Raw genomic sequence first — 56,125 nt, forward strand, 5'->3', positions numbered from 1 at the left:
TGACAGCGGCCAGTCCAAACTCCCCGTAGGCGGCCATTTACCGCCCCGGTGACGGCCAGCGTTCTCCCCGCTGGCGGCCAGATATCTCCCCGGTGATCAAGCATCCGATGCCGGCGGCGAGGGTCTGCCGGTGAAGCGAGACGAGGAGATCATGGAGATCCTGGAGGCGTTCGACCTCACGGGGAGTTACCGCGCCGCCGGCGAGTTGGCGGGCTGTGATCACCACACCGTCGCCCGCTATGTGGCGCTGCGCGAGGCGGGTCAGCCGCCGGTCGCCCGGGAGCACCGGGTGCGGCCGATCGACGAGTACCAGGACAAGATCGAGGAGCTGGTGGTGCGCTCGGACGGCCGGGTCCGCGCCGACGTGGTCCACGAGCGGCTGGTCGCGATGGGCTTCACCGGCGGGGAGCGCACCACCCGGCGCACGGTCGCGGAGGTCAAGGCCCGATTGCGGGCCGGGCAGCGCCGGGTGTTCCGGCCGTGGGTAGTCGAGCCCGGGCTGTGGCTGCAGTGGGACTGGGCCGAGGGCCCTCGGGTGAACGGGCGCCGCACGTCGTTGTGGTGCGCGTGGCTGGCGTGGTCACGGTTCCGGATCGTGCTCGCGGTCTGGGACCGGACCCTGCCGACGATCGTGGCCTGCATGGACACCACCCTGCGCCGCATGGGCGGGGTCCCGACCTACGCGCTGACCGACAACGAGCGCACCGTCTCGGTCGACCATGTCGCCGGGATCGCGGTGCGGCACCCGGAGATCGTCGCGGTCGGACGGCATTACGGGATGACGATCCGCACCTGCGTGCCAGCGGACCCGCAGTCCAAGGGCGGCTCGGAGGCCACGGTGCGGATCGCGAAGGCCGACATCGTCCCGACCTCGGCGAACCTGCTGGAGGAGTACCGCACGTTCTCCCAGCTGGAGAGCGCGTGTCGGGAGTTCTGCGAGCAGGTCAACGCCCGGGCGCACCGGGAGACCCGCCGGCCGCCGGTTGATGCCCTGGCCGAGGAACGCACGAGGCTGCATCCGCTGCCGACAGTCGCGTTCACGGTTGCGTTCGGGACGACGCGGCGGGTGAACTGGGACGCCACCGTCTCGGTCGAAGGGGTGCGCTACTCGGTGCCCCACCAGCTGGTCGACACCCGGGTCTGGGTCCGGTTCCACGGCGACGACCTGGTCATCACCGCCGTCGGCGAGCACGGCCCGGGCGAGGTTGCCCGCCACGCCCGCTCGACACCCGGGACGCCATCGATCCAGCCCGAGCACTACCCGCCGCCCACCGCGGCGGCGAACGCCGCCGGGGAACGGGTGCCGCGGGCGGGCAGCGCCGCGGAGACCGAGTTCCTCGCCCTCGGCCCGGGCGCGACGTCCTGGCTGGTCGAGGCCGCCGGGTCTGGCGCGCGAGGGGTCCGACGCAAGATGGCCGAGGCCGTCGCGCTGGCCAAGCTGCACCCGCCCGGCGAGGTCGACCGCGCCCTCGGCACGGCCGCGGTCGCAGGACGGTTCGCCGAGAACGACGTACTGCGCATCCTCGCCCACCAGGCCGGGCGCGACATCAACAAGCCCACGGTCCGCGCGAGTGAGACGCACAGCCTGCAACCCGGCACCTCGGCCTGGTCCGGCTTCGGCATCGCCGCGCCACCTGATCCCGACCCCCATCCCGACCCGGCAGAGCTCGACCCGGCAGGAGAGCCGTCATGAGCGCGGTCACCGGATCGGTGCCGGCTTCGGCCGGGGATCCGCTCGCGGAGGCCGTCGCGCTGACCCGGCGGCTCAAGCTGCCCCACATCCGCCGCCACCTCGTCGAGCTCGTGCCGACCGCGCGGGCGCAGCGCTGGGACCACGCCGAGCTCGTCCGGGTCCTGCTCGCCGAGGAAGCCGCCGGCCGCGACGCCACGAACCTGCGCACCCGGCGCCAACGGGCCGGGTTCCCCGCCGGGAAGACCCTGGGCGACTGGGACGCGGGCGCGTCCTGCATCCCTCGGCCCACCCAGGACGCCCTGACCACCCTGGAATGGGTGGGTCGGCGGGAGAACGTGTGCATCTGCGGGCCGTCCGGGACCGGGAAATCCCACTTCTGCGAAGCGCTCGGCCAGGCCGCGGTCGAGGCCGGGATGACGGTGGCCTGGTTCACCATCGAAGACCTCGGCGCCCTGGTCCGCCGCCACCGCGCCGACGACTCGATCACCCGGGCACTGGCCCGGTTGATCCGCACCGACCTGATCATCGTCGACGACATCGGGCTGCTGCCGGTCTCCCCGGACGCCGCGGAGGGGTTCTATCGGCTGGTCGACGCCGCCTACGAACGTCGCTCGCTCGCGGTGTCGAGCAACCTCCACCCGTCCGGGTTCGACGAGATCATGCCCAAGACCCTGGCCACCGCAACGGTCGACCGGCTCCTGCACCACGCCCACATCGTCGTCACCGACGGTGACAGCTACCGGCTCGCGCAGGCCACCTCCGGCAAGGGAGTCACCGCCTTGAACTGAGCACGCACGACCGAGGGCGGGGACTTATCTGGCCGCCGTCGGGGAGATCTATCTGGCCACCAGTGGGGAGAACTCCTGGCCGCCAGCGGGGAGAACGAACTGGCCCTTGACAGTGCGGTCACGACAGGCTCGGTGATGGCCTGCACGGACTCGAGCAGCCGGGCTCGGGCACCCTCGCGGGCGGCAATTCGAGCCAGCCGCTGCTGGTCACCATCACGGTTACGCACCCGACGACGCCGTACCGCTGGCGCAGGCGACGAAGTGTCCACAGTGGTCACTTCTTTTCAGGGCGACGCTGGTCGGGCCGACGCAGGATCGAACGACGAGGCGTCGGCGCCGGATCGGCGGTCGATCCAGCAACACCGTCGGCTGCCTTGCGGAGCTGCTGGTTGACCACCTCCGGCTTGATCAGGTCGTTCGGTGCGCAGCCCAGGATGTCGCACAACGCCACCAGGGTGTCCATGCTCAACCGCTGCGGCGGCTGGGTCACCAACCGAAACACCTGCTCGCGAGACAGCACAACACCCCGCTCGGCAAGCAACGGCACCAGATCCGAGGTCTGGAACATGTCGCGGTCGGCCATCAAGTGCCGCAACCGCCACTGGTATCCCATCTTCTTGATCACGCCGTCACTCCCAATCCTCGCCGAGCCGGCCCTTCAACGCCGCCTCCAGCAGCTTGTTCCGGTACTCATTGGACACACCCATGTAGATCGCCGTAGTCGACCCGAAAGCGTGGCCGACTTGCTCCTGCACGAACCGAGCCGGATAGCCGAACTCCGTCAGGTGCGTGATGTAGGAATGCCGCAGGCAGTGCAAGTCCAGACTCGGATCGAGCCCGGCATCATCGCGAGCCGCGACGAACGCCTCGTTGATCGACCGCGGCGACAGCCGGCCGACCCGCTCGGTCACCCACAACGCCGGATGGCTGCCCGGCGCGAACCGCGGGCGCATCTGGCTCACCCAGTCGGCCAGCGTGTCGACCACCCAGTCCATCTCCGGCACCAGCAGCACTGTCCGCCGCTTCGGCGGGGAACCTTTGGGTGCCTTGCCGTACCGGACCATGACGGTGCCGAAGTCGCCGAACTGCGGAGCCTTGCGGTTGCGCCGCAAGTCGGCCAGGTCGACGCGGGATGTTTCCCGGCGGCGCAAACCGAACGCGTAGACGGTCTTGAGCACGGCAGCGTCTCGCGCCGCGCACAACGCGCCCTTGCGGCCCCGGCCGCTGATGGTGCCGGGCCGGGCGTCCGCGGCGTCGAACAACGCCTGCACCTCGTCGTAGGTCAACGGCCGCCGACGCGGATCTCCCTCGTAGTTCAGCTTGTGCAGGACGGAGTTGCCCTCATGGAACACCTGCTGAGGCGTGTCACCGAACCGCTCCTCGCACACCTGCACCCAGCCGTAGCGGGAATCCAGCAAGTACTCGAGGAACAGGCTGATCGCCACTTCGTACGTCCGCGCGGTGGACGCCACGATGGGCGACTCCCCGCCCCGCATGTCGTCGATGAACGCCTCACCATCCGCCGGCGTCCACTGCCAGGGATACAAGCCGGTGAAGTCCCACAGCCGGCGAATCAACCGGAGCCTCGGCGCGATCGTCAGCGAGGTCTTCAGGAAACGCGCCGACTGCTGCCGCCGCCAGCCCTCCAACATCGCCTCGAAAACAGCCGGAGCCGGGTCGAGGTGGATGACGTTGTCTGCCAACACAAGTCGCGCTGAACCAGGTGCCTCCGAACCCATCGCCCTGTTGTATCAAACACAACATTGATGCGCTCGCGCTAAGACCGCATGTCCACAGTGGATTCACCCATCTCGGCTACAACTCGCACATCTGCCTGACCAGCAAGGACGACGATCTCAGCAATTTGCCCAATGTTGCATCAGATGCAATTCCGCCTATTTACTTCCCGGAGGTTCGGACCATGATCACCAATCCCACCAGGCAGCGCAGTCTTCGAGGCCACAAGGCAACCCGGCCCACCCCGCGCGCAGCGAACAACGCCGACCACCAGGCGGTGCTGGCGTGGCGGCTGACGCCGCGCGATCGTTGGATTATCCGGATGCTGCACGAGCACCGCGTGCTCACCGCCCACCAGATCACCGCGCTCGCGTTCCCGTCGTTCCGCTCGGGCCGGATGCGGTTGCGGGAGCTGTTCCAGTGGGGCGTGGTGGACCGGTTCCAGCCGTTCATCACGGTCGGCACCGCGCCGATGCACTACGTCCTCGCGCCCGCCGGGGCCGCGGTGCTGGCCGCCGAGGACGGCCTGGACGTCAAGGAACTCGGCTACCGCCACGACCGCGCCTTCGGGGTCGCCCACTCGCTGCGGCTCGCGCACACCGTCGGTGTCGCCGAGTGGTTCACCGCCCTGGTCGACCGCGCTCGCCACAGCGACGCCGACGAGCACAGCACGCTCGGCGCGTGGTGGTCGGAAGCACGCTGCGCGCGGCACTTCGGGGACCTGATCAAGCCCGACGCCTACGGCCGGTGGGCCAGCGCCGGTGGGGAGATCGAGTTCTTCCTCGAGTACGACTTCGGCACCGAGGTCCTGGCCAAACTCGCCGGAAAACTGGCCGGCTACGCCGCGCTCGCCGAGGCCACCGGGATCACCACTCCACTGCTGGTGTGGCTGCCGACCTCGCGACGCGAGGCCACTGCTCGCCGGCTGCTGGCGCGGGCCTGGCGCGAGCTCGACGACCCGCGCTCTGTCCCGGTCGCCACCGCCGCGGCCGAGCTGCTCAACCCCGAGGCCGCGCACCCCAGCCCCGCCGACGAGGTCTGGCTGCCCCTGGACACCACCACCGGGAGCGCGGTGAGCACCCGGCGCGAGTTGCACCGGTTGCTCGACGCCTGGCCGCACGTCGCGCCACCCAGCACCAGCACGGGCAGTGAGTCGGCTCTTGGGCCGGACTCGACGCTGGCACTGATGGCCCCGGCGCCCGCGCCGATGCCGCCAGCCGCCATCTCACGCGGGCCGAGCACAGGCAGGCGGTGAGTACCCGATGATTCTGAAAGTCGGCGCCATTGTGATCGGCGTGATTCTTTTCATCCCGACGTTGATCGGGAACGGAGTGTCAGCCGCGATCTCAGCCCTGTTCGGTAGTGGAGACAGCCAGCCCAGCGCGACCGCGCTGGCCGACATCCCCGCCGACTACCTCGCGCTGTACCGCGCGGCGGCCGGGGTGTGTCCAGGGCTGGACTGGTCGATTCTCGCCGCCATCGGCAAGATCGAAGGTGATCACGGCCGCTCGCCGCTGCCTGGCGTCCACAGTGGCGAAAATGGTTACGGGGCGGGCGGGCCGATGCAGTTCAAGTCCGCCACCTTCGCCGGAGTGCTTGCCCGCCACCAGATCCCACCCGGCGGTGCCAGCCCACCGTCACGTTACAACCCGCATGACGCCATCTACGCCGCCGCGTTCCTACTCTGCGATAATGGCGTGCGGCGGGGCGATCTGCGGGCGGCGATCTTCGCCTACAACCATGCCGACTGGTATGTGAACCAAGTACTCGCCCAGGCCAAGCAATATGCCGACGCCGCTGCCTCTGTCGGCACAGGCGACTGCAACGCCATCCAGGCCACCAGCGCGGTCGCGGTGGCCGCGATCAACTATGCCTGCGGGCAGAGAGGACTTCCTTACGTCTGGGGTGGTAACGGACCCGACGGCGGGCACGCAGGCTTCGACTGCTCGGGTTTGACCAAGGCCGCCTATGCAGCCGCCGGAGTGACTCTGCCACGCACCGCCCAGACCCAGTTCAACGCTGGCCCCCGCGTCCCAGCCGGACAGCCACTATTGCCGGGCGACCTCGTTTTCTACGGCACACCCAACAATATCCACCATGTCGGCCTCTACATCGGCGGCGGGCGCATGATCAACGCACCGACGTTCGGCCAACCGGTGCAGATCGACAACTACCGGTACCGAGGCGACGACTATGCTGGCGCTACGCGTCCCGCCAGTTCTGTTGCGGCGTAACGGGTTCCACGTCGCCTACGCCCGAACCGATCATAGCAGAGAATGGTCGGCCTTCGGTGTCGACGAGCAGGATGCGTTGGGTGAACAAGGGCGGCGTCGTGGCGTCGAGCGCAACGATGTTGTGGTAACTGGCCAGTTCGAAGAGCGCGTGGGTCACCTCGCGGATGGTGGTGCGATCAGGGTCGGCCTCGACCGACAGGCCCTCGACCCGGATCTCCAGCACCCGCTGCTGCGGCAGCACCGTGATCACGGTGCGCACGTGCACAGGGATCCCGCCGTCGTCGCGCAACTCGGCGATGTCCTCGGCCAGCCGCACGGCCGCAGCCTCCACGGTGTAGCCGAGACCGACGCCGGCTCGCGCGCCCCACAACACAAGACGGTCCACTGTGGACTCAAATGGGAGCATGGCAAGATTCCTCCAGCCAGCCGGATCCGCTGTGTGGCGGCGAGTTGCCCGCAACACAGCGGATCCGACGGACCCATGCACGAGGTTGGACGGGGCTACTTTTCGTGTCGTGCGCGGAGTTCCGTTCGCAGGTCGCCCAATGTGCGCCCGTCGGATGCCCGCCGAAACGCGGTCCAGCCGTTCTGGTGGTTGCCACCCAGCGCGGTGGTCGCACCGCACGGGTTGGCGAAGACGCGACCATCGGCGAGGATGAGGGTTCCGTCGACCCGGATGCGTGCGGTGTGCCGGACTCCGAGGTTGCGGCGGTTCCAGACCAGTTCCTCGCCCGCCGTGACCAGTCCGGCGTCCAGCAGTTCGGCGATGCCACCGCGCGCCCACTTGATCAGCGGCGGCGAGGTCGACGGCGGCGGGGTCTCCGACCAGATGGCGGCCTCGGTGGCGTCGCCGTGCAGCCCCATCACGGCGGCGGCGGTCGGCGCAACGAGATTCGGCCAGCCGTCGTCGAGTCCGCGCCACTGGCCGACCCGCTGCCAACGTCCCTGGTACGCCAGCAGCATCTCGACATCGGTGGCGTGGTCGCGGGGCAGCGGGTACGTCGGGTCGGCCGGGCGGGTCAGGCGCACCACGAGGTCGCCGTCGTACAAGCTATCGGCCGGGGGTTGTTCGGCTACCCAGTTGCCCGCGAACAACGCCACCTCGCCCGCGCGGTCGGGGTCAGCGTCGCCGATGATGTCCACCGCCGTAACGAGCATCGCCCACACATCGTCGGGGCATCGCATCGGCGGCGGAGCGAACGCCGGGGCGAGGATCATCGTGTCCGGCGGCAACCCCTCCCACGCCCGCATCGCCGCCTCGTCGTGCGGCTGTGACGCCCCGGCGGTCGCGGTGGTGTCATCGGGCTGGGGGTCCAGTCGCGGCGCGTCCACGGCCGCGTCGGCGGCCAGGTCGGGCGGTTCGTGAATGTCGTGGTCGGTCGTCATTGTCTATACACCCCTTCGGTTTCCGGTGTGATGGGCCGGGTGGCCGACGTGTATGGACGCTTCGTGATCGTGTGGTTGTCAACGGGCACGTGTGCAATGGGCGTGAAGTGGACCCGTGTGGCGCAACGATTCCCAGGGTCTGGCCACCGTCTACACGAGACAGACGTCTTGTTTGCCGAACCCGCTTGACTTCATGGGCCGAAGGAAGCGTCCATAGTCGTGTAGCCCGAACACACCGGCAGCGCACCGGGGGCCACACCCGCTCCGGCCGGGGCATGACCACCCATCACCGATCACGAACGCGAATCGAGGGATGTCATGTCCAGCAAGACCCGCACCCGCAAAACCCGCACCACCGCCAGCGCGACCGGATCCGCTCCGACGCTGCGGTCGGTTCCCGAGCAGACCGTCGCCGCGAAGGTCCGCACGGACACCGAAGACAAGCTGTGGGAGGCGTTGCACGCCGCCCCGAACAGCACCGCCGCCGACCTGTCCACAGCGGCGAAGATCGGGAAGTCGACCGCGCAGAAGATCCTCGTCAAGTGGGCTGCCGACGGCAGCGTCACCCGCACCGCCGGGATCGCCGAGGGCGGTCGGCGCGCCGCTGACCTGTGGGCGATCACCGAAGTCGACACCACCCAGACTGACCCGACCGTGGTGGACACCCCTGCGGCGGACGACGCCGACACGACGGACACCACGCAGGTCGAACCGGTCGCCCCGGACGTGCCCGACGCCGACGACGCCACGGTCACCGAGGAGGACCCCTTCGAGCAGACAGAAACCGCAGCCGATGACGCGCAGGACCCGGTCGAGCCCGAAGCGGCCGACCTCGTGGACGCCGAGCCTGTCGTCGCCGAGGTGAGCGAGCCCGCCGCCGACGGCGCGGCGACCGACGGCGACAAGCCGACCGAGGATGGCGCAGACGCTACGGGCGCGAAGAAGGCACGGTTGGCACCCGGTGGGTTGCGGGGGATGGTCGAGGACTACCTGCGCGACCACCCCGGCGAGGAGTTCGGTCCCACCGCGATCGCGAACGCGTTGGGCGGGAAGTCGTCGGGCGCGGTGAGCAACGCGCTGGACAAGCTGGTCGAGGACGGCGTGGCGGCGAAGACGCAGGACAAGCCGAGGCGGTTCGCGCTCGCCCCAGCGGAGCAGGAGGCTGCCCCCGCGCCGACGAACTAGCGCTCCGACGATATGGCGAATGTGGTTGTGTTCCAACGGGCTTCCGTTGGGGGATGGCGCGTGTGCCTGGTTGGCGAGATGCGCCCACCAGGAACCGGTGTCCTTGACCGACACGACAACCCCGAGCGCGGCCAGCACCCGCAGTACGTAGACCTCGATGAACGAGATCTGGTTGCGCACAACCTCGTGCGTTGCCGCGAAATCGCCTGCGTCTAGGGCGTCGCTGAACGCTTGGTCGGCGGCCCGGTTGTCGCGGTCGGCCTCGCACAACGCCGTCAGGACGGCATCGGTGGCGACGGTGTGTCCGGCTTCAGCGGCCCAGACGACAGCGGCCTCAGCGATCGCGGTCATCGCCCTGGTGTCGGCGACCGCAGCCCGTCCAGCGCTGTCAGCCGGGGCGTTTAGCACCGTGATCCATCGGTGCCCGCCGGGGCTATCGGCCAGCAGCAGCGCGGTGTCGCTGTCGTCAACAACCGCGATCAGCACGGGCGCGGCGGTGACTTCGACCAACCCGGCGGCCAAGCCGGGTATGTCCGGAAAGTCGCCTATCACGGCGGCGAGCTGCCAGTGGTCGTCGTGGCGGCCGATGAGCTCCGCCCCGTGCTGGGCCAGCAGGTCCGTGTCGAGCAGCGAGTCTGGGGTGCGGGCGAGGATGAGCGAGCCGGTGAATCCCATGATCGGAACCTTGTCGTTCGGGGTGGTCAGCGTGGTGGCCACGGGTGTGGTTGGTGGGTGCGGTGCGCGGTGACGGCCTGTGCGGCGACGTCGGCGGCGGCCTCCAGCAGCTCGCGGGCATGGTCAGGGTTGTTGCCCTCGGCGTAGCGGTCGGCGTCGAGCACGAACCGCAGCGCGGTCACCACGCGTTCATGCGCGAACGACGCATCGGCAGGCAGCACGTGCAGGCCACGAGCGGGGCCGGGCCGCAGCAGTCCGTGCAGGATCTCGCGGATCGCCGGGGCGGCGAGGTCGGCCAGAGGCCAACGCCGGCCCAGCACGTACTCCGCGGCGCCGGTCACGGCGAGGGCGACCTCGCCGCGATGCGCGAGGTAGGCCGGCGGCACCGGCGGCAAAGTGGCTCTGATCGGGATCGGCAGGCCCCGGAAGCCGGTCCAGGTGAAAGTCGCAGTCTTCGGCGTGGTGTCGCCGAAGACGGGCAGAACGGCGTCCGGACCGGATGCGACCCCGGCTCCGCCGTCGGGGCGGCGCGGTTCGGGCCGGAACCACGGACCGCCGTGGGCGGACACCCGCACCTGCCCGTCGGCGAATGTGTAGGCGTACCAGCCGCTGCTGGTGGTGGCCAGCCACGGCCAGCCCATCTCCCCAGCCGGGCCGGGCACGGCGACGAACCCGACCTCGGCGGCCCGCTGGCGAGTCAGCAGCGCGGCAACAGCCGCCTTGTACAGGTCCCGGTCGGCGGCGGCGAGCACCTCGGCCGTGTCGGCGTCGCCCGCCGCGCCGAGCCGGGCCAGTTCGACCGGGCCGCCGACGTCGGCCAGCGAGCCCAGCCAGCGGGCAGTCGGTCCGGTGCCGACGTAGAAGTCTGCGTGATCACGGGTCATGTGTTGATATCTCCGGGCGATTGGCGCGGCCGAGGTCAGCCGGGCTTCACCCAGGCGCACTGTGCGGGATCCCAGGTCGCCTGGGTGTAGAGGCGGTTGAGGTCGGGAAGCCCAGGGCCGATCATCCAGCCGAGTTGCTCGCAGTCGAGCTGACCGGGCCACCACCCGGTCCAGACATCTCGCCCGCAGTCGTGGTCGAGGTCGCACATCAGCCGCTGCAGCCCGGTCACCAGGCAGCGTGCGACGTCACACCCGCCGTCGTACTCGTCGTATTCGTGTGGCTCGCCGACGGCCACGGCGCAGTCCGGACAGTTCGGCTCGAAGTCCAGCACGCGGAACTGTTTGTCCTGAGCGTCTTCGTTGTTGTCGTTCATCGCGCCCCCTGCATTCGTCGGGTTCATCGTCGGACTCGTCCGAGAAGTTCGTTCCACGCTTTGGCCTCATGTGCCGCGTTCATCCGGATCGACTTCCACGCCGGGTTCGTCTCGGCAATCGCGATCTCGGTAACCAGCGAGGATCCTTGAGTCATCACCTCGGCGATCCGCAGGTGCATCGATGCGGAGTCCATCGCCCGGCGGTACTCGTCCGGGTCGGAGGTGTAGAGGCGCTGCGCGTTGGCGAACTCGTCCTCGGCGGCGGCGCAGTGCTCGGCGGCGGACATGGTCTGGCGCGCGATGGGTGTTTCGGTTGAAACGGCTTCCGACATCGTGAACTCCTGTTGTGCTGTAGGGATGAGGTCGTTGTTTGGTCTTACTGCGACACTCGCTGTTGGACACGTAGCCACGCGTATCCGGTCGTGATCCACACCCGACCGTGGGCGAACGTGAACACCCAGTCCGTGTCGCGGCTGTCCGGCCACAACCACGGCCAGCCGCCGTTCGGGTGGTAGCCGTGCCCGTGGCCCTCGTCGGCCCACACGTCGAGCAGGTCGGCCACGGCGTCGGCGTAGGTGAGCGGGTCGGTCGCGTCCAGCAGCAGCCGTCCACAGGCGACGGAGCGCACGGTGGCGGGGTCGGCGTCGCCTTGGAGTGAGCCGAGCCAGACGGCGCGGGGTCCGCGCTCGTCGTAGAAGTCGGCGGTGGTGGTCACGTGATCACGGCCGTGGTGAGTGGGTCGCGTCGCGGAGCCGTTGTTCGACCTCGTAGCTGTCGCGGGCGGTGAGGATGGTGGTCAGCACGAGTACGGCGGCACCTTCGGAGACCGGGTTGACGGGTTGGCCGTCGAGGGTGAGTGGAAGGCCGAGCGCGGTGACGATGTGCCAGTCGGACTGGCGGACGCGGTCGGCGCAGTAGTAGCTGCCGACGAGTGCCCCGTCGCGGGTGACGGTGCCGTACAAGGTTTGTTGCGCGTCGGCGGGGTCGGCGACGATCGCGGTCACCTCGCAGCCGTTCTCAGTGAAGCGGCGGATGACGGTTTCGGGAACTTCGTAGGGTGTCATGGGTGATCTCCTGTGGGTTGCGGGTTTTCTATGCCCGGTGCGGAAGGTCGAAGTAGCATTCGTCGTCGCAGTCCTGAGCGCCTTTGCTTGCCACGAAAGGGCATTCGTCGCGGTGGGCTTTGGTGAAGGAGACGCCGCCGTCGGGGTGCTCGAAGATGTGCAGCGCTCCGCCGTGGTTGGCCGCCCACGCGATGTCGTCCGGGTCGATGCGGCATTCGGCGTTGAAGCCGCTGCTGGTGGCCAGCAACGCGCTCACCGCGCGGTAGACGTGGGGCGACAAGGTCACCGTGGGCGGCGGTGCGGCGAGGATCTCGGCGGCCCGGTGCAGCAGCCGCTCGGCCAGCGGACCGAGCACGGCGGCGGCGTGGACATCCGGACTTGGCGGCGGTGTGTCGTGCCACCAGTTGTTGAGCGTGTCGGCGGCGAGGCTGCTCCACTTCGCCTGATCGGTGAGCACCTCGGCGACGGCACCGCTGTCGTTCAGATAGACGCCGCGCTCGACACGGGCTCGGACGGTGCGCCCAGCGATCTCGACGACGCGAGTGTAGTGGTAGCGGGTCGAGGTGGCTCCGGCGTCCTGATCGTGTTCGGTGGTGGTCATGGCGGTCTCCGTCGGGTGGGTTGGGTTGCGGGGGTTCAGCGGGTGGCGAGTGCGGTACGCAGGTCGGACAGTGGGCGGTCGTCGCGGGCACGTCGCCAGAGGTGCCAGCCGTTGACCGTGTAGCCCGCGAGGCTGCTCGCGAGCGCGGTGACGGTGGAGACGGCGAACTCGTGCGGTCCGCCGTCGTGCAGGACACCGCCCTCCCGGACGGTGGCGGTGTGCCCGTTCCACACCAGCTGCTCGCCCACCTCGACCAGTCCGGCCTCGATCAGCTCGGCGAGGGCATCCGGTGCGCGAGGCGCCGGCGAGGCCGCGGACTCGCCGGCGAGTCCGGCAGGAAGCAGTCCTGGGGGCAAGGCGGCGGCGATCGGCCCGGCCAGCGTGGCCCACTGGGCGTCCTTGAAGGCGACGTCGGCGAGGTAGCGCATGTGCACGAGCACCGACATCGCCACCTCGTGCGGCCAGCGCGCGCCAACCGCCTGCCACGTGCGCACCGTGGACCACTCGCCCTGGGTGGCCGCTACGACCTCGACGTCAGCCACAGCCGGATCGTCATCGGCGGGCGCGTGGAGGCGCACTACGACGTCCCGGTGTGCAGGGCGGCGGGCGGTGGTGCGGGCAGCCACACCCCCGCCAGCAGGGCGGCGGTGTCGGTGAGAGCGGGGTCGGGAGCGGGCGCGTCCCCGGTGAGCCGCACAGGGGCTCCGGCGGCGTCGGTGGTCCGTACCGCCACCACAACCAGCCCCCACGCCCCGACGGGCGGACGCAACGGCACGGCGGGAGTCGATGCCGGGGCGAACAGCACCGACTCGGCCGGAAGCGCGTTACGGGCGTGGTTAGTCGGCGTGGTGGTGCCGTGGGCGTTGCTGGTCACGACGTGACCTCCTTCGGTGTGTGGATTGCGGGGTTCCGGACGTGCGAGGCGGGTCGGCTCGGGGGCCGCTAGCCGCCCAGGGCGGGTAAGCCGAAGGCGCAGCCGGGCTGGTGGATCGACTCGTCGCGGGCCTCGTCGGCGATCGGGCTGTCGCCGTCGGGGTCGAGGTACTCGCCGAGATCGCCCAACGTGGCGACGCGGGTGAACAGGGACCTCGGCGTCACAGCCGGGGCAGCGGTCGAGGAGCAGCCACCCGTCACCAGGGGTGGTGAAGTCCGGGATGAACCGCCACGCGCGCCCGGTCACCGGGTCGGTGATGGTGATCAGGTCACCGGGAACCGGTCCGGTGCGGGTGCGGTACTGGCGGTGTGGGTCGTCGGTGACGAGCACGCCATCCACGCCGACCTGCAGGGCGGCGGCGATGGTGCGGGCGACACGGGCGCGGCGTGTCCACCGGTTCCACTGGTCGGGGTCGTCGTGGCGGTGGTGGAATCCGTCGGGGTCGGCTGCGCGGTGGGCGTGTGCGGCGTGTACGGCACGCTCGGCCAGTGCGGCGGTGAGTCCGGGCGCGGTGGTGGTCATCACGACCACCCCAGGGCATTGGCGGCGAGTGCGGGCAGGTACCCGACCTGTTCGCCCGCGCCGAGCCACACCACGGGCGGGTCGGTGCGCGTGGGGCCTTCGTACTCGGCGTCGTCCGGGGTGCACGCGATCCGCGCGAGGAGGTTCTCTAGCGGGTAGCCGGGTTGCGTGGCGAGTCGTACCGGGGTGGTCGGGTCGTAGCGTTCGAGCGCGGCGACCAGTTCACCGACCGTCGCGATGGTGTTGTCGTACAACGTGATCACCTCTCGGTGTGTTGGTGTGGGTGTGGGTTGGGTCAGTGGGTGGCGCGCAGGGCGGCGGTGGCAGCGCGGCCAATGGCCTGCGCGGCGGTGGTGGGGTCGGTCATCACGTGCACGGTCGCCCCGGTCATCGGTTTGCGCCCCGGAACGTCCGGGGCGATCCACAACACGGCGCATCCGGTGGCGCGCAACCGGTCGAGGAGTTGCTGCCCGTTGCGGCGGGGTCCGTCGCGGAATTTGCCGTCGGACACGATGACCAGCAACCGCGCGGCACCGGGGCGGGACAGTCCGAGCGCGCCGTCGAGGGCGTCGATCGCGGTGTCGACGGCTTCCCAGTTGTCGCGGGTGGCGAAGTCGGTCACGGCGGCGGGCGTCTTGCCGGGGCGGGTGATCGGGCGGACGTGGTGGCCGAAGATCACGGTGGCGGTGTCGGCGGGCACCGGACTCTGGGCGGCGGCGTTGGCCAGAATCCACGCGGTCGAGGCGACCGGTTTCGCGAAGCTGCCCATGGACCCGGACACGTCGCATGCGATGCCCAGCCGTAGCGGCGGGGTCGGAACCGTTGTGCGGGTGGTGCGGGTGAACGGTTCGGCGGTCGGCATCGCCCCGGCGGCGAGTTGCGCCTCGCGTGCCAGCGCACCGCGCATCCGAAGGCGTCCGGGCGGAATCGGCGAGGTCGTCTTGGTCGCCACCCGGTCACGGACCCCGGCGGTGGTCAGCGCGCGCCCGAGCACCCGCGCGGCGGTGCGTTCGCCCGTGGTCGGCGGGCGGGTACCGGTCGTGTCGGTGCGCCCGTCACGGGGACCACCAACCGTGAACACGGTGCGGGCGGCGTCGTCGGCCTTCTTCGCGGCGGCGTCGGCGGTGGCCTTCTTGCGGTCGGCGATCTCGGCGGGGTCCTCGGGCAGCTTCGCGCGCGCCACCGCGCGCGCCACCTTGCCCAGTGCCTTGCCGATCGCGTCGGCCAGCGGGGACGGCGACGGGGTGCCGGACGGGGCCGGGGTGGCGGATGGGTCGGTGAGGTGCGGAGGTGTGGTGTCGGGGTCGGGTCCGATGATCTCGCACCACTGGCGGCCGAGTTCGATCATGGCGGCGGTGTCGTCGTCGGCGGTGCGGAACGCCTGCCGCCACACCGCCCGCAGCTTCCCGAGTTTCTCCGCGCCGAGCACGTCTTCCACGGCGCGCGCGACGGGGGCGGTTTCGGCGCGGGTGAGGATGCCGCCGTCGGTGCGTCCCAGGAACAGGGCGGCGGTGTGGGCGGCGTCGCGCGGGGTCATTTTCGGGGCGAAGGCGGGGTCGTTGAGTTTCATGCCGCCCGTGACGATGGTTTTCACGCACGCGCGCAACCAGTGGCGGTCGTCGGGGCGGCGGTGGATCTGTGCCCGTTCGATCCGTGGCTCTTCCAGCAGCAGGGCGGCGTCCACCGCGCCGGGGTCGGCGTCCTTGGGCACGTCGGCGAGCCACCGGGTGTGTTTGCTGTGCGCGCATTCGTGGGTCAGCGCGCCCCAAGTGGGGGCGTAGCGTTTCCGGTCGCTGATCCGGTGCGGTTTGGCGGTGGCGGGGTCGACCGGGTGCAGGTGCGTACCGTCGACTTCGATCATGGCGGTGGCGGGCAGGAAACACGCCGGGGCACCCTGTCCGGCACCGGGCGCGATGGTGACCAGCAGGTCGTCGCGGTCGGCGATCGCGGGGACTTCGGCGGTCAGTGCGGCGGACAGCGCGTCCCATCCGGGGGCGGCGGGGAACACGGCCGACGCGGTGGCGGCGGGGTCGGCGATCATGTGCGCGGTCATCGCGGTGTGTCCTTTCCGGACGGTTCGGGCGGGTGGCGGTTGGTCAGATACGGGCACCGAGTGCCAGCGGGGCAACGGTTTTACCGAAAGCGATCTTGACGGCGGTGGCCACGATGTCGCGGTCCTCTTCCGGGGCGGTGCCGATCAGGTTCCCGGCGGCGGCGGCGGTGCCCAACACGTCGGCGATCTTTTGGAATGCCAGCAGTTCCCGGAGTTGTGGTGCCCACCGGATCTCGCCGCCCGCCTGTCGGGTGGACAGGTTGCGCGCCACGGACACGGCGCGGGTGTCGATCTTGAGTTGCGTGGCGAGGTCGTAATCGGTGGACACCTGGATCTGCACGGAAAACCGCGACGCCAACGCGTCCGACAGAACCGCGCCGTGCACGCCGGGGTTGTGTCCGGCCACCACGTAGAAACCGGGCGCGGCGTCGATGACCTCGCCGCCGTTGGCCTTGATCATGATCTGGCGGCGGCCGTCCATCGCGGGGTAGACCACGGCGAGCACGGTCGGCGGTATGAGCGTGGCGTCGTCGATGAACAGGGTCCGGCCTTCGCGCATCGCGCGGACCAGCGGACCGTGCACGAACACGAACTTCCCGTCCGGGGTCTGGGTGTACTCGCCCACGATGTCGGCGACCGTGGTGTCGCCGTCGCCCTGAACCGTGACCAGGTCACCGAAAGCGGCCTCGACGACCGAGGTCTTCCCGGTTCCGGGTGGTCCGTACATCAGGGCGGCCACCCCGGCGTCGCGCAACTTGCGCAGCGCGGTCACGTCGGGCAGTCCGGACAGCGTGCGCGGGTGGTAGAGCTGCCCGTTCGGACGCGTAACCGGACCGGTCACGGCCGGAGTCGTCGTCGCGGCGGGCGGTGTCGTCGCGGGTGGTGGCGTCGGGCGCGGCGTGCGGGGGCGGCGGGTGACGGCGCCTTCGGGTCAGTCCCGGCTCGGAACGGCGTGCCCGCCCCGGTACACGTCACCGTGCTGCCGTCTCCCATGGACCACGTCACCGATGTCGGCGTCGCGGTGGCAGTCACCGATACGCCTGGCACCGAGGCCGTCGCCGATACCGGCCCCCAGCCGCTCGACAGCCACATCCACGTCGGCAAGTTCACCAGCTGATCGCCGACAGGGTTCGCCGCGATCGTCGGCGTGGGCAGCCGCAACTGCTTGCGCGCCATCTGCGCCAGCTCGGCTGGCGAGGGCAACTGCGCCGCTCCGGGTTGCTGTCCGTCCGCGATCCACACCGGGGGCCGGTAGAGCCCGTCGGTGACGCCTGCGGTCGAGCATTGCCATACGTACCAAGAACCTTGTTGGCCCTGCGCTGGTTGGGCGGCTTGCGCCCGGACCACACCACCCGCTGCCGGACGGGTGAAGACAGCGGATTGCGCGGTCGCGCCGCCGGTGTTCAGTGGCTTGGTGAAGGCGGCTGTGACCACACCGCCGGACGGCGGCTGGTAGTCGCTCTTCACGTAGGAACACTTGGCCAGGTTCGAGTTCCCACCGATGATCGTGTCTCCGGGGTTGCTGTTGTCCTTGCCTGGGTTGCCGGTGCCCGGACGTCCGGGTTTGTTGCCGTTGCCTGGGTTCCCCGGCTTGCTGTTGTCGCCGCCTTTGCCCGCGCCCAGGTCGCAGACCGGGGCCGGCGTCTGGTCGCATGTGGTGCTGCCGTAGCCGCCGTCGGCGAGCGCCGGAGCCACACCGCATATGCCGCCGACGACCACCAGTCCTGTCACGATTGAAACGCGTCGTAGTTTCAGCATGTCCCCGCCTCGTGGACGCCGTACTCCGAGACCTTCCATGACCCGTCCGCCTGCTTCTGGACGATGGCGTTGATGAGGTGCCGACCGCCCGGAGTGTCGTTGGCGAGCTGTCCGGTGTCGGCCTTGTACTTCAACCAGCGCGAATCGTCGGAGCAGTCCGTGATCACGATCTTGTTCGGGTTGTCAGAAGGCTCGACAGAGGACACCGAAGGCTCGTAAGTGGGTTCGCCCTTGGTCACCAGGCCGTTGTAGTGATCCGCGTACAAGGCCCGTGACATGTTCGTCAGCGCGATTCCGGTCGCGTACCGCCCCAGCTTCGGCGACTGCCAGTCCGATGTGGTCCCAGCGGCGACGAAGTCCTGCCACATACCTCGGTACGACGCGAGGGCGTCCTGCTTGGCTTTGTCCACAACAGACAATGCCGTCGTCGGCGGAGCCGAAGTCGCTGGCGCCTGCCCGGTCGACTGGGTCGTGCCGGACGATGAGTTGGTCGTGCCGGAACTACACGCGGCAAGGATCACCAACGTGGCTCCCAGGCCGAGCACCGCCCTGGCTCGGCGCCCACTAACGATCAAGACCTTGCGGGCTACCACACCCCACCCCCCAGGCATCAGTGAAGATCGTCTATCGTTTTCGTGATACACACCACGTCTACACCACCTACCCCCACCGACTGCAAAGTGTGTAGGCGACTGACTTTGAAGTCGGGAAGGCATTTTCTATAGATCTTCACTCTTTTGGGCGATAGGCATCACTGTCTGAGGTTGCCTGCGTGACACTGGAGGCGCGACCAGCACTTTCCGGGGGTGGGCAGTGTCAAATCGACTACAGAACGTTAAAAGCGTCGGTGTCGGTTGATGTCCGCCGCGTTCATCACGGCGTGGGCGGGGGCGGGAATCCTCGTTGGCGCCGCCCTGGCATTCGGCTTCCAATGCCTGCTCACGACAGCTCCGACCGCAGCCCTCGCGATGCGGCTCACCGCCACGCTCCTGACTGCCCTCATGTTCGGCGCCCTCGCCTGGCGCTTCGGTCATCAGTTCGACTTGCTGCCGTACAGTGTGCTCGCCGCAATCGGTGTAGCACTCGGCGTGATCGATGTCCTAGAGCACCGACTACCCAGCGTGCTCGTCTACTCGGGCGTTGCCCTCGTCGGCGTACTGCTCGCGACCTCGGCGATCCTGCACTCCAGAGGACCGGACTTTCTGCGCGCGCTGGCCGGCATGGCGGTCATCGCTGGGCTCTACCTCGTGCTCGCGCTGGTGTCCGGAGGCGGGCTGGGGGCTGGCGACGTGAAACTGGGCGGCCTGCTCGGCCTGGCGCTCGGCTGGCTGAGCTGGTCGGCGCTCGTTACGGCCACCGTCCTCGGCTGGTTCGCAGCCGCCCTGGTGTGGCTGCTGCTTTGGGCGACCCGACGAAGACCGCGGGGCTCGCTGGTACCGATGGGGCCGTTCCTGTTGCTCGGGGCATTGGTCACGATCACGGTGGTACCGACGTGACGTCGCCGCAGCACTGGGCGGTCGTCGACTACTCGGCATAATCCCTCGGTCCACTGGACTACGCCTGCAGTGTGCGGGACGGGCGCGAAGCGGACTCGTCGACGTGATCCAGCCGCTGCTGTGTCGGCGGCGGCTCCGGGCGCACAGATCTCCTCAGGTCGCTGGCCTGGACACCAAAGCGATCTGTGCGCCCGACTCATCCACACGTTCGATCCGGCGAATTGCGGCTCTGACACGTCGCGGCAGATGAAGCCCTGAGGTGACTTCCGCGGGCCATGGTGGCGTAGCGGCGATGCAGCCCAGTGCTTCGAGGCGAACGATCAACGGGCGCACCTCCTCCACGACCGCGTTTTGCGGACTGCATCCCGCGCGAAGTTCGACCTGCCATGTTCCTCGAACGCCGGGCGCAGCGCAGGTCAAGGGAACCGGGAGTGGTTCGGCGGTCATGTCCTACCTCCGTGTATGTGTCTTACCAAGAGACGTCGCGAATCGTTGAAGCCGACCTCAGCGAGTCCTGCCACTGTGTAGCGCGTTGCGCGTGCTGGGCGTGAGCAGCTTTCACACCGCGAGCGTCGGTGAGTCCCTGCAGGCTGAGTCCGATCGCTGTTCCGGAGAGGTAATGGGCCAAGTCGAGCAGGGTGACCGCGGTCTCGTGGGTGCTGGACCCAGCGTGCGTCGCGATATCCCTGACCCGTTTCATCCGGAGGACCGCCTGGTCGAACGTGGCGCGTTGGCGCATTCCCCAGTTCACTGTGGACTCTGGGGTGGTGAACTCGCGAGTCAGTGAGCGCAGCTGGCGGCCAAGAACCGGTGACGTGGTGTGATCCTTTGCCAAGCGGCCGAGCTCGACGATGATCTCGGACATGAGTGGTTCACGTCGATGACGGCTGCAGCATCCAGGAGACAAGCGAATGCGTGATGCCTGAGGCATCACGCTGCGGAGAGTGGTAACTGCGCGTTGGTACACCCAGGTCTCGGCCAGGTGTTTCTTGATGTAGTCGTAGTAGCCGAGTCCCAGGCGTGCGGCTTGTCGTTCTATGAGCGCCACATAGTCCTTTATGGACTGCGCCGGATTCGGCTGGTCGGCGGCCTGATACCAGATCTCCAGGTCTTGGAGCACGTTGTTGAGCTCGGGCTTGCTCTCGGCGACGGCCTGAATCACCCGTTGCGTCAAGTCGTGATCCGGGCTGCTCGGCCAGTTGAGGACTGGTGGGGATGGCGGCGCGTGGAACTGCGCCGTCCCAACGATCACGCCGTCGATAGCGTGGATGAATCCGTCGGACAGTCGCCACTGACGAGTGTGGCCGCGCATACCGACGGTGTTCAGGACTGCTCGGCACCTACGGCTCGCTTCGGCCACCACGTCGGGAAAAGCACCCTGTCCGAGATCGACTCTCGCCAACATCAGGTCGGTATCTCCGAAAGCCCAGTCGGCTGTGCTGCCGGGCGACGAACTCAGCTCGGGTGCTCGGAGATCGGCTAGCAAGCCTTCGCGGCGATACATCTGGACGAAGGAGGAGCGGTAGAAGCGGATGGCCGCCTGGTTCTGAACGGGAACTTGTTGGGCCACATCGAGGATGCCTACCCACACGACATGGTGTCCGTGTCGTGGCGATGCTCCGAGGAAGCGACGGCACAGATCCAGCCGGTCGCCGTCAGAGAGTCCGCCATCCCCGAAGTAGGAGTCATCGATCAGGTCTCTCTGCGTGTCGCCGAGTTGCGCTCGCACCTCGTGGATCGCATACCCGCGGTCCTGCAGGACATTGCGGACAAGGTCGAGCGTTCGGTCTGGCGAGCGTTTCGCGGAGCCGATCAAGGCGTGCAACACGTCTCGGCGCACGGCGACGGTGGTGTCCGATGTGTCTGGGTTGCTGCATGCTTCGGTCAAGTCATCCCAGGCGGCCTGCACAACGCCTGGGGCCACCCATCCGTCCTGGAGGGCGCGGAGCGCGCGGAGCGCCTCAGACCTGCGGCTTGCAATATCTCGGGGAAGACCACGAACCGCTTTGCGTGCACGGTCGATCAGCGGTTCCAGGGCACCGCGCACGGTCGGGCCGAGCAAGGACAACGCTTCGAGCATGTCCGTGCTCGCCGACTTCCAGGTGGCCTTTTCAGCGGATGAGTCGGCGCGATGCCGGTTGACGAGGAGGGCGAGCATGTCTTGGACGGCGGCGACCGGACCGAGTTCCAGTGGGGCGAGTCGGTCGTCCCGTATCTCGAGCAGCGCCGCCAACTCGGTCGTGAATGGCGGGCAGGCGGTGTCCCGCCCGCAAGGGCGGGACACCTGGCGCCTAGCGTCGCCGCTGGACACGGTCCAGCACCCGCAGCGCGGCACGGCGCCGTGCGGGGTCAGGGTGCAGCACGGCCACACCGACGACCAGGAGCTGCAAGCCGCTCGGAACCTCTCGAACAATGATCATTGTGGTCTCCCCCTGTGTGGTGCCACGCCAAACAGTCATGACATGGACCGGCACGCACAGGTACGTACCAGCATCGGGACGGTTCGATCCCAGCTGACCTGGGATCGCCTTCCCACGACCTTGCGGCCGTAAGGGGCGCCTCGCTGATCGAGTTCATCGTAGCGGACCGTAGCCGGACGGGTGCTCAAGGGTTGGGGTAGGAGTCGACGTCCATGACTACTTGGCGGCGGTCTCACCATTCGAGGGGCTCGCGGTCGTAGAAGAACCCCCCGGTGGGGCCGTCGTCGGGCAGCGTGGCGAGCCAGACAGGCGTGTCGGCACCCTGCTCGACGCTGCGTGGAGCGTTCGGGCCACCGAGGTCGGTGCGGACCCAACCGGGCGAGGCTGAATTGACCAGTACCCCGGTGCCGGCGAGCTCCGCGGCGAGGACTCGTGTCACGGCGTTGAGGGCGGCCTTCGAGACGCGGTAAGCGGGTTCGGTGGGCCGGGTCATGTGATGCAGGGAGCCGAGCGTGCTGGACAGGTTGACGATCCGGCCGTACCCGGCGGCTCGCATCGCGGGAATCACGGCCTCGGCGCATTGCCAGGCACCGAGTACGTTCACCTGCCAGACGCGGGAGACCAGCTCGAGGTCGATCTGCGACGGCTGCTGATCGCCGTCGCTGATCCCGGCGTTGTTCACGAGCACGTCGATCCGGCCATGCTGGTCGAGGGTGTGCTGAACCGCTGCGGTGATGGTGTCAGGCTTTGCCACGTCGAGATGCACACCGGAGGCGGCCCACCCTCGGGCTGTGAGGTCGGTCGCGGTCCGGTTCGCCTGCGCGACGTCGCGGGCGGTGGCGACCACGTGGATACCCCGTTCGGCGAGCAGTCCGGCTATGGCGTAGCCGATACCCCGGTTCGCGCCCGTTACGAGCGCGACCCTGTGAGAGCTGTGCATTCGTTAGGCGGCCAGGTCGGCGAGCTGGAGGTCGAGTTTCTGGACCCGAGCGTCGCGGTCGTAGCGCGACATCGCGCGGCGCGCGCTGTGGATGGTGTGGATGGAGCGCACCGAGCCGGTGTGGCCGGCGAGATCCGCCGCGGTGTGGAGGTCGTCGCAGGCGAGGTCGAGGTCGTTGGCGTGCAGGTGCGCTTCGGCGCTGCGGACGTGGTAGATCGTGCGGTCCCGGACGTACTGGGGGTTCATGGTGCTCAGCGCGTTGTCGATCAGTGGGCGGGCCTTGGCAGGCTGGCGGAGGTCGACCCAGCAGGCAGCGGCCTGCGCGGCGAGTTCCGACTCGTCGAAGAAGTAGATCCAGTCGGGTTCCGGGGTCAAGGATGTGGTCGCGTCGAGCCGTCGCTCTGCGTCGTTGAGCGCGCGACCGCACGATGCCGCGTCGCCCGCCTTCGCATACGCCCGCGCCTTCCGGCTGGCCAGCAGCGCTCGAAGTCGCGGAGTGGCGGTGTGCTTGGTCTGGTCTTCGGCGGCGTCGATCAGGGCGATGGCTTCTTGGTGGTGGCCGGTGAGCGTTGCCTGGAAGCTCATGCACGCCAAGACGTGCGCGCCGGTCAGGGAGTCGCTCGCGCTGGCTGAGGACCGCAGGGCCGCGACGTAGTAGGACTGGGCGGCGGCATGATGGGCAGCGTCGAAGTGCAGCCATCCGCACAGGCGGGCCGCCTCGGTGACGAGGCTGAAGAGCCGCTGGCCAGCGGCGGTGCCGTAGTCGGCTTGATCGGCGAGGCGAGTCAGCCAGTTGAATTCCGCGACGGCGAGCTGGTGGAGCTCGCGTCCGCCGAACTCGTCATCGAGCTGGCGAAGGTCGGCCAGCCGGTGGTCAAGCCGGTCCAGGACCGTGGCGGACAGGCGCGGGTCACGACGTTCGGGCAGCGCGCCCGTGGTCGGGGGAATGGCACCGGTCAGGGCTGAACCCCATCGGTCTGCCACGCCAGCGAGCGCGGCACCCGTGATGATCAAGAACCCCCGGCGGTGTCCATCGTGCCTCCCGCGACCTCGTGAAGAACCTTCATCGTCCCGGTGATCGACCAGGGTGGCTCAAGAACGCTGGCCTGCCCAGCTTGATGCCAGTCATGCCAGTTGAACTCAGCGGCTACCTCGTGCGCAACCTCAAGCTCGGACGTCCGGCCAGCGGAAGGACTGGCGAGTTGATCAGGACCGAGGAGGGTGGCGAGGGTGGCGTGGGACAAGTCCAGGGCCTTGGCGAGGTCGGGCTGGTTCCATGGCTGCGGTGTGCCGGTGCCGCGCTCCCAGCGACCTACCGTGGATCGTTCGACCCCGAGACGCTCGGCGAGCGAGTCCTGGGTGAAACCCATCGCCGCGCGGCGCCGTGCCAGGCCGTCTCGTCGTGCTGCCATGCTCGTCCCCGTCCGGCTAGACCGCCCCTGATGTTCCCGTCGCCGTTTGGCCAGGTCAAGACTAGGGCCACAAGATACCGAAAGTCCGACAGGCCGCTGGATCAACGGAGTCACCGGAAAACAGGCGCACGAGCTGCCTTTTGCGTTCGTCGAGAAGCCTCACCGACTGTGGGATGGCGTGGGTACCATCCACCCACGCTTCCGAACGCGGCCGAGCAAAGGTGCCTCCTGGGCGTCGTGGTGTCCGGAACGCACGATCGAGAAGCCTGGTTACACACGGTGTCAACCCGCTTCACCCGATTGACGTAGCCGCCGCTCGGTCCACGTTTGGGCAGGTCAGACGGGGTAGCGCTCCATCCGCGCCCCATCGCCGCCCCACCGCCGCTCTGGTCCGGTCCCCGTGGCGATCGTTTAGTTGATCGGTGTTCGCAGCCGCAACCACCAGCAGTTTTGGAACCGGCCACGGGCACCGCCCGGCTGGCGCACCGAATGGTCAACGGGTGTCGATCGTGGGCCGTTTTGACGGCTTGCCCGGATGAAAACGACTCAACAAACCAAATAGGGACTCGCTGACTATTGGAGTAGATATGCTCTCCCAGCGATTCGCGATGCCCTGTGCGTCGCGATGCCCACAGACTCAGCTCGCTGTGCCGTGTTTGTTCGTGCAGCCGGTGTGTCGACGGGAATGGAGTAGGGACACCGCGCGAGGCGGTGCCGCACGATGAACACCGGACCCTGGTCCATCGCGTGCCGTGATGTCGCCGGCCGCGAACGGACCCTGCGTGTTGTCGTGCGTGGCTCGGAGGTCGTGGTCATGGCTCCCCCAGGGGAGGTCGCGGTCCTCGACCGCGCCGCCACCGCCCAGTTCCGCTCCGCCGTCATGCAAGCCACCGAGGTGGCGACCACACCCGCGCCAGGTGCACCTGGCCCCGTCACGGCAACCGGCATGGCGAGCACGGCGGAGCAGAACAACGGCGGTCTTCCCCCAACCGCCGAGGGGCGCCCTGCTCTGCTGTCATGTCGCGGCGAGACCACGACCCCGATACCTGGTCTCGCCGCGATCCCCGCCACCAGGGGTGAGGCCGGATGATCGCCCTGGTCCTCACGGCGAGCGCCGCGTTGGCGTTTGTCTGTTGCCTGTTGCGGTTCGCGTGGCGGCGTCGGCAGCAGACCGAATCCGCCTACGCCGGTTCGCATCGTCGCGCGCCACGCCAGCCCCCCAACCGCGTCTTGCGGCACGCGATCGCAACCGCCGGAACACACGGCCTGGGGATGATCAGAAAGACCGACGGCCCATGAGGCGGTCATGTCAGACCGTGCCCGCCGCGACTTTGCTTCGCAGGCTGGGATGGCACCACCGCAAAGTCGACTGCCGCGACGGCGACGGCCAGCGGTCCGCGCTGCACCTACGGCGGCGCACTCCCGCGGACGTCGAGATCGAACTGCCCGGCGGACGGCTCGCCCGGCTGACCAACGCCGAGGCCGGGCAGCTCCGGGCGGCACTGCGTGAGGTGCTGCTCGCCGAGCACCCGCCTCACCGAGCGGGAGCCGTCTAGCCAGATGTTGAGGCCAGGCCGGATTCCTTGCCTTGCCTTCGGACGAGCGCGCGCTCGTGCCACCGACTGCGGCCGGGCGGAAGCGGTTCCACGACGCCTTCCGCCCGGCCGCCACCAGCACCCATCCCTCTCGAGGAGGACCGACTCATGACCGCCGTCATCGACGACCAACCCACCCTGGCCGAGCATCAATCCGACCAACGTGCGCGGGACTACACCGACGTGTTCGCGTGGCCAACCACCATCGACAGTGTCACCGGCGACGTGCGCCTTCGGCTCGGCACGACCGTGGACGCGCTCATCATGCGCGCCGGATTCGCCGGGGAGGTCAACAACTTCCTTGCGCGCCACATGTTGCGCGCACCCATCATCGTGGTCCCCGGTGATCCCGACGACTGGATCTTCCTCACCCAGCCACGGACGACCATGCGCATGTCGTCCTGGGACGACCTGGTGCGCATCCAGGTCGGGTGGAAACGGCGAGGCGACAGTGTCCTGCTCCCCGCTTTGGACAACGTGGACGAAGGCGTGCGGTGGCTTGAACGACCGCAGCCACAGATGACCCTTCCACCGTGGACCGCAGTGGTCGGCGCGGCCCGCTCGACGTCCTCGCTGTGCGGGACGTGGTGAAGATGCCGATCGGCACTCCTGAACACCGACACCCACGCCACGCCATCGTGATCGCTTCCGGCGGGCTGGACTCCACCGTGCTGGCGTACTGGCTAGCCGCGCGCGGGGCCGAGCTGACGCTGTTGTCTTTCGACTACGGCCAACGGCACCGAGTCGAACTGGAGCACGCGGCCGACATCGCGCGACTGCTCAACTGTCCACACGAGACAGTTGAGCTCGCGATGCTCGGGCGGCTGCTGGTCGGCTCGGCCCTGACCGACACCGAGGTGTCGGTGCCCGATGGGCACTACACCGACGAGTCGATGCGGGCCACGGTCGTCCCGAACCGCAACGCGATCATGCTCGACATCGCGGTCGCGGTCGCGATCGTGCACAAGGCCGATGTGGTGGCGTTCGGCGCGCACGCCGGTGATCACGCCATCTACCCAGACTGCCGACCGGAGTTCGTCGAGCGGTTCACCCGGTCAGCCCGCACCGCCAATGAGGGACTGCTGGTCGACGAGTTCGAGATCCTCGCCCCGTTTCTCACCCAGAGCAAGACCGACATCGTCCGGATCGGCGCGGCGCTGAACGTTCCATTCGAGCGGACGTGGTCGTGCTACCGAGGTGAGGCGGCGCACTGCGGCACGTGCGGAACCTGCACCGAACGCAAGGAAGCGTTCGAGCAGAACGGCATTACCGACCCCACCAACTACCGGTGCGCGTGAGGAGGTGACTGTGATGGCGGGGGAAGAACTCGGTTCACCGGCTGGGCCTGGGCGGGGCCGTCGTTCCCCGCGCCACGATTCGCGCGTGTTGGGTTGCGAACCGGTACAGCGTGGCGAGGGGATCGTTCCTGCCGCCCAAGCACTGAGCACGGTAGCGCAGCGGGCCGGGACCACACCAGCGCCCTCCGCCGCCGGACCGCAGTCGCACGCGCTGATGCCCCTGCTGTCCGAGTCGCACCTGCGTCGCGCGTTGCGTCAATGCGGCCGGCGAGCCTCGGCCCCCGGCGCCGATGGAATGACCTGGGGCCAACTTCGTCGCGAGGCACGCACCGCGTTGCCGCAGCTGGCTATCGAGCTTGCTGAGGGAACCTGGCAACCCGGACCGGTCCGTGATGTGCAGCTACCTACCTACACCGGCAAACAACTGCACACCGCCATCCCCACTGCGCGGGATCGACTGGTGCACCGCGCGCTGCGCAACGCCGTCGAGCCGGTGCTGGAAGCGAACGCGTTCCGCGATTGGGTATCCGGGTTCCGTCCACGCCGCAACCGCATCACGTCCCTACGTCAGGCCGCCGTGTACTACCAAGCGGGCTTTCGATGGGTTGCCGACCTGGACGTCGCCTCGGTGTCGGAAGGGGCGACGCTCGAGGAAGTAATCGACTGGCACGCCGAGTACATCCACGACGGCACTTTCCTTGCCCGCCTGCGCAGTGCGCTGGCCGCGATGCCGAGCCCGATCGCGCCGGGTTCTGGCCTTGCTCCCATGCTGATCAATCTTCGACTGTCCCAAGTAGACAAGAAGGTGTCCGGGCTCCGCGTGGTCCGGTTCGCCGACAACTACCTCGCCTTCACCCGAACCCGCGCGGACGCGCAGGAGGCGTTCTACGCCATCAGCGACGCGCTCCTGTCGCTTCGGTTGCGGCCCAACGAGGTCAAGAGTCGCATCCGTGAAGACGTCAACGTCGAAGACCTGTTCCTGATCGGTGGTTGAGGAATGAACTTGGAATGGATCGAGATCGCCGGCGGAGTTTGCGTCTTCGGGGACGACGCGCGCACGGTCCCGGTCCCGACCTTGTTGTGGACGCGGACCCCGATCGCCTACGGGCACCTGCCGAGCGAACACCCTGGCCTCGGGCCGCGGTTCCCCGTCACCGAGATCGGCCACGCCGAGGCGGTCGAGATCGCCAGCAAGTTGGGCGGGCGATTGCCGCGTTCGGTGGAGTGGGAGTGGATGGCTGCTGGGGCGGATCGCCGACGCTGGCCCTGGGGCAACGCGCCGTGGCAACCGGCGTTCGCGAATCTCCGGGACTCCGGGCACGGCACGGTCACCCCGGTCGACACGCATCCCGACGGAGCGACGCCCGAAGGCGTGCTCGACGTGGCGGGCAACGTGTGGGAGTGGACCGCCAGCACCGCGATGAGCGACGGGGTCGTCATCCGTGGCGGTTCGTACGCCGCGCCGCCGCTATACGCGCAATGCACCTTCCTCAACGCCGCCCCCGCTGAACTGCGCTCACGCGGCATCGGGCTGCGGGTGGTGCGGGAACCATGACATTCCGACAGCCCACGGTGCGCAACCTCGGTCCCGACGAGGGGTTGATCATCCTCAACTGCTCGCGGGAGAAGCTCGTCACCAGCGTCCCGGTTGCGGCGCTTGCGCTCTACCAGGGCGCGTGCGTCCCGAACGCGCGTGAACACTTCGCTGCCGACGCTGCCCGCCGAGCCCGCATCCGCATCCTTTCGGCTGCACACGGCCTGCTGCATCCCGAAGACCCGATCAGCACCTACGACCACCGGCTCACGAACAGAACCGAAGCCGTGCGCCTGCACGAGCAGACGGTCTCCGCGCAATTGGACGCCGAACTCGCCGAGACACCGTCGTTGCGGCACATGCTGATCATGGTCGAGCCGCTGTACCTGCTCGCCTTGCAGCGCGTGTTCGACCACCTCGACCGATTCGATCAGGTCGCGATCGTCCCGGACCCCTGGGGATGGCAGGACGGCTTGACTTACCTGCGCCGCTGGGGGTGGGCGTGACCTCTCTGTACGAGGATCTGTTGCGGCGCAACAATTTCCACACCAGCAGCACCCGCAGTTGGGAAGCCATATCCGGGATCGGCTGGCACGAGCCCACGCCGTCGGACCTCTCACTGGCGGCGGTGCGCACCCTCTCGGTTGTCGTCCCAGCCCACAACGTCGCCTACTGCCTGCCGACCGTGCTGGACGCCCTGGAAAGCCAGCACCACCGGTACCGGTTCGAGGTCATCTTCATTGACGACGCCAGCACCGACACCACGGCCGCCATCGCCGCCCAACACCCGATCGTCACCACGGTCGTACGGCTCCCAGAGCGCATGGGCGCGGCCACCGCGCGCAACCTCGGGACCGCACTCGCGCGCGGGCAGACGGTGCTCTACCTCGACGCGGACATGGTCCTGCCCCCACACGTGATCACCGACATCACCGCCCGTGCCACCGACACCACGGTGCTCGTCGGATTCCGCCACAACCTCCGCTACGACCTGCATCAAGGAGGGCGCGGTGTCTTGGCCGATCACCCGCACCTCGCCGCCGACCACCGGGTCGTGTGGCGGCCCCCGGTCGGCCGTCCGCTGCTCTACACCGGCATCACCCTCACCGAGCGCCTCGACGGCCGCCCCCTGGACCACACGCACGACTTCGTCGACCTCGGCTACGGCCAGCGTTATGTCGACTGGGACCTACCCCGCATGGTCGTCACCGCCCTTGTCGCCGTTCCCCGCGCCGCCGTCCTCAACGTCGGAGGGTTCGATCCCGAGTTCGGACGGATCGGCTGGGGCATGGAAGACACCTACCTCGGTGCGTGCCTGATCGCCACCGGCCTGCTGGTGATCCCGCTGAGGCAGGCCGTCGGGTTCCACCTTGATCCACCGGACGCGGACCAGCAATGGCAACGCAAGCTCGCTACCTGGCCCGACACCCTGGCCCGCTACTGGGACCTGATGCGGCGGCCCGCCCCGACCGGCCGCTCCCATTCATTCACCGCCGAGATGTCCGAGCTGCTGAGTTCCTGCGAGGTACTGCGATGACACCACCAGTCCTGGCGACGGCCGCCAGCATCGAACGCCGCGACGACGGCACCAACGAGAAAGAAGACGCTGCCCGATGATCGACCCGATCTCCCTCGCGGTGGGCGCTGGCCTGTTCGCCGCAGGGCTGCTGGCCGGCAAGCTGACCCGCCGCCGAGCACCGGCAGACACCACGCCGAAACCGTTCTGCGGCTGCTCGCACGGACTGGAACAGCACGACCCCGACACCAAGGAGTGCCACGGCCAGATCCTGCACAAGGACGCGCGCACCAAGGGCGGCACCTGGATCGGAAACCAGTGGGTGCCCTGCACGTGCCGCCAGTACGTCGGACCGAAGCCGTTCGAGGAGCTGTACGCCCCGACGATGCTGCCACCGCAGGACACGCTGTGACCGAGCGACGCACCGCCACGACGCGCACCTTCACAGCGCGGACGCACGATACCGGGCTCATCATCCATGACCCGCTGACCGGGCTGACCTACCGCGCCGATGCCGAACTCGGCTCCGGCCGGGTCCGCCTGTCCGATGCCGACCTCGACTCCTGGCCGGAGATTCACCCGGCGGCCCTGCACGCCGACATGCCGATCAGCCTCTGCTGGTCACCCCTGGTGCGCTGCAACCTCGCCTGCCCGCACTGCCTGGACGACAAGTCCGTGTCCGAACTGGCCCGACCCGACCGCTACCGCATCGCGCGCCTGCTTGCCGAGTCCGCGGTCATGGGCGTGGACATCTCCGGCGGCGAACCACTGCTGCTGCGCGAATTGCCCGAGCTGATCGACGTGCTCGTCGCGGGCGGTTGCGCGGTCAGCGTCACGACCAACGGCACCCACCTGGCACGCCGCGCCGAATCCCTGGCGTCCCGCGTGGACGCCGTGCGGGTCAGTCTGGACGGCCCGGACGCCGAACGCCACGACCACTGGCGCGGCAAGGGCAGCTTCGCGCGTGCCCTCGCCGGAATCCGCGCGGCGGTTGCCCACGGCATCCCGACCCAGATCCAGACCGTGCTCCTGCGCTCCACCGCGCGAGCCGGCGTCCGAGCGATGGTCGACCTGGCCGCCGCGCTCGGCGTGCACGGGGTGACCTTCCTGCAGATGCTCCCCATCGGGGAAGGCGCCGCTCTGGCCGACACTGAGCAGCTGACCGACGACGAGGCCACGGACCTCCTCGCCGACCTGACCACCATCTCGGCCGTACCCGTGCGCCTGCGCACCCGCGAGGCAGCCGGGGGTTTCACCGTGATCCGAGCCGACGGCCAGGTGTGGCGCAACCAGCCGGGCTCGCAGGCCATTACCTCCCGCCGCCCGCTGCTTGAGATCAACGATCTCGCACTGACTACGCGGGATGGCTCGGCATGAACGACTCCTCGTACCTCGTCGAACCAGCCCAGCTGCGAGCACGCAACGCACCACGGGAGGACAGGCGATGAACACGCCGACTAGCGAACAACTCGATCAGTTCGCGCGCGTGCTGGGAGATCTGCTGCGGAGCGCGCGGAAAGAACGCGGCTGGACCCGCAAACAGATGCGCGCCGAGATGGGCGCCGACGACGAGGACGAAGTGTCCCTGCAAACCCTCGCCACCTACGAGCTCGGCACGCGCCGCTTGTCCGTCGAGCGGCTGGTCGAACTGTGCGCCGTGCTGGAACAGCGGCCGGACCAGATGTTGCTCCGCGCGACCGCCCTCGCGTTCGGCAGCGATCACGACGGTCGCGTCAAGGTCGACCTGTCGGCCCTCGCTCACACGACCGACCCCCGGCTGCAGCCTCTCCAGCGATGGGCCACGGTCCGTGCCCGCCAATGCCCGGTCGGACGCGCTCCTGTCGAAGAACTCGACGTCCACGCGCTGACCGCACTCGCGGGGATCGCCGGATCTCCGATGTACGAACTCGTGCAAGCCCTGCGTGAACTCCGAGGCGCATAGGACCCCGCGACCACGTCGCTGACGCGATATCCCTTGTCCCTCAACGAATGGACCACGAATGACCACTGCGCGACGCGTCTTCGAGCACCACCAGATCTGGCGTTTGACACCTGACGCACTCCGCGAGGCCACCACGCTGCTGGTCGGCGCGATCCTGCGCGATCACCAGTCGGTCCAGCACGTCATCGGAATTGCCAACGGCGGCGTCGCACCCGCCCGCATGATCGCCTCCACACTCGGGATCAAAGCCCGCATGGTGAACGCCCGCCACAACATCGGCGACGCGACCTACCAGCAGGCCACGGGCAAGGTGACACTCGACCTCGACCCGCTGACACGCGCCCTGAACGGCCAACGGATGAAGGGCCGAGTGCTGGTAGTGGACGACATCTGCGGCAGTGGCGCCACCCTCCGCCGACTCCGGCACGACCTCGCGCCTCTGCTCAGCCCGAGCTCGCAGTTGCTGACCGCAGTCCTGTGCCTCAACACCGGGGCGACCACGCTGCCGGACTACTCGATCTGGACCGTCTCGGACTGGGTCGTCTTCCCCTGGGAGAAGCCGCCCGCAGACCAGGGCACCACCCCGCTGCCGCACCCGGAGGAGGCCCTCTGCCATGCCTAGCCAGCCCCCGCTGACCATCGCGTTCGTCCTGGCCTCCTACACCCCGAACGCGCCGGCCGGGATCGAACGGGCCACCGCCGCCCTCGCGGACGGCCTACGCCAGCTCGGCCACCGCAGTCTCATCCTGACCGCCGCCCCGACCGACACCCCGGACGACAACGTGGTGAGAGTGTGCTCGGTGGGCGTCAACTTCCCCTGCGACGACGATGAACTGCGCGACGCGATCAGCACCCACGGGCAGGACGCCCTGCTCGCCGCCGAGCTGTGCGAGTTGTACCGCAAGAACCGGGTCGACGTCGCCGTCTATACCGACGGCTTGTGGGGCCTTGGTAGAGCCGCGCCGGTCAGCCGGGCGCGCTCGGTATTGGCGATGCACGTCGTCGGCCACGACCAAGACCTCCAGCCCGCCCTGGACCGCGCCGACCTGGTCATCGCGCCGTCCCAGATCGTGCTCGACCAGGCGCACGATCGCGGCTACGACACCGACCGTTGGCAGATCGTGCCCAACGCCCTGCTCCACGACCACGCACCGCCACCCGACTCACGACGGGAAGCGCTGCGACGGTCCGGCCCGATCCGGATCCTGGCCCGGCTCGGGCCGGAGAAGAACGTCCGGACGTTGCTGGACGCCGGGCGCCTGGTCGATCGAACGATCGAGGTGATCGTCGGCGAGGCCGGATTCGAGATCGCCGCCGGCGGCCAGGCGGCTGAACTGGACAAGTGCCGCTACTTGGCTGCCCACCTCAAACTCGGCACCATCCACGGCGGCGGCCTCGAGTGGCGTCAGGTGCCGTCTTGGCTCGCGCAGGCCGCGGTGGTGATCGTGCCCTCGCTGCGCGAGACCTTCGGGCTGGTCGCGCTCGAGGCGATGAGCGTCGGCACCCCTGTGGTCGCCTTCGACGTGGGCAATCTGCCCGCCCTGGTCGGCACCGGTGACGGGGCCGGTGGGGTGATCGTCCCCCGATCGTGGGGCGAGCACGGCCTATGGCGCGCCGCCGAGCATCTGCTCGAAGATCCGATACGCTACGCCGAACTATCCAGGGCTGCGTACTACCGCTCGCGGGACTATCTGCCCACCACAGTCGCCGAGACATTCGTAAAGGCGGTGCGGTGATGCCTGCTGGCGTCCCTTTGCTCCTGGTTGACGGTCACAACCTCCTCTGGCGCGCGGCGTTCGGGTTCCCCGCCGCGATCCTTTCTCGCGACAAGACCCGCGACCTGACCGCGGAGTTCGGGTTCTTCGCCCTCCTGCGCGTCGCCATCCGCGAAGAACTGCCCGAGCCACCCGAGGTGCTCGTGGTGTTCGACGGCGAGCACGGCGCCGCCGAGCGCAAGGACAGCGACGCCGACTACAAGGCCAACCGCGTCCTCGACGAGGCCGCGCTCAAACCCTTGCGCGCAATCCCGCACGTCCAGCGGGCGCTGACCGACTACGGCATCGCCTGGATCGAGATTGACACCGCCGAAGCCGACGACGTGATCGCCACCCTCGTCACCGCCACCCGCAATCAGGCCCCCGAGCGGCAGGTGCGGATCATGTCCGGCGATCGCGACTTCTACCAACTCGTCGACGATCGGGTCCACGCGCTCAACACCGTGATGAAACGCGGCCGACGGCACATCGGCCCGGCCGAGGTCGTCGACCGCTACGGCGTCACACCGGACCAGTGGCCCGACTTCTGCGCGCTGAAGGGCGACTCCGCCGACAACATCCCAGGGGTGAAGGGGATCGGTGAAGGCACGGCCGCCAAGCTCCTGGCCGGCGGGCTGCGCCTTGACCAGCTTCTCGCCTCTGGACGGCTGACCGGGGCGAAGAAGACCAAGGTCATCGACGCCTGGGAGCAGGTGCTCGCCTGGCGCGACCTCATCCGGATGCGCACCGACCTCGACCTCCCACACCACCCGACCGGCCACCCCACGCGCGAGCTGCCCAAGCCGGCCGACGTCATCGAGAAACTCGGGCTCTGGTGACCGCCTCGCCGTTCACCGCTCCGGCGTCGGTGCTGACCGTGATGGCACACCCCGACGACGCCGAACTCTGGGCGGGCGGAACCCTCGCCCGTTGTTCCGCCTCCGGGGCCGCCGTCACCATCGCGATCCCGCATCACTCCGAACCAGTGCGGGATGCCGAAGCAGCGGCTGGAGCGGCGATCCTGGGGGCCAAGCTGTACCAGTACGACCAATCCACGGTGACGGCCCTGCGCGAACTGCTGCTCGCCGTCCGACCCGAGATTGTCATCACTCACCCCCTCCGCGACGTTCACCCCGATCACCGGAGTCTCGCTGAAACGCTCGTCGCCGCCCTGCCCGACGTCTTCATCGCCATCGGCTACCCACGCCGCGTCTACACCGCCGACACCTACAACAAGCCTCACCGCCGACGGCCCCGTACCCGCACACACCACCATGGACATCACCGACACCTACGAGATCAAGAAGCGCGCGCTCGCGGCCCACACATCGCAGCCGATCAGCGACCATTTCGGTCCCATGGCCGAGATCCTTGCCCGGCTATGGGGCTCCCGAATCGGCGTGCGTTACGCGGAGAACTTCGTACCGGTGCCCATCCTCGGTCGCCTCCCGGCGGCGTCGACATTGTGACCAGGCTCCGATCAAGGGGTTCCGTGCAACCCCTGTGACCTGCACATACGTGAGATGTCGGTACGATGCGCCGGTGACTGACGGGGTGGTCTGCTGATGGGCGAGTCGGTGAGTCCGCTGGCTGCGTACCGCCTGGCCGCTGGCTTCACGCAGGAGAGCCTCGCCGAACAACTGAGTATCGACCGCGGCACCATCGGCCGATGGGAACGGGGTACCCAAGCACCCCAGCCATGGCAACGACCGGACCTCGCGACAAGCCTGCGGATCTCCCTCGCTGAACTCGACGACATCCTGCACCGGACGAAACGCCAGACCGGCTCCAGGTCTGCCACCCCGACGTCGAACAAGGCCGCTCCAGCGGACGTACGGCGCAGCCAGCAGGAATGGCTCCGCGTGCGAAACGCGCCAGGGGTACGAGGCCGCGAGCTGACCGAACTGGCGGCCTGGCTCTATCCGGAATCACAACGGGCACCCGGCGGTCACGTGCTCGCCGGTCCCGGCTGGCTGCTTGAGCAGCCAGTCCCCTTGGAGTCGGTGCGGCTGGTGTGGTCCGACGGGCAGCGACCGACTCGCCCGCTGGGATCGTTGGAGCACGTCCTGCCGCTGACCGACCGGGGCGAGCTGTACGCGGGCTACAGCCGAGCGGTGCGGGATCTCGTCCGACCACGGCTGCTGGAGAACCGGCTGAGCTACCGGCTACTCGACCTGCAATCCGATCACGGACTGGCGCTGAGCTTCGGAACCACCACCTTCTTCGAGGTGTTCGACGTCAAGCAGGCTCTCGCGCACGAGTTCAAGGGTGCGTGGCTGGCCTCGAACCGCTCAGTGCCCGACTGGAGCGCTCTTCCCCTGCGCGCGGCGATCGGTGATCCTTTCGACCCTCAGCGGCTGCTGATGTCGCCGGGGATCAGCACGCTGACCATCCGGCGTGACCGGTCGGACGGTCAGCACCGGTTCGTGCTGCACGAGCGCGACGGCGGAAAGGTCGCGGACGGCGGCGGCCTGTGCCACGTGATGCCAGCCGGTGAATTCCAGCCATCTTCGGTCGATCTGGCCGACGTGCGCAACGACTTCTCGTTGTGGCGCAACATCATGCGCGAGTTCTCCGAGGAGTTCCTCGGAAACCCCGAGCACGACGGCTCTACGTCCCGGCCGATCGACTACGCAAATGAGGAGCCGTTCCGATCATTTGATCGAGCACGCGCCGAGGGTGGGCTTCGACTCTGGCACTACGGCCTGGCGATGGAGCCCTTGGAGCTCGGGGCCGTCCAGATGACCCTGGCCGTGGTCGACGACGTGGTATTCGACCGGTTGTTCGCCGATCTCGTGGACACCAACGACGAGGGACGGGTGATCGGCCGCGGCGGACGAACCGACATGCCGTTCACGGCAGAGGCCATCGACCGGCTTGGCCCCCGGTTGTCAGCAAGTGCGCTCACTTTGCTCCGCTTGGGCTGGCGTGATCGAGAACAGCTACTGGACGATCGAACCACTCGCTGATCTACATTGGACAGTCGATAAGGCGTATGCGATGACAACGGAAAGTCGAACCGTCGCAGCGCACGCGCCTCGCTACCTGTCTACAACAGACCTTGTTGTGTCGCGTAGAGCTGCGATGATTTGTGACCAGTCAAAAGTCGCCAGACCATCCTCAGCGCGCCTGGTTATGGCGTCTGGATCGAGTAACACCACGCCGACGTTTGTGAGCCGGGCGATGCTGTCGGCGTAAGCAGGATGCTGGCGGAGTACCGGTTTGACACACGGAGCCGCGATGATCGGGACTCCGGCACCAAGCATCTCGTTGAGCACGCCCAGCGCGAGCGTGTCACTGGTGCCCGCTGCCCACTTGTTGATCGAGTTGAAGGTCGCCGGGGCAGCCAGGACCGCTTCGGCTCGCGGGAGCGACTCTTCCTGCTGTCGGGGCGGGCGCGGGTGCACCCTCGTCAAACATCCGGTGGCTGCGGCCAAGGCGTCGAGGTCGATCCACGACGCCGCAGTCGGTGTCGCGATCACACACACGGACCAGCCGTCGGCGTACAGCGCGGGAACGAATTCGTCGAGCCGCAACACGGGCGGAGCAGCTGAGGTCACCAAGTACAGCCACCGCGGATCGACATTCACGCCGCGACTCCAGCGCGCAAGGCGAGACCGCGCAAGGCCGGCACGTCACGGCGGCGCTCGCGGGCGAGCAGGTCCTCGATCAACGAGCGAGCGTTCGGGTTGGCCCGGACCAGTTCGGGTGCAACCCGCTCAGTTTCCAGCAGATGGATCACCGCCTGCGGGTCTTCGGTTAGCTGCGTGTGCGCCCACGCGCTGTCCAGGTGGAACTGAGCCTGGCGTCCGTTCAGGCCGACCGGCAACGCGGTAATGTCCAACTGCTCTGCCGTCGCGAGTGCACCTCGGGGATCATTCAGGGCGACCGCCACTGACGTGCGATGGATCAGCACGTTCGTTGGGCCGAATGCGGTCCACCCGATGTTGCCGTCAGCGCCGAGCCGCCGCGCCAGTGCATCGGCGTAATCGAGCCGCTCGCCTGCTGCGGCAAAATCGTTGCGGCGTGCGGCGATGACCGCACTAATCAGGGTCAACGCACCTCGCCAGGTTGCACTCTGCGGGTCCTGGCCTCGCAGCTCGGCGGCGGAGACTGCTATCTGCTCAGCGTTCTCGCCATTGCCCGCGCGCAGCAGAGCGCACGCCCGCTGATATGCCGCAGCGGCGAGGCCAAAGGTGTCCTCGGCCGACTCGGCCGCCTCCCGAGCCCGCTCGGCTGCGGCCCAACCCGCCTCACCGTCGCCCGCTTTGGTCGCCAGCTTGGCCGCCACGATGGCCACACTGCACTGCAGACCGAGCGCTTCTCGCCGTTTTCGCGCTGGCCCGTCGGCTACCAGGGCGTCAACCGCCGCACTGACTTCAGGCAATCGCCGGGCAACGTCGCCATAGTGCGCGGCCTGATACTTCCGATGGAGATCTGCAACCCGCGCTGACGCGCTAGAGAGGGTCGTCCGATGACGCCGCAGTGGCTCCTCGCTGCGGGTGCCCAACATGTGGTCGGCGGCAACCACACCAGTGAGAAGGGCCGCATCCACCATGACCTCACGCCGCGTCGCCGAGGTGTGGCCAGCCGCAATCTTTGACCCCGGCGGATTGAGCAGGATGTCCAGTTCATCCAGGGACACCTTGAGCAACTTGGCTAGATCAGGACGCCTCCAGGGCTGCGGCGTCAGCGTTCCGCGCTCCCACCGCCATCAACCTTGCGAGCGTCCGGCGAGCTCGGCCCGGAGACCGCCGCCGCACTCTCGGCCGCGGCCACAGCCGCCCGATCCCAGGCGGCTACCGGTGTCATCGTGGACCTCACCGCGGTGAGGTACCTGACGCTGGAGACCCTGGCCCCACTGCTCGCCCTGGCACGGGACTGCCGCGACACCGGCCTGACGTTGCGCATCCACCCCTCACCGGCGGTGCGGAGCAAAATCCGGCTGACCGGGTTGACCGCACTGCTGCCCCTGCGCCCTTGACGTGGTCGCTGCCGCGCCAGGCCGTGGCGTGCACGGGCCGGGGCCGGGATCATGGTCTGTCCTCGACTCGCTGTGCACCGCGATCGGTCGGCATTCTTCTCCGGTCGCGGCGCGGTCAGCGGGTGCCGGGCGCGGGGGCCAGTGTTGACATCCTGCCCGCGGCGTGCAGGCCCTCGCGGGGTGCTGGTTGTCCAGTGCGAGGCGTCGGATGCTGGCCGTGCTGGCAGCGGCCAGGGTCGAGAAGTGCGGCCAGTTCCTGGTTGGCGCGCCGCAGCCGGTCGTTGTCCCGCCGCAGCTGCTCGAACCGACTGATCCCGACCGCCTGCTGCACGGTGTCCGTGGCGTGGCCTGTGGACCGCTGCCGGGTCAGTTCGGCGGCGATGTCGGAAAGTGGCGGCGGAAAGTGGCGGCGGAAGGTGGTGTTGGCCAGCCCGAGTCGGCGGGCGAGCGCCAATACCGTAGCGGGTTTGCCACGGCCAGCCGGTGCCCTCGCTCATTTCAGCCATAGCGGCGCGGACCTGCTCGATGCCGGGCAGTCGGGTGCGGCGGCTCACGGAATCTCCGGACTATGGCGGTCGAGGAACCTGTCGATGTGGTCGCGGTGACCGCGCAGCCGGTGCCGCAGCAACGGTGGCAGGCTGCGCCGTAGCCGCTGGTCCAGTCGATCGCGCTCAGCGCGCAGTGCGATGGTGTTGGCGGCGGTGAGGGCGACGTTGGCGCAGTGCGGTTGCCGGGCAGTCGGTCACGGTCGGCTGACCACCGTCGTGCCGGTCGTGACGCTGGCCATCCTGTTGATCAGGGTGGCGGGTTCCGTGGTGATCGCCGTGTGGATGGCACAGTGCCTTGTCACGGTTGAACACGCAGGTGGCGAACGTGCCGGCTAGATGGCCCGGGTCGTCGCGTCGCAGGAGGCGCTGGAGCCGTCGCGGGTCGGTGAGCACCGTGCCGTTGAAGCGGGCGTGGGCAGCGAAGGTGCCGGACAGGAACGCGATCACGACGTATCAGGAGATCTGCAGCAGCCGGGCCAGTTTGCTGCAGTTCAACGCCGCCGAGGTCGGCATGAGCCCGACCGGTCTGCTGCGCGGGGCACCGTGACTCGGTGTTCCACACCGCCGCGCTCGCGGGAACAACCGAGTACACCTGGTTCGGCCGCCCCTGGTGACCGGGCAGCGCTTGTCCGGTTCGGACGTGATCGTCCAGGTGGGACCGCACGCGCGTGGCGATGCCGGCGTTGTGGCCGCGTCTGCCGTTGCGGAGTCGGATATGCCGCCGCTTCCCTTGGCTTGCTAACGCGACGCGGTCGAGCAACTCCAGGTTGGCGAACCGCACGGTGCGCTTGCGCGGGCGCGATCAGATAGCCGACTACGAGAGCACCGTCCACGACCAGCAGTAGGAACCACCAGTGGGCGCTGAATCCGCTCAAGGGCAAGGCTTTCCGTCTTGGGGGTGCTAGGGGATGCGTTGGTTGAGCCGAAGTGCGGTGGCCGCTCCGGCAACGGAGAGCAGCGTGCCGAGGATCATCCAGGGTTTGCTGGCATCGACGCGTTGGGTCTCGTAGCCAACCTGGCTGCCGATGGTGCTGTAGATGTCGCGGAGCGCCTCGGCGCTGGGGGCGTCGTACCAATGGCCGCCGGAGACCTCGGCGATGCGTTGCATGGTTTCGGGGTCGGCGGGGACCGGAACTTGCTTGCCCTGGATGTCGATGGTGACTGACTCGTTCGTGGTGCCGAAGGAGATGGTGTCGATGCTGATTCCGGCCTTCTTGCAGTCCGCTGCTGGCCCGTCGACTTCGCGGCCGACGTTCTTGCGGCCGTCGGAGAGCAGCACGATGCGCGTTGGTGGTGGGCCGTCGGCGCTGGCCAGCAGCTGGTTGATCTGCTGGATGGATTGGTAGGCGGCGGCCAGCGCCTCGCCGGTGGCGGTGGATTCGAAGAGTCTCATTTGCTGAATGCCGCGCAGCACGGGCTCGCGGAGGCTGGTTGGCGTGACGAGGACGGTGGCGGTCCCGGCGAAGGTGACCAGTCCGAGGTTGATCCCGCGTGGCAGGCCGTTGACGAAATCGGTGGCGGCGACCTTGACGGCGTCCAGGCGGCTGGGCTGGACGTCGGTGGCACCCATGGACAGGGATTGGTCGAGGACCAGCATCACGGTGGCCCGGTCGCGGGGCACTTGGGCGTCGGCGGTGGGACCGGCCAGTCCGATGGTGAACAGGGTCAGCGCGAGCAGGGTGAATGTTGCTGGGAGGTGGCGAGTGAGGCCTTGGCGTCGTGGGGCGATTCGGTCGAGTAGTTCGAGGTTGGCGAAGCGCAGTGTGTGCTGGCGTCGGCGGCGTTGGGCGGCGAGGTAGCCGACCGCGAGCGCGGCGACGACGACCAGCATGCCGAACCACGCCGGGCTGGCGAACTCTCCCACAGGCAATGCTTCAGTGGACCCCGGTAACGGTAGGGTCGGCGTGAATCGCGGTCGGTGACGTTGACGGCATCGGTAGGTGGTTACGCGCGGCGCGAGCGCCGCTTACTGCGTGCGGGGCGGCGGAGCAAGTCGTCACGGTCGCCGACGAGGAGTTGGACGATCTCGACCACAACAGGGCTGTCGACCAGGTAGACCTGGTGGCGCCCTTCCCGCCGAGCTCGCACGAGCCCGGCCAGCTTGAGTTTGGCCAGGTGGTGACTGACTGCCGCCACGGTCTGGCCCACCTCGGCGGCGAGCGTGCCGACGTCTCGTTCGCCGCCGGCCAGCAGCCAGACGATCTGCAGGCGCACGGTGGCTGACAGCAGCCCAAACGTGGCGGCGGCATCCTGGAGAAGCTCGGGCGGCAACGGATGGTTGACCAGGTCGTGCGGAGGGGAAGCGGGCACCAGTATCCCTTCGTCTCGTGGTGCGTAGGGTGACCCACATGACAACACTTGTGCAAGTGCTTGACTGTCGCTGGCGTACGGCGGGTAGAGTGGGCGAGCCGAGCAGTGAGCCTTGCGCGCTCACTGCTTCCTGTCGACAAGTGTGAAAGCGAGGTGAGCGGCACATGCCGGACGACAGTCCCGACTTGACTGGACGATCCCCTCTTGCTGTTCCCTCGCGGCTTCAGTCTACGATGGCTATTTCCGGCTGATCTAGCGGCGGTCGGGATTCGGAGTTAGCAGCCGGGGGTCTTCCGGTTTGTCGCCATGTCTGGTTTGTGTGCGCGCGCCCCTGAAGTGAAGGGGAGTAGCTGGCATGACCATGCACGTTCTTCGTCACACGTCCGCCGCGACCGGGTTGCGCGCGCGGTGGACCGTGGATCCCACTGACTCCGCGGGGCGGCGCATGATCGCCGTCTGGGCTCGCCCCGGGTCCGTACCCGCTGGGCACACCGCGCCGGCCACCGCGCTGCGCGTTGACGGTGATCTGCGCGTGCACGCCAGGACGGCCCGACGGCCAGCGGTTGTGCATCTTCCCTCGAAGGGCGCGGTTCTTCGGTCCTTGTCTGTGCAGATCGCGGACCACTGGCCGCGTGCCTCGTAATCACGTCAGCCACGGACGATTGCCTACTCGCGAGTTCTCAAGGAGAGACATGGTCAGCCTCAACCGAGACACCAGGACCGCACGCAAACGGCCCAATCTAGAACGGCAAGCTATCTTTTTCACGATCGCGCTGTACCTGTTTATTTGCGCGGCGTTGCTCGCCGTGCATTACCTGCAGCCGGAGATGAAAGAGGTCGGCACGTCGTCAACGTCGCCCGGTCATTCGTCGCAAGGCCAGTGACCTCGCCTACTCGGCACCACAATTCAGGTTAGGAGACGTCATGGAAACTCGGACTGAACGGACTCGGTTCGACCCGGTCGATCTGCGTCGTCGTTGGGTCCAGGTTCCGGCCGGTGATCCGCAGGTGGCTGCCGAGCGGATCGAGGGACTGGGGGTGGATTTCGCGGCGGCCAACGGTCGGGTGTGGGAGACCGACGACTTCGTTTATCTGCCCGTGGTCGTCAACCTGCGCACCGGGGACACGATCAGCCGCGAGGCGGTCGTGTTCGCGCTCGGCCACGACGTGCTCGTCACCTTGCAACCAGAAGTCAGGTTCGCGCCGTTCGACAAGGCCGTTGCGCGGATGCGGCGCACGCCGCACCTGGCCGGGTCGCCGCACGGGGTGATGTATGCGCTGCTGTACGCGCTGAACGAGGCCGCCGAGCGGGTGATCGACTACGCCAGCGACGCCCTGGAGGCGATGACCGACGAGATCGACATGGCCACGAAGGGGGTGGACGAGAACGGGCGGGACATCGGGGTGATGGACATGCAGGACACCATCGCTCGAATGAACGAGGCCGAGGAGATCGTGTCCCGCTCCCAGGAGTCGCAATTGCTGCTGGCCCGTGCCGCCCGGTACCTGCGTGCCGAGACCGCGGCGAGCGAGGTGGAGCTGGGCAAGCTGATCGACATCCTGATCGCCGACATCGACGGGGTGAAGGAACACGCGAGTTTCGAGCACGACAAGGTGCGTTATCTGCAGCAGTCCATTATGACGTCGCTGGATGTGAAGCAGAACCAGATCGTCAAGGTGTTCACCATCATCACCGCGGTGTTCCTGCCTCCGACGCTGATCGCGACGTTCTACGGCATGAACTTCACCTGGATGCCGGAACTGGAATGGGAGCACGGCTTCCTGGTGACCACGCTGTTAACCCTCGTGGCGGCGTTGATTCCGCTGGCCTACATCAAGCGGAAGGGCTGGCTCCGGTGATCACGACGCCTCAGTCGCCTGGAGATGGGTTGTGAACCGGGTGGCGAACGGCGTGGTGTCCTGGGTTGACCCGGAGCTGCGGGAGCTGGCGACAGCGGCCCCGATCACGCTGTTTCAGCGGTTGTCCAGCTCCCCGAAAGGGCTGACCGAGCAGGAGGCAACCCACCGGTCGGCCGTGTGCGCCGACAATCGGCTGCAGCGGCACGAAGGGTCGGTGTGGGTGGGGCGGGCGCGGTCCGCGGTGGCTAGCCCGTTCGTGGCCTTGCTGACCGGGCTGGGCGTGGTGTTCACCGTTCTCGGGGATCTGCGTGGTGCGGTCACCGTGAGCGTGATGGTGCTGCTCAGTGTGGTGCTGCGGTGGTGGCAGCAGGTTCGGTCCGATCAGGCGTTACGCGGCCTGCGGGCGCTGGTGACCACGACGACTACGGTGCGCAGGCGGCCCGGTGACGGGCTCGCCCCGACCGAGCGGGAGGTGCCGCCAGAGGACCTGGTACCGGGTGACGTGATCGTGTTGGCGACGGGGGATCTGGTGCCGGCCGATGCGCGGGTGGTGGCGGCCAACGCGCTGCTGGTCGACCAGTCCGCGCTGTCCGGGGAGACCCTGCCGGTGCGCAAGGGTCCACCATCGCCTGTGCCCGATCGGCAACCCCGCGGCCGGACCGGTGGCGAGATCGCGGACCTGTCGTCGGTGTGCTTCGCCGGCACGTCGATCCTGAGCGGCACCGCGACCGCGGTGGTGATCACCACGGGGCCGCGCACCTACTTGGGGACGATGGCCGAGCAGGCCCGGCACGCCCGCCCTGAGAGCAGCTTCGACCGCGGCGTGCGCGCCGTGGGCTGGACGCTGGTGCGGTTCATGCTGGTGATGGCGCCGATCGTGCTGGCGGTCAACGGCACCGTCACCGGCGACTGGGCGCAGGCCGCGCTGTTCGCGGTCGCGGTCGCGGTCGGCTTGACCCCGGAAATGCTGCCCGTGATCGTCGCCGCCAACCTGGCCCGCGGCGCGGTGCACCTTTCCCGCCAGCAGGTGGTCATCACCCGGCTCAACGCCATCCAAGACCTGGCGGGCATGGACGTGCTGTGCGTGGACAAGACCGGCACACTCACCCAGGACCGGGTGGCCTACGCGCACAGTATCGACCCGGCCGGACGGCCGGACGGCGAGGCCGCCGAGTACGCCTACCTGGCCGTGCATTTCCAGACCTGCCCGCACAACCGGCTCGACGAAGCCATCATCGACCAGCTCGCCACCGACGACGCGCCGCTGGTCACCGACGCGGCGTTCACCAAGATCGACGAGATCCCCTTCGACCACACCCGGCGGCGCGCCACGGTGGTGGTGCGACAGCAGCCCGGCGAGCACATCCTGATCACCAAGGGCGACCCCGACCAGATCCTGCCCCGCTGCACCCACGCACGGCGGGCCGGCGAGGTAGTCGAGCTCAGCGAAGCAGATCGCCGCGAGGCTGGCGAGGTCGTGCGCGCTTACGCTGATCACGGCATGCGGATCTTGGCCGTCGCCGCCTGCGAGTATCCCGCCCGGCTGAGCGGCTACGACGAGGGTGACGAGCACGACCTTGTCCTTGTCGGGTTTGTCGGGTTCGTCGACCCGGTGCGCGACAGCGCGGCCGACGCGGCGCGGACCCTGGCCGACCACGGAGTCACGGTCAAGATCCTCACCGGTGACAACCGGCACGTCGCAGCGCAGGTGGCAGCCCAGGTCGGCATCCCCGTGGGCGAGATCGTGCTGGGGACGCAGGTTGAGGATGCCGACGACGCGCAGCTGCGTCGGCTCGTGGCGCGCACGACGGTCTTCGCCCAGGTCAATCCGGTACACAAGGCGCGGATCGTGACCGCGCTGCGGGACGCCGGGCACGCGGTTGGGTTCGTCGGGGACGGGGTCAACGACACAGTGGCGTTGCGGACGGCGGATGTGGGGATCGCTGCGGACACCGCCACCGATGTCGCCAAGGACGCCGCCGATCTGATCCTGCTGGACAAGGACCTCACGGTGCTGGCCCGCGCGATGGTGGAGGGTCGCCGCACGCTGGGCAACACCATGAAGTACGTCAAGATCACCGCGAGTTCGAACCTGGGCAACGTGCTCAGTGTCCTGGTGGCCAGCGCGACGCTACCGTTCCTGCCGATGCTGCCCATCCAGCTCATGGTGCAGAACCTGCTCTACGACGCGGCGCAACTGGCGCTGCCCTGGGACCGCGTCGACCAGGACTATCTGCGCCGGCCACGGCGGTGGGACACCGGCGGCCTGACCCGATTCATGCTCACCTTCGGCCCGCTGAGTTCGCTGTTCGACCTAGCCACGTTCGCCGTGCTGTGGTGGCTGCTGGACATCGACAGCCCCGCCGAGCAGGCGATGTTCCAGGCAGGTTGGTTCATCGAGGGACTGCTCTCGCAGGTCCTGATCCTGCTCGTGCTGCGCACCCGCCAGACCGGGATGCAGGTCTGGACGCCGTGCGGCGCACCGTCTCGGCCGGTGCTGGCCGCCGCAGTAGCGGTGGTACTCGTTGGCCTGCTGCTGCCGTGGTCGCAGCTTGCGGGCGCGCTGCGGATGGCGGCGCTGCCGCTGGGCTACTTCCCCTGGCTGCTGGCGATCTTGTTCAGCTATGTCGTGGCGGCCCAGGTCGTCAAGGCGAGGTACCTGCGTGGCGGGCGAGCGTGGTTGTGAGCCGCATCGGCTGCGGTGGCGGCGTTCGGGCGGGGCGGCCAGGGGCTGATCATGACGACGCGAGCGGAAGATGACTTGGGCACCGTCGAGATGGCGCTGCGTGTCGGCGCTGGCGTCGGGTTGGGCGCGCTGATCGGTTTCGAGCGGCAGTATCGGGCCCGGATGGTGGGGCTGCGGACCAATGCCCTGGTTGCTGTGGGGTGCCACGCTGTTCGTGCTGCTGTCCGCCTACGGCTTCGGGGATGTCAGCGGCGCCAGCTCTGCCGATCCCACGCGGGGTGCCGCCCAGATCGTCTCCGGCATCGGGGGTTCCTGGGTGCTGGGGTGATCCTGCGGGACGGGCTGAGCGTGCGTGGGCTTGGACACCGCCGCCACGCTGTGGTGCTCAGCCTCGGCGGGGGCGCTGAACTGGGGCGGCATCCTGCTCATGTCGCTGGGCGCCCAGTGGTACATCCTGTTCAACGTCATCGCCGAGGCCAGCGCGATCCCCAGCGACCTACGCGAAGCCGCCGCTGTGGTGGCGGAAACTCATCCTGCGGGGAATCTTCCCCGGCTATTCACCGGCGGTATCCCGCCGCCCCTTCTCCGCTGAAAACGCCCAGCAGCAACTCGACACCCCGCCATCGCCTGGGGCCGCTACGCCGAACTGTTCGACTACGACACCGACACCGACCAGATCACCGCCGATCCCGCCGCTGGCCTCCACCCATCGATCTCCTCATGAGCAAGGACACGAAGCTCAGCGACTTCACCCGGTGACGCGACGTGGACACATAGTGGACACACATGGCGCCACGGTTACTCGGGTGCGACGCTTCGTTGTCCCTGGCGAAGGCGGCTGGCGACGTAGCTGGCGCGGTCGCCGCCGTTCTCCCGGTGCCAGGCGCTGGCGGTGGTGTCGGCCACACCGAGCAGGTCGGCGAGCATCTTCCAGTGGACGGAACCAACCAGTGACATCCAGGCGCCGTTGCGGGCGGTGCGGGCGCTGGGGACGCCCAGCTTGCGCAGCCGGGCCTGGAGGGTGGCCGACGTCATCGGCCGGTCGGGGCGCAGCCCTGGGAACAGGTAGGGAGTCGGGCGGTGCCGCAGCGCGCCCGCGAGCGGGCGGCGGTTGTTGACGAGCTGCTGCAGGAGTACGGACAGCCGGGGGCGTAGCCACAAGGGGTCGCGGCCGAGTTGCAGGCCGAGGACGCCGGGCTCGTCCGGGTGGGCGAGGACGTCGTCGGTGGTGAGGTTGACCAGTCGCCAGCAGCTTTGCCCGTATTGCAGGACCAGGCAGCCGGCGGCACGATCGGTCAGCGCCTGGGTGTCGTCGGTCTCCAGCTTGACGGCGAGCAGGACTCGGTCGGTGTCGCTCATGATCTCCCGGTTGCCGGTGTGGGCCGAGGTGCCGATCGCGACGTGGGCGGGGGCGAGGCCGTTGGTTGCGGCCCACAGCAGGAACGGGCGCGCGTAACGCTGGCGGGGCCGGTTGCGGATCAGCCAGCGGTCCATCACGGGTTGGGTGAGGGCGGCCAGGCTGATGCCGCGGGCGCGGAGGTAGCTCAGCAACAGGCGGGCGGCGTCGAGCTTCCGCCGGAGGTGTTCGCGCTGGTAGCGCGTGAAGCCGGAATCCCGCTCGGCGCGCTGGTGGGCCAGGGGCATCAGGTGCCACCGGACGTAGCGAGCCAGGATGGTCTTGTCCTGCTGGACGGTTACTCGGGCCAGCAGGGTCTGGACGTCGCGGGTGAGCTGGGCGAGTTCTTCCTCGCGGGGTTCGAGGATCTCGGCGAGTACCGCGCAGGTGCTGGACCGCGGTGGTCTGCCGGAGCTCGTCGAGTGCCTCGTGCGAGCAAGCCAGTTCGCCGGTGACCATGCGGCGGATGAGTTGTCCGCCGGGCCGGCGCAGATACAGGCACAGCGAGTACGGGTTGTCGTAGCTCTCCAGCAGCTCGGCCAGCGGCGCCAACCAGGCGGCCGGTTGCCCGTCGGGCTGGGTGAACAGCTCGACCAAGTCCCGACGCGCGATGCAGGATACGCAGTGCCCGCGCAGCAGACGGCCCATGGCCCCACAGGTCGGGCAGCGGTAGGAGGGGGACCGCCGGGATACGGGAGAAACCTGCCAAGTAGTCGGGTAGTGCCTGGTCAGGCGTCGTTGTCGGCGAGGGCGCGGTAGAGCGAGGCAACTGAGGGGTGCCGGCCGGCGTTCTTGCCGGTCTTGATGGTCAGCTTCTTGACGATGTCGGGCATCGGGGTGCCCTTGTCGCGCAGGGCGCGGGCGAAGAGCACGTCGTCTTCGTCGATCACCTTGGGTCGGCCGCCGTGGTTGCCGCGTGCGGCGGCGGCCTGCTGGCCTTCGAGGGTCTTTTCGCGGATGTAGTCGCGGTCGAGCTGGGCGGCGACGGCGAGCACGGCGAAGAGCATCGATCCCATACCGTGTGGGTCGTAGATGCCGGTCAGCGGCCCACTCAGCAGCTCCAGCTGCACCCCGCCACCTTGCAGCTGGGCGGACAGCGTCATCAGCTCGGCGGCGTTGCGGGCAAGGCGTTTCATCTCGTGCACGGTCAGGATCACCGGCTGGTCCGGTGCCGCGATCTTGATCTCGTGGGCGAGGGTGAGTGCCTTCTCCAGCTCGGGGCGGATCTTGATGCGGGTGCTGATCTTCTCGGAGAACACCCGCGTGCAGTGCGCGGCCGCGAGCGCGTCGAGCTGGCTTTGCAACTCCTGGGTGGCCGTCGAGCAGCGAGCGTAGCCGATCCGGATCGGCGCCCCGTTCGTCTCAGGCGCCGGCGCGGCGACCTCGGGGCACTGCGTCCACTTCTTGCCGGGCCCGCGATCGGCCGGGACGGGTACGGTGAGTTCGTCGCGTAGCGCGGGCACGAGGATGAAGCGCGCGGTGTGGTACTTCGCGGCGGTCTTCCCGGCGCGGGTGCGGCAGGCGCTGCCGGCGGGGACGTCGCATTGCGGGCAGGGGTGGCGTTCGACCGCGGCCGCTGCGTCGTCGGGTCCGAGTTGCATACCTCCAGTCTCTCAGAACTCTGTCAAAACCGGGGGGGGTGTCCCTATGGGTTCGTCAAGCCGCTGTCGCGGCGTGGGCTGGTTCGGGGTGTCGGTAGTGGGTGCCGTTGCGGAGCATGGCGTAGAGGACGTCGCAGCGGCGTCGGGCGAGGCAGATGAGGGCGGCGTTGTGTTTCTTGCCCTCGGCTCTCTTGCGGTCGTAGTAGGCGCGGCTGGTCGGGTCGTGCAGTGCGGCGAAGGCGGCGAGGAAGAACGCGCGTTTGAGTTTGCGGTTGCCGGTGCGGGCGGGGTGTTCGCCTTTGATGCTGGTGCCCGAGGTGCGGGTGACCGGTGCGATGCCGGCGTAGGCGGCCAGGTGGGCGGAGCTGGCGAAGTTGGAGGCGTCACCGATCTCGAGCAGGATGCGGGCGGCGGTCCTGACCCCGATGCCGGGCATCGAGGTCAGGACCCCGGCAAGAGGGTGCGCATCGAGTATCTCCTCGACCTCGGTGGCGAGTTGTGTGCGTTGCTCGAGCACGGTTTTGAGGCTGTCGGCGAGTCTGGGCAGCACGGTGTCCGCGGCGGTGGTTCCGGGGACGGTGACGGTTTGCTCGTCCAGTGCCGCAAGGATCGCGGTGACGAGTGTGTCGCCCATGCGCGGGGCGTGGGCCTTCGCGATCGCGGTGAGTTTGCGGCGCCCGGCCTTGCGGATTCCGGTGGGGCCGCCGCAGCGCGACAGGATTTCCAGGACCGCCGGATGACTGATCTTCGGGCCGATCGCGCGTTCGAGAGCGGGGTGGACGCCGGTGAGCAGGCCGCGGATGCGGTTGGCGATCCGCGTGGCCTCGCCGGCCAGGTCGTCGTCGAACCCGACCAACACCTCCAGCTCGGCCAGGGTGTCGTCCCCGACGTCGACCGGGCGCAGCGTGTGCGGCAGCGAGCGGGCCGCATCAGCGATGATGAACGCGTCGCGAGCATCGGTTTTGGCCTTGCCCGGGTAGAGATCGGCGATGCGGCGCATCGCCAGCCCGGGCAGATAGGCGACTTGGTGACCGGCTGCGCGGGCGACGGCGACCGGCAGCGCGCCGATCGTGGCTGGCTGATCAACCACGACCAGCAGCGGACCGAGCTGGGCGAGCTTGTCGAACAACGCGCGAAGTTTGGGCTCGCTGTTGGGCAAGGGCCCGTCATGCAGCCGCTTACCGACCGGATCCAGGCCCACCGCGTGGTGGCTGCCCTTGCCGACGTCGAGACCGAGGAACACGCCGAAACTGCTGGTCATGCACGGTTCTTTCGTCCGTCACGGGTGGTCGCCGGTCAGGCATCGATGGCCGGCACCCACGTTACGACGAGACCTGCCCTGCGGGCGGCCGTGTCCCTATTCAGCGGTCCCTCGATGCCGCCAGGCCCGGTGACACCACCCCCCGGATCATGGACTCGACTGGGGGCATCAGTCATGCCGAACCTGGCGACCACAGCTCCTTGATCAGGAACTACGAAAAAGGTAACGGGGGTGGTTCTGAGAGGTTTTGTGCGAATCGCGACCTGCGGATCTTCGGGGCGGATCGGGCTGTTCGCAGAACTGTCACAACTGTTCATTTATGAGAGAAACTACAGGTCCCTTGCCGCGCGAAGCCTGACACCGGTGCCCTTCCAGGTATCCGATCGGATCCGTTAGGACATTTGCCGGTGGACATGGCTAGGCCGGGGAGAAGAGGTGGCTACGATCGCTTCATCAGGTGTCGCCAAGGTGTCATCCGTCTTCGGCGCCGGTGGACAGTGAAGAAACTCGTCGAAGGAGCAGTTATGCCGGTGTCCGCACCCGATTTCGAATGGCTGTTCGCCCCAGGAACGCATCACACACTGTCCCGCGGCGATGTCGCCACCGTCCGGCTGCGGCAGGACGCCTCGCTGTGGCTGCCGTCCGGGCGGGTCGTCGCCGGCGAGCCGGCCATGTTCTTGTCGATGTCCGGCTCCGAGGACAGGTTTGTCCAACAGGTGCCACCGGGCCGGTATCCGGTGGTGCTGGTGCTCGCCGTGTTCGGCGAACCGGACGAGCAGGATGCGCAGGAGTGGGTCGCGGCGGCCCGGCTGATGATCCGGGACGAGCCAGCCGCCTCCTGGGAGATGGCGGCGTGCGCGGGCCAGGATGCCGCCGAACTGGGCGACGACGAGTACTTCGGCTATCCGGTCGACGGCGGCGCCGGCGGCTTCGTGGACGCGGCGAACATCGCGGCGCTGCGCGAGAACGACGACTACAGCAACCAGCTGCTATCTAACCTGGACATCCACATCCTCGGCGAGACCGACCGCACCGCGCCCGCCACACTGGCCGACGACGGGGACCGGCCCCTTGCGGTGGCGTTTCCCTCTGGTAGCGGAGACGGGCACTATCCAACCTGGGTTGGGCGCACCGCCGACGGCGAGGTCGCTTGCTTCCTCACCGACTTTTGCATCCTGACCGGGGATGGCGATAGCGAGAATGACGAGCCACCCTCAGGCAACGGTCCGATAAGCGTCCCGGAGGACTCGACCACGCCACCACGCCCGCCATATGCGGCCAGGCCACAGCCACTGTCTCCAGTGCAACGGTCTCCAGTGCGGCCCCCCCACCGGGATCGCCAGTCCGGCGACTCCGAACATCCGGGCACGCCGCTCCCCGAGCAGCGATGAAACGTGAAACCTCGTCGTGCGGGGTTGGGGCGTCGGATCGCGCCCTAAGTGGCGAGACGCATGCGCGTCGCGCGCGAGGCAGTTTCCCCCAGGGGGCGCTTCCCGGCGATTGGGGTTGCGCGCAGCCCGCGATGGAGTCGTTGTCGCAGTCGATCTCGACCATGACCGGAACGACGTAGCGGACCCAACGGGTGGTCATCAGGATCCCTTACTTCGCGGTGACGCGCGCCCTTGTCCGGCGCGGCGCGGTGGCGTCGCCGGGGAACAGCGCCCCCGGCACCAGGTCCAGCGTAGTGACCGGCACCGCGTCAGGCGGCGACAGATCGAGCACCCAGTCCCCGAAGCGGCGGATGGTGTGGGTGATGTACGGGGAGATCGTGGGCAGATCGTCGGTGTCGATCGGGTGCCCGTCGGAGGCCAGCGCGTTCGCCGCGGCGGTGATGTCGCAGGCGTTGGAGTAGATCACGCAGTTCGCGAGCAGCTCGTTGAACTTGATGATCTTTTCCTGGTAGTCCGGGTCGTTACGCCCGATCGCCTCCCCGCCGAAACGCAGCCACGCGGAGAACCCGTGGAACGCCTCGGCCTTGTTGGTGATCGCGGTGATCTGCTCCCGCAACTGCGCGTCCGCGAGGAACCGCAGCAGCGTGATCGTGCGGATGACCCGGCCCAGCTCCCGGAACGCCCGGTACAGGCGGTTCTTCCGCGAGTTGTTGCCCAGCCGGCGCAGCAGCGTCACCGACGACAACCGGCCCTCGCTGATCGAGATCGCGGTGCGCAGCAGGTCCGTCCAATGCGTCTCGATCAGGCCCCAGTCGATCACGTTGTCGCCGAACAGCGAGTCGATGTGCGCGAACCCGGTGTCCGCGCTGGGCCGGTAGAAGTTCAGATCCGCCCAGTTGCGGATGCGCGGGAGCAGGTCGAAGCCGAGCAGCGCGGCGAGCCCGAAAACAGGCAGGGACTGGCCTTGGGTGTCGGCGTGGATCGTGTCGGGCTGGATCTCCGAGTCGTTGCGCAGCAACCCTTCGATGATATAGACGGCCTCCCACACCCCGCACGGGATGAAGTGGCTGAACAGGGCGATGTAGGTGTCGGAGATGTGCCGGTAGGCGATCCCGCCGTAGCCGCCGTAGCGGATGTGGGACTCGGCGAGGATGTTGTTCTCCCACGTGTCCACCTGCGTGCCGTCCACCGCGACCACCCGGCCGTCGCCCCACATCCCGGCGACGTCGAGCTTCGCGAACTCGTTGATCACGTCGGTGGACGCGGCGTCGATCTTGGCGCAAGTGGTGTGCTTGTTCGCCGCGATCGACAGCTCGTGCGCGCTGACCTGGTCACGCATGTGCCGCGCGACCTGCGCGGGGCCGAGAAGCGTGCCGTTGGCGAACACGGTCAGGACGTAGCGGGCCATCGCGTCGCGGATCTTCGGGTCCGATCCCGACGCCGGCCCGAAGTGCCGCGGCCAGCCGACCAGGTGCGCGGTGCGGGCCAGGATGTCCAGCAGCCCGCGTTCGGGCAGCCGCTGGTGAATCGACTCCTCCAGCGCCAGCGCGGACGGGCGCCGGTCGGCACCCTTGCGGCGCCGCAGGACCGGGCGGCCGTCCTCGAAGGACAGGTCGGTGTTGTGCGGGAACCCGGCGTCCACCACCGCGGCGATATCGGTCAGCGCCGCCCGGTAGTGCGCCGTGAGCTCCTTCGGGTCCGAGGGAATCCCGGCCTGGCCGCAGAACTGCTCGGCCAGCGGGACGCACTCATCCCAGGACATCAGCTGCGCGTGCAGGTTGGCGTAGGAGTCGGCGCCGACCACCGCGATGTCCCCGGAGCGCAGCTCGGAGGCGAGGTAGGAGAACACGCACACCTCCAGGTGACGGCGCACCAGCTTGCCCGGCCGGTCCTTCACCACCAGGATCTTGCGCCACGCCTCAGTGACGAAGTCGATGTCGATCGCCACCGTCACCGCGTCCGCCCCACGCCCGACGGTCACCTTCTCCGGGACGTACTCGCCGGTGCGGCCCCGGATCGCGCGCAGGAACTCCACCGCGTCGGCCACGCTGTGATCCGCGCTGGTCGGCTCCAGGTCGAGGGTGTCGAGCAGGGTGAACAGCGCCGAGCGGTGGCTCTTGTAGAACTTCTCCAGCAACGGCAGGTAGTTGTTGCCGTGGTGCGCCGACACCACCTCATGCGCTGCCGAGAGCTGCTCCACCCCGCCCGCGTCGGCCAGCGTCTTGAGCAGCAGCCGCCCGGCCCGCTCGGCCACCGCGGCCGCGGGTTCCGGCGCGGTCGCGCCGTCGTTGTCTGGTGCGGTGGCCTCCCGGGCGCCGGCCAGGACATCACCGAACACGTCCAGCAGCCGCTCGGACTCGGCGCGGTGCTGCTCATGCAGCTCGACCAGCCGCTCCTTGCCCTTCTTGTGGATCACCGCCATCCGCTTGCAGAACATCGTCGCGACCTCGTCCCGGGCCGTGGTCCGGCACTCGTGGATCAGGCTCGCCAGCAACGTCCACCGCTTCGCCTCGCCGATATCCCGCATGTCGCCGACGTCGGTCACCCGCGCCTCCCCGGCGAAATGCGCGATCTTCGTCGCCGGGATGCCGTCGAGCCACTGCTCGGTCGCGCCGAGCTCGTCCAGCGCTTGCAGGTGGGCCAGGCGAAGCTTGAACTTTCCCACCGACGCCGCCTTCGCCGGCGTCTTCAGCCGGTCAAACTCGCTGCGCCGCGATGTCGGGTCCAGCCACAGCAGCCGCGCGAGCCGCCGCCGGTCCGCCGCGTCCAGCCGGGTCGCGACCAGCCCGAACAACGCGGTGTTCGTCTCGGTGCGGATCGCGGAGACCATCTTGTCCAGCGTGGTGAACCCCGGCAGCTCGCGCCGTGCCCGGACCAGCTCCTCCAGCGCGACGTTGATCAGGTCGGCCGGGTTGTCCTTCGTGGTGACCGCCTTGCGGATCGCTTTCTCGGCGATCGCGCGTGCCTCGGCGGGCTTGTAGACCACATTCAGTCGGTCACGGACGTAGTCACGGTGGCGACACAACGTCCGATCCGACTCGTGCACCGCCAGGACGTCCTCGGCCAGGCCCAGCGTGGCGAGCCTCCCACATTCCGGACACCGGACCCAATAAGGTCCGGCCCGGATTGGAGGACGATCATTGCGAGAACGTCGCCGTAAGTTCAGTCCCGAGTTCAAGGACGAGGCCGTGAAGATGGTGACCGAGTCGTCCCGGGCGATCGCCGAAGTCGCCCGTGAGATCCAGGTCAACGAAGGCACCCTCGGGAACTGGGTGAACAAGTATCGGGTCGAGCACGCCGATGAGGAGCCGCCGCTGTCCATCTCGGACCGGGCCCGGCTGCGCGAACTCGAGCGGGAGAACCGTGAACTGAAGATGAAGGCCGAATTTCTGGGAAAAGCGGCAGCCTTCTTCGCCCAGGAGTATCGGTGAGCGCGAAGTTCGAATTCATCGATGCGCAGAAGGCGCAGTACGCGATCGTGAAGATGTGCGCGTGGCTGGGCGTGTCCACCTCCGGCTTCTACGAGTGGCGCGACCGGCCCGCCTCGGCGACCGCCCGCCGCCGGGAGCGGCTCGCCGCCCTCGTTCAGTGGATCTTCGACGACTCCGACCAGACCTACGGGCACCGCCGCATCCACGCCGCACTGGTCCGCCAGGGCGACCGGTGCAGCCCGGAGCTCGTGCGGGCGATCATGTGCGAGCTGGGCCTGGTCCCGTGCCAGCCCCGGCCGTTCCGACCGGCGACCACCGTGGCCGGCGACGCGGCGCCGGCGCCCGACCTCATCGGCCGCGACTTCAGCGCCGACGTGCCGGGCACCAAGCTCGTCGGCGACATCACCTACATCCCTACCTGGGAGGGCTGGCTCTACCTCGCGTCGGTGATCGACTGCTGCACCAAGGAATGCATCGGCTACGCCCTCGCCGACCATATGCGCGCCCACCTGGTCATCGACGCGCTGCAGATGGCAGCCCGAAACCACACGCTGGCCGACGGCGCGATCTTTCATTCCGATCGCGGTACCCAAGGCGGATTCAACTGGTTGTCGCAACACCTCGTGATAGTGGAGGTGTTTCATGGGTCGTCGGCAGCAAGCGGCGGATCGGGCGTTGCGTCCGGCGATGCGCTCGCCTGGGCATCCGAAGTTTCAGCGGGAGATCGAGTCGGCGTTCTGGGACGAGATCGCCAAGGGCTTGCTGGCCGAGGAGGCCGCGAGGGTAGTCGGCGTGTCACCGCCGGTCGGTGTCCGCTGGTTCCGCAATGGTGGCGGTATGCCACCGTTCAACCTGAAACCGC

64 protein-coding genes and 2 pseudogenes (2 of these 66 running past the window's edge) are annotated in these 56,125 nt (G+C 68.5%); 33 read left to right on the forward strand and 33 right to left on the reverse strand.

The annotated features are described in order from the left end of the window. Positions 1-130 precede the first annotated feature (130 nt). Together istA and istB are read left to right on the forward strand one after the other, a co-directional pair. On the forward strand, positions 131-1,693 hold the full coding sequence (gene istA / locus DI005_RS21085) for an IS21 family transposase (RefSeq protein WP_113642933.1): 1,563 nt from the start codon (positions 131-133) through the stop codon (positions 1,691-1,693). After that, a complete protein-coding gene (istB, locus tag DI005_RS21090; RefSeq protein WP_113642932.1) occupies positions 1,690-2,481 on the forward strand; it encodes an IS21-like element helper ATPase IstB in 792 nt (263 codons plus the stop codon). The genes istA and istB overlap by 4 nt, the downstream gene beginning before the upstream one ends. Positions 2,482-2,755: 274 nt before the next feature. On the opposite strand, the gene DI005_RS21095 is transcribed toward istB, so the two are convergent. Continuing rightward, positions 2,756-3,106, reverse strand: a complete 351-nt coding sequence (locus tag DI005_RS21095; RefSeq protein ID WP_090015163.1) for a helix-turn-helix transcriptional regulator — start codon at positions 3,104-3,106, stop codon at positions 2,756-2,758. Positions 3,107-3,110: 4 nt separating this feature from the next. Next, positions 3,111-4,184: a tyrosine-type recombinase/integrase gene (locus tag DI005_RS21100; RefSeq protein WP_199543071.1), complete on the reverse strand. Its 1,074-nt coding sequence runs from the start codon at positions 4,182-4,184 to the stop codon at positions 3,111-3,113. A gap of 218 nt (positions 4,185-4,402) precedes the next feature. Between DI005_RS21100 and DI005_RS21105 the strand changes: the two genes are divergently transcribed. Both DI005_RS21105 and DI005_RS21110 read left to right on the forward strand, forming a co-directional pair. Then, entirely contained in the window at positions 4,403-5,473 is a 1,071-nt protein-coding gene (locus DI005_RS21105) for a replication-relaxation family protein (RefSeq protein WP_113643262.1), read from the forward strand. 7 nt (positions 5,474-5,480) lie between these two features. Next, positions 5,481-6,452, forward strand: coding sequence for a bifunctional lysozyme/C40 family peptidase (locus DI005_RS21110; protein WP_113643263.1), 972 nt, complete (start codon positions 5,481-5,483; stop codon positions 6,450-6,452). Here DI005_RS21110 and DI005_RS21115 read toward each other — a convergent pair. Then, a complete protein-coding gene (locus tag DI005_RS21115; protein WP_233520225.1) occupies positions 6,421-6,768 on the reverse strand; it encodes a hypothetical protein in 348 nt (115 codons plus the stop codon). The two genes, DI005_RS21110 and DI005_RS21115, sit on opposite strands and share 32 nt — an antisense overlap. Before the next feature lie 185 nt (positions 6,769-6,953). Next, complete coding sequence (locus DI005_RS21120; protein ID WP_113643265.1) at positions 6,954-7,838, reverse strand: hypothetical protein; 885 nt, start codon at positions 7,836-7,838, stop codon at positions 6,954-6,956. A 318-nt stretch (positions 7,839-8,156) separates the two neighbouring features. Between DI005_RS21120 and DI005_RS21125 the strand changes: the two genes are divergently transcribed. Further along, positions 8,157-9,023: a MarR family transcriptional regulator gene (locus DI005_RS21125; protein ID WP_113643266.1), complete on the forward strand. Its 867-nt coding sequence runs from the start codon at positions 8,157-8,159 to the stop codon at positions 9,021-9,023. A gap of 701 nt (positions 9,024-9,724) precedes the next feature. On the opposite strand, the gene DI005_RS21135 is transcribed toward DI005_RS21125, so the two are convergent. The 14 genes from DI005_RS21135 to DI005_RS21195 form a co-directional block, all read right to left on the reverse strand. Beyond that, positions 9,725-10,582 carry a hypothetical protein gene (locus DI005_RS21135; protein WP_113643267.1) on the reverse strand — a complete coding sequence of 286 codons (858 nt, stop codon included), beginning with the start codon at positions 10,580-10,582 and terminating at the stop codon, positions 9,725-9,727. A 35-nt stretch (positions 10,583-10,617) separates the two neighbouring features. Beyond that, on the reverse strand, positions 10,618-10,956 hold the full coding sequence (locus DI005_RS21140; protein WP_113643268.1) for a hypothetical protein: 339 nt from the start codon (positions 10,954-10,956) through the stop codon (positions 10,618-10,620). A 23-nt stretch (positions 10,957-10,979) separates the two neighbouring features. Beyond that, positions 10,980-11,288, reverse strand: a complete 309-nt coding sequence (locus DI005_RS21145; protein ID WP_113643269.1) for a hypothetical protein — start codon at positions 11,286-11,288, stop codon at positions 10,980-10,982. Between the two features lie 44 nt (positions 11,289-11,332). Beyond that, positions 11,333-11,671 carry a hypothetical protein gene (locus DI005_RS21150; RefSeq protein WP_113643270.1) on the reverse strand — a complete coding sequence of 113 codons (339 nt, stop codon included), beginning with the start codon at positions 11,669-11,671 and terminating at the stop codon, positions 11,333-11,335. 4 nt (positions 11,672-11,675) lie between these two features. Continuing rightward, complete coding sequence (locus DI005_RS21155) at positions 11,676-12,020, reverse strand: hypothetical protein (RefSeq protein WP_113643271.1); 345 nt, start codon at positions 12,018-12,020, stop codon at positions 11,676-11,678. Between the two features lie 28 nt (positions 12,021-12,048). Continuing rightward, complete coding sequence (locus DI005_RS21160) at positions 12,049-12,621, reverse strand: hypothetical protein (protein WP_113643272.1); 573 nt, start codon at positions 12,619-12,621, stop codon at positions 12,049-12,051. Positions 12,622-12,656: 35 nt separating this feature from the next. Then, complete coding sequence (locus tag DI005_RS39070) at positions 12,657-13,163, reverse strand: hypothetical protein (protein ID WP_233520226.1); 507 nt, start codon at positions 13,161-13,163, stop codon at positions 12,657-12,659. 35 nt (positions 13,164-13,198) lie between these two features. Beyond that, positions 13,199-13,495, reverse strand: a complete 297-nt coding sequence (locus DI005_RS39075) for a hypothetical protein (protein WP_233520227.1) — start codon at positions 13,493-13,495, stop codon at positions 13,199-13,201. A 68-nt stretch (positions 13,496-13,563) separates the two neighbouring features. Continuing rightward, entirely contained in the window at positions 13,564-13,719 is a 156-nt protein-coding gene (locus DI005_RS39080; protein WP_233520228.1) for a hypothetical protein, read from the reverse strand. Positions 13,720-14,076: 357 nt separating this feature from the next. Further along, a complete protein-coding gene (locus DI005_RS21175) occupies positions 14,077-14,340 on the reverse strand; it encodes a hypothetical protein (RefSeq protein ID WP_233520229.1) in 264 nt (87 codons plus the stop codon). A gap of 32 nt (positions 14,341-14,372) precedes the next feature. Beyond that, positions 14,373-16,130 carry a vWA domain-containing protein gene (locus DI005_RS21180; protein ID WP_113643273.1) on the reverse strand — a complete coding sequence of 586 codons (1,758 nt, stop codon included), beginning with the start codon at positions 16,128-16,130 and terminating at the stop codon, positions 14,373-14,375. A 43-nt stretch (positions 16,131-16,173) separates the two neighbouring features. Beyond that, positions 16,174-16,971, reverse strand: coding sequence for an AAA family ATPase (locus tag DI005_RS21185; RefSeq protein ID WP_369973605.1), 798 nt, complete (start codon positions 16,969-16,971; stop codon positions 16,174-16,176). Continuing rightward, positions 16,968-17,888 (reverse strand): hypothetical protein, encoded by a 921-nt coding sequence (locus DI005_RS21190; protein ID WP_233520230.1) that lies wholly within the window; start codon positions 17,886-17,888, stop codon positions 16,968-16,970. The genes DI005_RS21185 and DI005_RS21190 overlap by 4 nt, the downstream gene beginning before the upstream one ends. Further along, positions 17,882-18,409: a hypothetical protein gene (locus DI005_RS21195; protein WP_233520245.1), complete on the reverse strand. Its 528-nt coding sequence runs from the start codon at positions 18,407-18,409 to the stop codon at positions 17,882-17,884. Before DI005_RS21195 ends, DI005_RS21190 begins: the two co-directional genes overlap by 7 nt. Positions 18,410-18,745: 336 nt before the next feature. Here DI005_RS21195 and DI005_RS21200 point away from each other — a divergent pair, with 336 nt between their 5' ends. Then, a complete protein-coding gene (locus tag DI005_RS21200; RefSeq protein WP_113643274.1) occupies positions 18,746-19,384 on the forward strand; it encodes an A24 family peptidase in 639 nt (212 codons plus the stop codon). Positions 19,385-19,853: 469 nt separating this feature from the next. On the opposite strand, the gene DI005_RS21205 is transcribed toward DI005_RS21200, so the two are convergent. From DI005_RS21205 to DI005_RS21220, 5 genes are all read right to left on the reverse strand, one after another. Beyond that, entirely contained in the window at positions 19,854-21,617 is a 1,764-nt protein-coding gene (locus DI005_RS21205; protein ID WP_147263890.1) for a hypothetical protein, read from the reverse strand. Positions 21,618-21,675: 58 nt separating this feature from the next. Further along, the gene (locus DI005_RS39495; protein WP_255565733.1) at positions 21,676-21,804 is read right to left on the reverse strand and encodes a hypothetical protein; all 129 of its coding nucleotides are present in this window, start codon (positions 21,802-21,804) and stop codon (positions 21,676-21,678) included. A 232-nt stretch (positions 21,805-22,036) separates the two neighbouring features. Then, on the reverse strand, positions 22,037-22,744 hold the full coding sequence (locus tag DI005_RS21210; RefSeq protein ID WP_113643276.1) for an SDR family oxidoreductase: 708 nt from the start codon (positions 22,742-22,744) through the stop codon (positions 22,037-22,039). Between the two features lie 3 nt (positions 22,745-22,747). Continuing rightward, entirely contained in the window at positions 22,748-23,728 is a 981-nt protein-coding gene (locus DI005_RS21215) for a hypothetical protein (protein ID WP_147263891.1), read from the reverse strand. Between the two features lie 26 nt (positions 23,729-23,754). Further along, positions 23,755-24,156, reverse strand: coding sequence for a helix-turn-helix domain-containing protein (locus DI005_RS21220; protein ID WP_113643278.1), 402 nt, complete (start codon positions 24,154-24,156; stop codon positions 23,755-23,757). Positions 24,157-24,877: 721 nt separating this feature from the next. On the opposite strand from DI005_RS21220, the gene DI005_RS21225 reads away from it, so the two are divergent. From DI005_RS21225 to DI005_RS21305, 17 genes and pseudogenes are all read left to right on the forward strand, one after another. Then, the gene (locus DI005_RS21225; RefSeq protein WP_113643279.1) at positions 24,878-25,246 is read left to right on the forward strand and encodes a hypothetical protein; all 369 of its coding nucleotides are present in this window, start codon (positions 24,878-24,880) and stop codon (positions 25,244-25,246) included. Positions 25,247-25,451: 205 nt separating this feature from the next. Further along, positions 25,452-25,712, forward strand: a complete 261-nt coding sequence (locus tag DI005_RS21235) for a hypothetical protein (RefSeq protein WP_113643281.1) — start codon at positions 25,452-25,454, stop codon at positions 25,710-25,712. Between the two features lie 147 nt (positions 25,713-25,859). Next, entirely contained in the window at positions 25,860-26,342 is a 483-nt protein-coding gene (locus DI005_RS21240) for a hypothetical protein (protein WP_113643282.1), read from the forward strand. 2 nt (positions 26,343-26,344) lie between these two features. Beyond that, positions 26,345-27,049, forward strand: a complete 705-nt coding sequence (gene queC / locus DI005_RS21245; protein ID WP_113643313.1) for a 7-cyano-7-deazaguanine synthase QueC — start codon at positions 26,345-26,347, stop codon at positions 27,047-27,049. 85 nt (positions 27,050-27,134) lie between these two features. Next, entirely contained in the window at positions 27,135-28,043 is a 909-nt protein-coding gene (locus DI005_RS21250) for a reverse transcriptase domain-containing protein (RefSeq protein WP_233520232.1), read from the forward strand. A gap of 3 nt (positions 28,044-28,046) precedes the next feature. Next, positions 28,047-28,604 carry an SUMF1/EgtB/PvdO family nonheme iron enzyme gene (locus DI005_RS21255; protein ID WP_113643284.1) on the forward strand — a complete coding sequence of 186 codons (558 nt, stop codon included), beginning with the start codon at positions 28,047-28,049 and terminating at the stop codon, positions 28,602-28,604. 17 nt (positions 28,605-28,621) lie between these two features. Next, positions 28,622-29,089 carry a DUF6884 domain-containing protein gene (locus tag DI005_RS21260; protein ID WP_233520233.1) on the forward strand — a complete coding sequence of 156 codons (468 nt, stop codon included), beginning with the start codon at positions 28,622-28,624 and terminating at the stop codon, positions 29,087-29,089. Beyond that, a complete protein-coding gene (locus DI005_RS21265; protein WP_233520234.1) occupies positions 29,086-30,120 on the forward strand; it encodes a glycosyltransferase family 2 protein in 1,035 nt (344 codons plus the stop codon). Before DI005_RS21260 ends, DI005_RS21265 begins: the two co-directional genes overlap by 4 nt. Positions 30,121-30,196: 76 nt before the next feature. Continuing rightward, a complete protein-coding gene (locus tag DI005_RS21270) occupies positions 30,197-30,511 on the forward strand; it encodes a hypothetical protein (protein WP_113643287.1) in 315 nt (104 codons plus the stop codon). After that, the gene (locus tag DI005_RS21275; protein ID WP_113643288.1) at positions 30,508-31,476 is read left to right on the forward strand and encodes a radical SAM protein; all 969 of its coding nucleotides are present in this window, start codon (positions 30,508-30,510) and stop codon (positions 31,474-31,476) included. The genes DI005_RS21270 and DI005_RS21275 overlap by 4 nt, the downstream gene beginning before the upstream one ends. 67 nt (positions 31,477-31,543) lie before the next feature. Continuing rightward, positions 31,544-32,041, forward strand: coding sequence for a helix-turn-helix domain-containing protein (locus tag DI005_RS21280; protein ID WP_113643289.1), 498 nt, complete (start codon positions 31,544-31,546; stop codon positions 32,039-32,041). A 58-nt stretch (positions 32,042-32,099) separates the two neighbouring features. Next, positions 32,100-32,663, forward strand: coding sequence for a phosphoribosyltransferase (locus tag DI005_RS21285; RefSeq protein WP_113643290.1), 564 nt, complete (start codon positions 32,100-32,102; stop codon positions 32,661-32,663). Continuing rightward, complete coding sequence (locus DI005_RS21290; RefSeq protein WP_113643291.1) at positions 32,656-33,777, forward strand: glycosyltransferase family 4 protein; 1,122 nt, start codon at positions 32,656-32,658, stop codon at positions 33,775-33,777. Before DI005_RS21285 ends, DI005_RS21290 begins: the two co-directional genes overlap by 8 nt. Next, the gene (locus DI005_RS21295) at positions 33,777-34,634 is read left to right on the forward strand and encodes a 5'-3' exonuclease H3TH domain-containing protein (RefSeq protein WP_233520235.1); all 858 of its coding nucleotides are present in this window, start codon (positions 33,777-33,779) and stop codon (positions 34,632-34,634) included. Before DI005_RS21290 ends, DI005_RS21295 begins: the two co-directional genes overlap by 1 nt. Before the next feature lie 41 nt (positions 34,635-34,675). Next, a pseudogene (locus tag DI005_RS39085) lies at positions 34,676-34,906 on the forward strand (GlcNAc-PI de-N-acetylase); the annotation flags it as partial. A 163-nt stretch (positions 34,907-35,069) separates the two neighbouring features. Continuing rightward, a complete protein-coding gene (locus tag DI005_RS39090; protein ID WP_233520248.1) occupies positions 35,070-35,264 on the forward strand; it encodes a hypothetical protein in 195 nt (64 codons plus the stop codon). 96 nt (positions 35,265-35,360) lie between these two features. Then, positions 35,361-36,764 (forward strand): helix-turn-helix transcriptional regulator, encoded by a 1,404-nt coding sequence (locus DI005_RS21305; protein ID WP_113643293.1) that lies wholly within the window; start codon positions 35,361-35,363, stop codon positions 36,762-36,764. Between the two features lie 72 nt (positions 36,765-36,836). Here DI005_RS21305 and DI005_RS21310 read toward each other — a convergent pair whose 3' ends face one another. Beyond that, positions 36,837-37,385 (reverse strand): flavoprotein, encoded by a 549-nt coding sequence (locus tag DI005_RS21310; protein WP_113643294.1) that lies wholly within the window; start codon positions 37,383-37,385, stop codon positions 36,837-36,839. Then, the gene (locus tag DI005_RS21315) at positions 37,382-38,440 is read right to left on the reverse strand and encodes an XRE family transcriptional regulator (protein ID WP_233520236.1); all 1,059 of its coding nucleotides are present in this window, start codon (positions 38,438-38,440) and stop codon (positions 37,382-37,384) included. The genes DI005_RS21310 and DI005_RS21315 overlap by 4 nt, the downstream gene beginning before the upstream one ends. A 75-nt stretch (positions 38,441-38,515) precedes the next feature. Between DI005_RS21315 and DI005_RS21320 the strand changes: the two genes are divergently transcribed. Next, a complete protein-coding gene (locus DI005_RS21320) occupies positions 38,516-38,779 on the forward strand; it encodes an STAS domain-containing protein (protein WP_158559860.1) in 264 nt (87 codons plus the stop codon). Between the two features lie 115 nt (positions 38,780-38,894). On the opposite strand, the gene DI005_RS21325 is transcribed toward DI005_RS21320, so the two are convergent. From DI005_RS21325 to DI005_RS21340, 4 genes are all read right to left on the reverse strand, one after another. Further along, positions 38,895-39,233, reverse strand: a complete 339-nt coding sequence (locus DI005_RS21325) for a hypothetical protein (protein ID WP_113643296.1) — start codon at positions 39,231-39,233, stop codon at positions 38,895-38,897. 217 nt (positions 39,234-39,450) lie between these two features. After that, a complete protein-coding gene (locus tag DI005_RS37980) occupies positions 39,451-39,774 on the reverse strand; it encodes a hypothetical protein (protein ID WP_147263892.1) in 324 nt (107 codons plus the stop codon). A gap of 454 nt (positions 39,775-40,228) precedes the next feature. Beyond that, on the reverse strand, positions 40,229-41,197 hold the full coding sequence (locus DI005_RS21335) for a VWA domain-containing protein (RefSeq protein WP_113643298.1): 969 nt from the start codon (positions 41,195-41,197) through the stop codon (positions 40,229-40,231). A 74-nt stretch (positions 41,198-41,271) separates the two neighbouring features. Then, positions 41,272-41,637 (reverse strand): helix-turn-helix transcriptional regulator, encoded by a 366-nt coding sequence (locus DI005_RS21340; protein ID WP_233520237.1) that lies wholly within the window; start codon positions 41,635-41,637, stop codon positions 41,272-41,274. Between the two features lie 692 nt (positions 41,638-42,329). Between DI005_RS21340 and DI005_RS21345 the strand changes: the two genes are divergently transcribed. From DI005_RS21345 to DI005_RS39100, 5 genes and pseudogenes are all read left to right on the forward strand, one after another. After that, positions 42,330-42,521 (forward strand): hypothetical protein, encoded by a 192-nt coding sequence (locus tag DI005_RS21345; protein WP_113643299.1) that lies wholly within the window; start codon positions 42,330-42,332, stop codon positions 42,519-42,521. 124 nt (positions 42,522-42,645) lie between these two features. Beyond that, a complete protein-coding gene (locus tag DI005_RS21350; RefSeq protein ID WP_158303258.1) occupies positions 42,646-43,497 on the forward strand; it encodes a CorA family divalent cation transporter in 852 nt (283 codons plus the stop codon). Between the two features lie 31 nt (positions 43,498-43,528). Further along, positions 43,529-46,183: a magnesium-translocating P-type ATPase gene (mgtA, locus tag DI005_RS21355; protein WP_233520238.1), complete on the forward strand. Its 2,655-nt coding sequence runs from the start codon at positions 43,529-43,531 to the stop codon at positions 46,181-46,183. Positions 46,184-46,345: 162 nt separating this feature from the next. After that, positions 46,346-46,486 (forward strand): annotated as a pseudogene (locus DI005_RS39095) (hypothetical protein); the annotation flags it as partial. Positions 46,487-46,541: 55 nt separating this feature from the next. Then, positions 46,542-46,775 carry a hypothetical protein gene (locus DI005_RS39100; RefSeq protein WP_146770610.1) on the forward strand — a complete coding sequence of 78 codons (234 nt, stop codon included), beginning with the start codon at positions 46,542-46,544 and terminating at the stop codon, positions 46,773-46,775. Positions 46,776-46,981: 206 nt separating this feature from the next. Here the strand turns inward: DI005_RS39100 and DI005_RS21375 are convergent, their stop codons facing one another. The 3 genes from DI005_RS21375 to DI005_RS21385 form a co-directional block, all read right to left on the reverse strand. Continuing rightward, complete coding sequence (locus DI005_RS21375; RefSeq protein WP_091679423.1) at positions 46,982-47,827, reverse strand: hypothetical protein; 846 nt, start codon at positions 47,825-47,827, stop codon at positions 46,982-46,984. A 480-nt stretch (positions 47,828-48,307) separates the two neighbouring features. Next, the gene (locus DI005_RS21380) at positions 48,308-49,180 is read right to left on the reverse strand and encodes a recombinase family protein (protein WP_091679426.1); all 873 of its coding nucleotides are present in this window, start codon (positions 49,178-49,180) and stop codon (positions 48,308-48,310) included. Positions 49,181-49,235: 55 nt separating this feature from the next. Further along, the gene (locus DI005_RS21385; protein ID WP_113643300.1) at positions 49,236-50,441 is read right to left on the reverse strand and encodes an IS110 family transposase; all 1,206 of its coding nucleotides are present in this window, start codon (positions 50,439-50,441) and stop codon (positions 49,236-49,238) included. Positions 50,442-50,965: 524 nt separating this feature from the next. On the opposite strand from DI005_RS21385, the gene DI005_RS21390 reads away from it, so the two are divergent. Next, positions 50,966-51,832 carry a DUF4241 domain-containing protein gene (locus DI005_RS21390; protein ID WP_113643301.1) on the forward strand — a complete coding sequence of 289 codons (867 nt, stop codon included), beginning with the start codon at positions 50,966-50,968 and terminating at the stop codon, positions 51,830-51,832. A gap of 208 nt (positions 51,833-52,040) precedes the next feature. Here DI005_RS21390 and DI005_RS21395 read toward each other — a convergent pair whose 3' ends face one another. Further along, positions 52,041-55,091, reverse strand: a complete 3,051-nt coding sequence (locus DI005_RS21395) for a Tn3 family transposase (protein WP_233520239.1) — start codon at positions 55,089-55,091, stop codon at positions 52,041-52,043. Between DI005_RS21395 and DI005_RS21400 the strand changes: the two genes are divergently transcribed. After that, a complete protein-coding gene (locus tag DI005_RS21400) occupies positions 54,973-55,263 on the forward strand; it encodes a transposase (RefSeq protein ID WP_158559862.1) in 291 nt (96 codons plus the stop codon). The two genes, DI005_RS21395 and DI005_RS21400, sit on opposite strands and share 119 nt — an antisense overlap. Then, positions 55,260-56,125, forward strand: the 5' portion of a protein-coding gene (locus DI005_RS39105; RefSeq protein ID WP_113643303.1) for an IS3 family transposase. 28 nt of this gene lie beyond the right edge of the window; only the first 866 of its 894 coding nucleotides appear in the window; its start codon is at positions 55,260-55,262; its stop codon lies off the right edge, out of view. The genes DI005_RS21400 and DI005_RS39105 overlap by 4 nt, the downstream gene beginning before the upstream one ends. After that, positions 56,101-56,125, forward strand: partial view of an IS30 family transposase gene (locus tag DI005_RS21410; RefSeq protein WP_113643304.1) — the 5' end (the start) only. It continues 1,175 nt past the right edge of the window; the window shows 25 of its 1,200 coding nt (coding positions 1-25); the start codon lies at positions 56,101-56,103; the stop codon falls past the right edge of the window. Before DI005_RS39105 ends, DI005_RS21410 begins: the two co-directional genes overlap by 53 nt.

The sequence above is a fragment of the Prauserella sp. PE36 genome (assembly GCF_003311655.1).
GTDB lineage: Bacteria > Actinomycetota > Actinomycetes > Mycobacteriales > Pseudonocardiaceae > Prauserella_A > Prauserella_A endophytica.

What these genes read in the sequence shown, in the direction of transcription:
- DI005_RS21125 (WP_113643266.1), top strand. Translation starts at nt 8,157, where the DNA reads ATGTCCAGCAAGACCCGCACCCGCAAAACCCGCACCACCGCCAGCGCG.
- DI005_RS21155 (WP_113643271.1), bottom strand. Translation starts at nt 12,020, where the DNA reads ATGACACCCTACGAAGTTCCCGAAACCGTCATCCGCCGCTTCACTGAG.
- DI005_RS21135 (WP_113643267.1), bottom strand. Translation starts at nt 10,582, where the DNA reads ATGACCCGTGATCACGCAGACTTCTACGTCGGCACCGGACCGACTGCC.
- DI005_RS21280 (WP_113643289.1), top strand. Translation starts at nt 31,544, where the DNA reads ATGAACACGCCGACTAGCGAACAACTCGATCAGTTCGCGCGCGTGCTG.
- DI005_RS21390 (WP_113643301.1), top strand. Translation starts at nt 50,966, where the DNA reads ATGCCGGTGTCCGCACCCGATTTCGAATGGCTGTTCGCCCCAGGAACG.
- DI005_RS21180 (WP_113643273.1), bottom strand. Translation starts at nt 16,130, where the DNA reads ATGACCGCGCACATGATCGCCGACCCCGCCGCCACCGCGTCGGCCGTG.
- DI005_RS21190 (WP_233520230.1), bottom strand. Translation starts at nt 17,888, where the DNA reads ATGCTGAAACTACGACGCGTTTCAATCGTGACAGGACTGGTGGTCGTC.
- DI005_RS21375 (WP_091679423.1), bottom strand. Translation starts at nt 47,827, where the DNA reads ATGCCCCTGGCCCACCAGCGCGCCGAGCGGGATTCCGGCTTCACGCGC.
- DI005_RS21220 (WP_113643278.1), bottom strand. Translation starts at nt 24,156, where the DNA reads ATGGCAGCACGACGAGACGGCCTGGCACGGCGCCGCGCGGCGATGGGT.
- DI005_RS21380 (WP_091679426.1), bottom strand. Translation starts at nt 49,180, where the DNA reads ATGCAACTCGGACCCGACGACGCAGCGGCCGCGGTCGAACGCCACCCC.
- DI005_RS21145 (WP_113643269.1), bottom strand. Translation starts at nt 11,288, where the DNA reads ATGTCGGAAGCCGTTTCAACCGAAACACCCATCGCGCGCCAGACCATG.
- DI005_RS21290 (WP_113643291.1), top strand. Translation starts at nt 32,656, where the DNA reads ATGCCTAGCCAGCCCCCGCTGACCATCGCGTTCGTCCTGGCCTCCTAC.
- DI005_RS21225 (WP_113643279.1), top strand. Translation starts at nt 24,878, where the DNA reads ATGAACACCGGACCCTGGTCCATCGCGTGCCGTGATGTCGCCGGCCGC.
- DI005_RS21240 (WP_113643282.1), top strand. Translation starts at nt 25,860, where the DNA reads ATGACCGCCGTCATCGACGACCAACCCACCCTGGCCGAGCATCAATCC.
- DI005_RS21110 (WP_113643263.1), top strand. Translation starts at nt 5,481, where the DNA reads ATGATTCTGAAAGTCGGCGCCATTGTGATCGGCGTGATTCTTTTCATC.
- DI005_RS21120 (WP_113643265.1), bottom strand. Translation starts at nt 7,838, where the DNA reads ATGACGACCGACCACGACATTCACGAACCGCCCGACCTGGCCGCCGAC.
- DI005_RS21140 (WP_113643268.1), bottom strand. Translation starts at nt 10,956, where the DNA reads ATGAACGACAACAACGAAGACGCTCAGGACAAACAGTTCCGCGTGCTG.
- DI005_RS21270 (WP_113643287.1), top strand. Translation starts at nt 30,197, where the DNA reads ATGATCGACCCGATCTCCCTCGCGGTGGGCGCTGGCCTGTTCGCCGCA.
- DI005_RS21255 (WP_113643284.1), top strand. Translation starts at nt 28,047, where the DNA reads ATGAACTTGGAATGGATCGAGATCGCCGGCGGAGTTTGCGTCTTCGGG.
- DI005_RS21210 (WP_113643276.1), bottom strand. Translation starts at nt 22,744, where the DNA reads ATGCACAGCTCTCACAGGGTCGCGCTCGTAACGGGCGCGAACCGGGGT.
- queC (WP_113643313.1), top strand. Translation starts at nt 26,345, where the DNA reads ATGCCGATCGGCACTCCTGAACACCGACACCCACGCCACGCCATCGTG.
- DI005_RS21235 (WP_113643281.1), top strand. Translation starts at nt 25,452, where the DNA reads ATGAGGCGGTCATGTCAGACCGTGCCCGCCGCGACTTTGCTTCGCAGG.
- DI005_RS21160 (WP_113643272.1), bottom strand. Translation starts at nt 12,621, where the DNA reads ATGACCACCACCGAACACGATCAGGACGCCGGAGCCACCTCGACCCGC.
- DI005_RS39495 (WP_255565733.1), bottom strand. Translation starts at nt 21,804, where the DNA reads ATGATCATTGTTCGAGAGGTTCCGAGCGGCTTGCAGCTCCTGGTCGTC.
- DI005_RS21295 (WP_233520235.1), top strand. Translation starts at nt 33,777, where the DNA reads ATGCCTGCTGGCGTCCCTTTGCTCCTGGTTGACGGTCACAACCTCCTC.
- istB (WP_113642932.1), top strand. Translation starts at nt 1,690, where the DNA reads ATGAGCGCGGTCACCGGATCGGTGCCGGCTTCGGCCGGGGATCCGCTC.
- DI005_RS21200 (WP_113643274.1), top strand. Translation starts at nt 18,746, where the DNA reads ATGTCCGCCGCGTTCATCACGGCGTGGGCGGGGGCGGGAATCCTCGTT.
- DI005_RS21345 (WP_113643299.1), top strand. Translation starts at nt 42,330, where the DNA reads ATGGTCAGCCTCAACCGAGACACCAGGACCGCACGCAAACGGCCCAAT.
- DI005_RS21305 (WP_113643293.1), top strand. Translation starts at nt 35,361, where the DNA reads ATGGGCGAGTCGGTGAGTCCGCTGGCTGCGTACCGCCTGGCCGCTGGC.
- DI005_RS21105 (WP_113643262.1), top strand. Translation starts at nt 4,403, where the DNA reads ATGATCACCAATCCCACCAGGCAGCGCAGTCTTCGAGGCCACAAGGCA.
- DI005_RS21285 (WP_113643290.1), top strand. Translation starts at nt 32,100, where the DNA reads ATGACCACTGCGCGACGCGTCTTCGAGCACCACCAGATCTGGCGTTTG.
- DI005_RS39090 (WP_233520248.1), top strand. Translation starts at nt 35,070, where the DNA reads ATGGACATCACCGACACCTACGAGATCAAGAAGCGCGCGCTCGCGGCC.
- DI005_RS21385 (WP_113643300.1), bottom strand. Translation starts at nt 50,441, where the DNA reads ATGACCAGCAGTTTCGGCGTGTTCCTCGGTCTCGACGTCGGCAAGGGC.